Origin of the sequence: Williamsia muralis (assembly GCF_051487485.1) — a bacterium.
In the GTDB taxonomy this organism is placed as follows: domain Bacteria; phylum Actinomycetota; class Actinomycetes; order Mycobacteriales; family Mycobacteriaceae; genus Williamsia; species Williamsia muralis_B.
Map to the genome: position 1 here is coordinate 346,030 of NZ_JAHVCV010000003.1, position 57,438 is coordinate 403,467.

At 66.2% G+C, this 57,438-nt stretch carries 55 protein-coding genes, 4 tRNA genes and 1 pseudogene (2 of these 60 cut by a window edge); 51 read left to right on the forward strand and 9 right to left on the reverse strand.

The features are described from left to right. Positions 1-315, forward strand: partial view of a cell division protein ZapE gene (zapE, locus tag KXR83_RS09985; protein WP_437424704.1) — the 3' portion only. The gene continues 699 nt to the left of window position 1, outside the view; only the last 315 of its 1,014 coding nucleotides appear in the window; its start codon lies off the left edge, out of view; the stop codon is at positions 313-315. Positions 316-325: 10 nt separating this feature from the next. Here zapE and KXR83_RS09990 read toward each other — a convergent pair whose 3' ends face one another. From KXR83_RS09990 to KXR83_RS10010, 5 genes are all read right to left on the reverse strand, one after another. Then, positions 326-895: a GNAT family N-acetyltransferase gene (locus KXR83_RS09990; protein ID WP_437424705.1), complete on the reverse strand. Its 570-nt coding sequence runs from the start codon at positions 893-895 to the stop codon at positions 326-328. 53 nt (positions 896-948) lie between these two features. Next, positions 949-1,158, reverse strand: a complete 210-nt coding sequence (locus tag KXR83_RS09995) for a hypothetical protein (RefSeq protein WP_023959561.1) — start codon at positions 1,156-1,158, stop codon at positions 949-951. A 90-nt stretch (positions 1,159-1,248) separates the two neighbouring features. Then, positions 1,249-1,323, reverse strand: a tRNA-Val gene (locus tag KXR83_RS10000). Between the two features lie 28 nt (positions 1,324-1,351). After that, a tRNA-Cys gene (locus tag KXR83_RS10005) sits at positions 1,352-1,425 on the reverse strand. 22 nt (positions 1,426-1,447) lie between these two features. Further along, positions 1,448-1,520 (reverse strand) — tRNA-Gly (locus KXR83_RS10010). Positions 1,521-1,744: 224 nt separating this feature from the next. Here KXR83_RS10010 and KXR83_RS10015 point away from each other — a divergent pair. The 25 genes and pseudogenes from KXR83_RS10015 (at position 1,745) to KXR83_RS10135 (ending at position 25,946) form a co-directional block, all read left to right on the forward strand. Continuing rightward, a tRNA-Val gene (locus KXR83_RS10015) sits at positions 1,745-1,816 on the forward strand. Between the two features lie 122 nt (positions 1,817-1,938). Continuing rightward, positions 1,939-2,385 carry a TIGR02611 family protein gene (locus KXR83_RS10020; RefSeq protein ID WP_437424706.1) on the forward strand — a complete coding sequence of 149 codons (447 nt, stop codon included), beginning with the start codon at positions 1,939-1,941 and terminating at the stop codon, positions 2,383-2,385. A gap of 122 nt (positions 2,386-2,507) precedes the next feature. Continuing rightward, on the forward strand, positions 2,508-4,583 hold the full coding sequence (gene thrS, locus KXR83_RS10025) for a threonine--tRNA ligase (RefSeq protein WP_437424707.1): 2,076 nt from the start codon (positions 2,508-2,510) through the stop codon (positions 4,581-4,583). Next, positions 4,580-5,173, forward strand: a complete 594-nt coding sequence (locus tag KXR83_RS10030; RefSeq protein ID WP_437424708.1) for an HIT family protein — start codon at positions 4,580-4,582, stop codon at positions 5,171-5,173. The genes thrS and KXR83_RS10030 overlap by 4 nt, the downstream gene beginning before the upstream one ends. Before the next feature lie 22 nt (positions 5,174-5,195). Beyond that, entirely contained in the window at positions 5,196-5,867 is a 672-nt protein-coding gene (gene pgsA, locus KXR83_RS10035) for a phosphatidylinositol phosphate synthase (RefSeq protein ID WP_437424709.1), read from the forward strand. Further along, the gene (locus KXR83_RS10040; protein WP_437424710.1) at positions 5,864-6,817 is read left to right on the forward strand and encodes a phosphatidylinositol mannoside acyltransferase; all 954 of its coding nucleotides are present in this window, start codon (positions 5,864-5,866) and stop codon (positions 6,815-6,817) included. Before pgsA ends, KXR83_RS10040 begins: the two co-directional genes overlap by 4 nt. Continuing rightward, complete coding sequence (locus KXR83_RS10045; protein ID WP_437424711.1) at positions 6,814-7,938, forward strand: glycosyltransferase family 4 protein; 1,125 nt, start codon at positions 6,814-6,816, stop codon at positions 7,936-7,938. Before KXR83_RS10040 ends, KXR83_RS10045 begins: the two co-directional genes overlap by 4 nt. Before the next feature lie 19 nt (positions 7,939-7,957). Continuing rightward, positions 7,958-8,446: pseudogene (locus KXR83_RS10050) on the forward strand (exopolyphosphatase); the annotation flags it as partial. Between the two features lie 121 nt (positions 8,447-8,567). Continuing rightward, complete coding sequence (pdxS, locus tag KXR83_RS10055; RefSeq protein ID WP_030163259.1) at positions 8,568-9,494, forward strand: pyridoxal 5'-phosphate synthase lyase subunit PdxS; 927 nt, start codon at positions 8,568-8,570, stop codon at positions 9,492-9,494. A 32-nt stretch (positions 9,495-9,526) separates the two neighbouring features. Continuing rightward, complete coding sequence (locus KXR83_RS10060; protein ID WP_437424712.1) at positions 9,527-10,546, forward strand: RDD family protein; 1,020 nt, start codon at positions 9,527-9,529, stop codon at positions 10,544-10,546. Then, positions 10,543-11,460, forward strand: a complete 918-nt coding sequence (locus KXR83_RS10065) for a PP2C family protein-serine/threonine phosphatase (protein ID WP_437424713.1) — start codon at positions 10,543-10,545, stop codon at positions 11,458-11,460. Before KXR83_RS10060 ends, KXR83_RS10065 begins: the two co-directional genes overlap by 4 nt. 7 nt (positions 11,461-11,467) lie before the next feature. After that, complete coding sequence (locus tag KXR83_RS10070) at positions 11,468-12,238, forward strand: hypothetical protein (RefSeq protein ID WP_437424714.1); 771 nt, start codon at positions 11,468-11,470, stop codon at positions 12,236-12,238. A 213-nt stretch (positions 12,239-12,451) separates the two neighbouring features. Further along, positions 12,452-12,931 (forward strand): response regulator transcription factor, encoded by a 480-nt coding sequence (locus KXR83_RS10075; protein ID WP_437424715.1) that lies wholly within the window; start codon positions 12,452-12,454, stop codon positions 12,929-12,931. A 75-nt stretch (positions 12,932-13,006) separates the two neighbouring features. Further along, a complete protein-coding gene (tesB, locus tag KXR83_RS10080) occupies positions 13,007-13,858 on the forward strand; it encodes an acyl-CoA thioesterase II (protein WP_437424716.1) in 852 nt (283 codons plus the stop codon). After that, positions 13,855-14,472, forward strand: a complete 618-nt coding sequence (pdxT, locus tag KXR83_RS10085) for a pyridoxal 5'-phosphate synthase glutaminase subunit PdxT (protein ID WP_437424717.1) — start codon at positions 13,855-13,857, stop codon at positions 14,470-14,472. The genes tesB and pdxT overlap by 4 nt, the downstream gene beginning before the upstream one ends. 88 nt (positions 14,473-14,560) lie before the next feature. Then, positions 14,561-15,316, forward strand: a complete 756-nt coding sequence (locus KXR83_RS10090; protein ID WP_437424718.1) for a YebC/PmpR family DNA-binding transcriptional regulator — start codon at positions 14,561-14,563, stop codon at positions 15,314-15,316. 109 nt (positions 15,317-15,425) lie between these two features. Further along, positions 15,426-15,995, forward strand: coding sequence for a crossover junction endodeoxyribonuclease RuvC (ruvC, locus tag KXR83_RS10095; RefSeq protein ID WP_437424719.1), 570 nt, complete (start codon positions 15,426-15,428; stop codon positions 15,993-15,995). Further along, positions 15,992-16,588, forward strand: coding sequence for a Holliday junction branch migration protein RuvA (gene ruvA / locus KXR83_RS10100; RefSeq protein ID WP_437424720.1), 597 nt, complete (start codon positions 15,992-15,994; stop codon positions 16,586-16,588). The genes ruvC and ruvA overlap by 4 nt, the downstream gene beginning before the upstream one ends. Next, positions 16,585-17,733: a Holliday junction branch migration DNA helicase RuvB gene (gene ruvB / locus KXR83_RS10105; RefSeq protein ID WP_437424721.1), complete on the forward strand. Its 1,149-nt coding sequence runs from the start codon at positions 16,585-16,587 to the stop codon at positions 17,731-17,733. Before ruvA ends, ruvB begins: the two co-directional genes overlap by 4 nt. A gap of 121 nt (positions 17,734-17,854) precedes the next feature. Next, positions 17,855-18,271 (forward strand): preprotein translocase subunit YajC, encoded by a 417-nt coding sequence (yajC, locus tag KXR83_RS10110; RefSeq protein ID WP_437424722.1) that lies wholly within the window; start codon positions 17,855-17,857, stop codon positions 18,269-18,271. A 164-nt stretch (positions 18,272-18,435) separates the two neighbouring features. Further along, positions 18,436-19,959: a protein translocase subunit SecD gene (gene secD / locus KXR83_RS10115; protein WP_437424943.1), complete on the forward strand. Its 1,524-nt coding sequence runs from the start codon at positions 18,436-18,438 to the stop codon at positions 19,957-19,959. Continuing rightward, the gene (gene secF, locus KXR83_RS10120) at positions 19,952-21,139 is read left to right on the forward strand and encodes a protein translocase subunit SecF (RefSeq protein ID WP_437424723.1); all 1,188 of its coding nucleotides are present in this window, start codon (positions 19,952-19,954) and stop codon (positions 21,137-21,139) included. The genes secD and secF overlap by 8 nt, the downstream gene beginning before the upstream one ends. Positions 21,140-21,150: 11 nt before the next feature. Continuing rightward, a complete protein-coding gene (locus KXR83_RS10125; RefSeq protein ID WP_437424724.1) occupies positions 21,151-22,857 on the forward strand; it encodes an ABC transporter substrate-binding protein in 1,707 nt (568 codons plus the stop codon). An 80-nt stretch (positions 22,858-22,937) separates the two neighbouring features. Beyond that, positions 22,938-23,516 carry an adenine phosphoribosyltransferase gene (locus KXR83_RS10130; RefSeq protein ID WP_437424725.1) on the forward strand — a complete coding sequence of 193 codons (579 nt, stop codon included), beginning with the start codon at positions 22,938-22,940 and terminating at the stop codon, positions 23,514-23,516. A 66-nt stretch (positions 23,517-23,582) separates the two neighbouring features. Then, on the forward strand, positions 23,583-25,946 hold the full coding sequence (locus KXR83_RS10135) for a RelA/SpoT family protein (protein WP_062797972.1): 2,364 nt from the start codon (positions 23,583-23,585) through the stop codon (positions 25,944-25,946). Positions 25,947-25,988: 42 nt separating this feature from the next. On the opposite strand, the gene KXR83_RS10140 is transcribed toward KXR83_RS10135, so the two are convergent. Further along, positions 25,989-26,939, reverse strand: coding sequence for a peptidylprolyl isomerase (locus KXR83_RS10140; protein WP_437424726.1), 951 nt, complete (start codon positions 26,937-26,939; stop codon positions 25,989-25,991). A gap of 200 nt (positions 26,940-27,139) precedes the next feature. Between KXR83_RS10140 and KXR83_RS10145 the strand changes: the two genes are divergently transcribed. The 3 genes from KXR83_RS10145 to KXR83_RS10155 are packed head-to-tail and all read left to right on the forward strand — an operon-like array spanning position 27,140 to position 29,312. Beyond that, the gene (locus tag KXR83_RS10145; RefSeq protein WP_437424727.1) at positions 27,140-27,865 is read left to right on the forward strand and encodes an MBL fold metallo-hydrolase; all 726 of its coding nucleotides are present in this window, start codon (positions 27,140-27,142) and stop codon (positions 27,863-27,865) included. Then, the gene (hisS, locus tag KXR83_RS10150; RefSeq protein ID WP_437424728.1) at positions 27,862-29,136 is read left to right on the forward strand and encodes a histidine--tRNA ligase; all 1,275 of its coding nucleotides are present in this window, start codon (positions 27,862-27,864) and stop codon (positions 29,134-29,136) included. The genes KXR83_RS10145 and hisS overlap by 4 nt, the downstream gene beginning before the upstream one ends. Continuing rightward, a complete protein-coding gene (locus KXR83_RS10155) occupies positions 29,133-29,312 on the forward strand; it encodes a hypothetical protein (RefSeq protein ID WP_437424729.1) in 180 nt (59 codons plus the stop codon). Before hisS ends, KXR83_RS10155 begins: the two co-directional genes overlap by 4 nt. Before the next feature lie 66 nt (positions 29,313-29,378). On the opposite strand, the gene KXR83_RS10160 is transcribed toward KXR83_RS10155, so the two are convergent. Beyond that, the gene (locus KXR83_RS10160) at positions 29,379-31,040 is read right to left on the reverse strand and encodes a DUF885 domain-containing protein (protein WP_437424730.1); all 1,662 of its coding nucleotides are present in this window, start codon (positions 31,038-31,040) and stop codon (positions 29,379-29,381) included. After that, the gene (ypfJ, locus tag KXR83_RS10165) at positions 31,010-31,873 is read right to left on the reverse strand and encodes a KPN_02809 family neutral zinc metallopeptidase (protein ID WP_437424731.1); all 864 of its coding nucleotides are present in this window, start codon (positions 31,871-31,873) and stop codon (positions 31,010-31,012) included. The genes KXR83_RS10160 and ypfJ overlap by 31 nt, the downstream gene beginning before the upstream one ends. A 116-nt stretch (positions 31,874-31,989) precedes the next feature. Here ypfJ and aspS point away from each other — a divergent pair, with 116 nt between their 5' ends. The 14 genes from aspS (at position 31,990) to aroB (ending at position 50,330) form a co-directional block, all read left to right on the forward strand. Beyond that, the gene (gene aspS / locus KXR83_RS10170; RefSeq protein ID WP_437424732.1) at positions 31,990-33,798 is read left to right on the forward strand and encodes an aspartate--tRNA ligase; all 1,809 of its coding nucleotides are present in this window, start codon (positions 31,990-31,992) and stop codon (positions 33,796-33,798) included. Positions 33,799-33,811: 13 nt separating this feature from the next. Further along, positions 33,812-34,774 carry a DUF389 domain-containing protein gene (locus KXR83_RS10175; protein WP_437424733.1) on the forward strand — a complete coding sequence of 321 codons (963 nt, stop codon included), beginning with the start codon at positions 33,812-33,814 and terminating at the stop codon, positions 34,772-34,774. Positions 34,775-34,870: 96 nt separating this feature from the next. Next, on the forward strand, positions 34,871-37,630 hold the full coding sequence (locus KXR83_RS10180; protein WP_437424734.1) for a circularly permuted type 2 ATP-grasp protein: 2,760 nt from the start codon (positions 34,871-34,873) through the stop codon (positions 37,628-37,630). Positions 37,631-37,710: 80 nt separating this feature from the next. Then, positions 37,711-38,568 (forward strand): transglutaminase family protein, encoded by an 858-nt coding sequence (locus KXR83_RS10185; RefSeq protein WP_437424735.1) that lies wholly within the window; start codon positions 37,711-37,713, stop codon positions 38,566-38,568. Positions 38,569-38,621: 53 nt separating this feature from the next. Beyond that, on the forward strand, positions 38,622-39,773 hold the full coding sequence (locus KXR83_RS10190; RefSeq protein WP_437424736.1) for a hypothetical protein: 1,152 nt from the start codon (positions 38,622-38,624) through the stop codon (positions 39,771-39,773). A 37-nt stretch (positions 39,774-39,810) separates the two neighbouring features. After that, complete coding sequence (locus KXR83_RS10195; RefSeq protein WP_437424737.1) at positions 39,811-41,211, forward strand: replication-associated recombination protein A; 1,401 nt, start codon at positions 39,811-39,813, stop codon at positions 41,209-41,211. 86 nt (positions 41,212-41,297) lie between these two features. Continuing rightward, positions 41,298-43,964 (forward strand): alanine--tRNA ligase, encoded by a 2,667-nt coding sequence (gene alaS, locus KXR83_RS10200; RefSeq protein ID WP_437424738.1) that lies wholly within the window; start codon positions 41,298-41,300, stop codon positions 43,962-43,964. After that, positions 43,961-44,437 (forward strand): Holliday junction resolvase RuvX, encoded by a 477-nt coding sequence (gene ruvX, locus KXR83_RS10205; RefSeq protein ID WP_023959491.1) that lies wholly within the window; start codon positions 43,961-43,963, stop codon positions 44,435-44,437. Before alaS ends, ruvX begins: the two co-directional genes overlap by 4 nt. Continuing rightward, positions 44,434-46,194: an endolytic transglycosylase MltG gene (gene mltG / locus KXR83_RS10210; protein WP_437424739.1), complete on the forward strand. Its 1,761-nt coding sequence runs from the start codon at positions 44,434-44,436 to the stop codon at positions 46,192-46,194. Before ruvX ends, mltG begins: the two co-directional genes overlap by 4 nt. Next, positions 46,187-47,002, forward strand: a complete 816-nt coding sequence (locus KXR83_RS10215; RefSeq protein ID WP_437424740.1) for a shikimate dehydrogenase — start codon at positions 46,187-46,189, stop codon at positions 47,000-47,002. Before mltG ends, KXR83_RS10215 begins: the two co-directional genes overlap by 8 nt. An 87-nt stretch (positions 47,003-47,089) precedes the next feature. Next, entirely contained in the window at positions 47,090-47,473 is a 384-nt protein-coding gene (locus KXR83_RS10220; protein ID WP_437424944.1) for a prepilin peptidase, read from the forward strand. An 18-nt stretch (positions 47,474-47,491) separates the two neighbouring features. Then, positions 47,492-48,700: a chorismate synthase gene (gene aroC, locus KXR83_RS10225; protein WP_062797994.1), complete on the forward strand. Its 1,209-nt coding sequence runs from the start codon at positions 47,492-47,494 to the stop codon at positions 48,698-48,700. A 32-nt stretch (positions 48,701-48,732) separates the two neighbouring features. Further along, positions 48,733-49,218 (forward strand): shikimate kinase, encoded by a 486-nt coding sequence (locus KXR83_RS10230; RefSeq protein ID WP_437424945.1) that lies wholly within the window; start codon positions 48,733-48,735, stop codon positions 49,216-49,218. Further along, positions 49,215-50,330, forward strand: coding sequence for a 3-dehydroquinate synthase (gene aroB / locus KXR83_RS10235; RefSeq protein WP_437424741.1), 1,116 nt, complete (start codon positions 49,215-49,217; stop codon positions 50,328-50,330). The genes KXR83_RS10230 and aroB overlap by 4 nt, the downstream gene beginning before the upstream one ends. A 66-nt stretch (positions 50,331-50,396) precedes the next feature. Here aroB and KXR83_RS10240 read toward each other — a convergent pair whose 3' ends face one another. Further along, a complete protein-coding gene (locus tag KXR83_RS10240; protein ID WP_437424742.1) occupies positions 50,397-50,933 on the reverse strand; it encodes a B-4DMT family transporter in 537 nt (178 codons plus the stop codon). 134 nt (positions 50,934-51,067) lie between these two features. Here KXR83_RS10240 and KXR83_RS10245 point away from each other — a divergent pair, with 134 nt between their 5' ends. From KXR83_RS10245 to carA, 8 genes are all read left to right on the forward strand, one after another. After that, the gene (locus tag KXR83_RS10245; RefSeq protein WP_437424743.1) at positions 51,068-52,219 is read left to right on the forward strand and encodes a M24 family metallopeptidase; all 1,152 of its coding nucleotides are present in this window, start codon (positions 51,068-51,070) and stop codon (positions 52,217-52,219) included. Positions 52,220-52,288: 69 nt separating this feature from the next. After that, positions 52,289-52,852 (forward strand): elongation factor P, encoded by a 564-nt coding sequence (efp, locus tag KXR83_RS10250; protein ID WP_030163170.1) that lies wholly within the window; start codon positions 52,289-52,291, stop codon positions 52,850-52,852. Then, on the forward strand, positions 52,849-53,325 hold the full coding sequence (nusB, locus tag KXR83_RS10255; RefSeq protein WP_243404307.1) for a transcription antitermination factor NusB: 477 nt from the start codon (positions 52,849-52,851) through the stop codon (positions 53,323-53,325). Before efp ends, nusB begins: the two co-directional genes overlap by 4 nt. A 155-nt stretch (positions 53,326-53,480) precedes the next feature. After that, positions 53,481-54,059, forward strand: coding sequence for a bifunctional pyr operon transcriptional regulator/uracil phosphoribosyltransferase PyrR (gene pyrR, locus KXR83_RS10260; protein ID WP_033334893.1), 579 nt, complete (start codon positions 53,481-53,483; stop codon positions 54,057-54,059). Continuing rightward, positions 54,059-55,003 (forward strand): aspartate carbamoyltransferase catalytic subunit, encoded by a 945-nt coding sequence (locus tag KXR83_RS10265; protein WP_023959467.1) that lies wholly within the window; start codon positions 54,059-54,061, stop codon positions 55,001-55,003. Before pyrR ends, KXR83_RS10265 begins: the two co-directional genes overlap by 1 nt. Then, on the forward strand, positions 55,000-56,301 hold the full coding sequence (locus tag KXR83_RS10270; protein WP_437424744.1) for a dihydroorotase: 1,302 nt from the start codon (positions 55,000-55,002) through the stop codon (positions 56,299-56,301). Before KXR83_RS10265 ends, KXR83_RS10270 begins: the two co-directional genes overlap by 4 nt. Further along, positions 56,298-56,801: a PH-like domain-containing protein gene (locus KXR83_RS10275; RefSeq protein WP_437424745.1), complete on the forward strand. Its 504-nt coding sequence runs from the start codon at positions 56,298-56,300 to the stop codon at positions 56,799-56,801. The genes KXR83_RS10270 and KXR83_RS10275 overlap by 4 nt, the downstream gene beginning before the upstream one ends. After that, positions 56,798-57,438, forward strand: the 5' portion of a protein-coding gene (carA, locus tag KXR83_RS10280) for a glutamine-hydrolyzing carbamoyl-phosphate synthase small subunit (RefSeq protein WP_437424746.1). 535 nt of this gene lie beyond the right edge of the window; the window shows 641 of its 1,176 coding nt (coding positions 1-641); its start codon is at positions 56,798-56,800; its stop codon lies beyond the right edge, outside the window. The genes KXR83_RS10275 and carA overlap by 4 nt, the downstream gene beginning before the upstream one ends.

The following is a 57,438-nucleotide window of genomic DNA, read 5'->3' on the forward strand; positions in this document are numbered from 1 at the left end:
GGCGCCACCTTGGACAACTTCGACGAACTCTGCGCACACCTGGCCAAGCTGCATCCGTCCAAGTACAAGGCGCTCGTGGAGGGCGTCACCCTGGCGTGCGTGGAAGGTGTGCACCCCGCGGCGGATCAGACGGTCGCGTTGCGTCTCGTGGTGCTCGCCGACCGCCTCTACGACGCTGTGACCCCGCTCATGGTCTCGGGTTCGAAGCTGGACGAGATCTTCACCGAGGAGATGCTCGCCGGCGGCTACCGCAAGAAGTACCTCCGAGCGACATCGCGTCTGCTCGCACTGTCACGCTTCGCGGAATCGGCGTAGCCAGTCAGGGTCAATGCGGAACGGTCGTCGGCGGGGGAGTGCGCGCCAGCACGTAATCGCTGCATCTCTTGCCGCCGACAACAAATGACTTGCGCCCCACGATGGTGAAACCCATCTTCTCGTAGAACCGTTGTGCTCGGCGGTTCTGCTCGTTCACGCCGAGCCAGATGCGCGCGCTGCCCTGCTCCGCGGCGTGCGCGAGCGCTGCCGACATCAACGCCGCGGACACCGCCCCGCCGTGAAAGCCGGGTAGCACGTACAACTTCGACACCATCGTCAGCGGACGTTCCGCAATGGCCGCCAGGACGTCGGTGTCGTCGGGTTCGGAGTCGATGAGGAGTGCGTACCCCACGATGGCACCGGAGGCGCTGTCCGTTGCCTTCAGGACGTGATGATCGGGCTCACGGAGATATCTGCGGAAGTGCTGACCCGACAATGTGGTCGCGATGAAGTGCGCGACGTCGTCGACGCTCAGATCCGGCGGGCAGGCCAGGGGAAAGGTCGCGGCCGCGACCTCCGCCAATTCGTCGGCGTCGGTGGGATCGTCGGTGAAGTTCACCAGTATCTCGGGACCGCTCACGACGATCATCTCAACACGGGCATCCCGCGGGCCGCTCAGCGGCGTGAGGTCACTCAGCGTGAGCTGGTGGCCAGCTCGGCCTGGCCGGACACGAGTTGCTGCGCAGCGGCGTGCAGGGCCCGTTCTCGTTCCTCGATGTTGCTGTACTCGCGGCTGATCGGCAGCAACTCGATCAGGATCTGGCTTCCGCTCACCGAGTACCCGTTGGTGCTCGCCCAGTTGAGCGTGTACTGCAAGACGTCGCGGTCGAGAGTGTCGTTCATTAAATTCCTGTGACTCGATGTGATGAACAATCCGTCCGTACCCGTCACATGAGAATGACCCGGGGTCGCCGGGTCATTCTGTGGTGCAGGTGGTGCGCGATACAGGGATTGAACCTGTGACCTCTTCCGTGTCAGGGAAGCGCTCTCCCGCTGAGCTAATCGCGCGAGATTGTGTTCAGTTGTCGAACTGATCTGGAGGCGGCGACGGGAATCGAACCCGTGTGCACGGCTTTGCAGGCCGTTGCCTCACCACTCGGCCACACCGCCACGGTGGAAATATCGTGCTCCGAGCGGATGACGGGATTCGAACCCGCGACCCTCACCTTGGCAAGGTGATGCGCTACCAGCTGCGCTACATCCGCATGCACCCTGAAAACTGCTGCTCTGGGTGCGAACGTGAACATTATCGGACGTACCCGCAAAGCAACAAATCCGCTGGTCAAACGGTCGGTCGCAGAACGATCCCCAGGTCCAGGGCCGTGGCGACACCCGGGGTGAATCGAGTGGATGTGATTTGGGTTCCGGCGGGGTGTGCGTGTTAATGTCTTTCGGTCGCAGACCCCGGTTCAGCCCGGGGTAGACGTCAGGTCCCGTGGCTCAGTGGAAGAGCGTCCCGTTCACACCGGGAAGGTCGCTGGTTCGATCCCAGCCGGGACCACTTCATCTCCCGTTCAATCGACTGACGTTCGTGCGCAGTCCTGTTGCATCTCCCGTGTAGCCAAGTTCCGTAGAGTTGCCGGAAAAGGTTTGCAAACGGTCAATTTCGGACAAAGGAACGTCATGCCTGATGACGCGAAAGTCGATGCCGACGAAGAACGGTCCCAGGGCGGGATACTCTCCGCCATCGGCAACAAGCGTGACCAGATTCGAGAGCAACGCCGCCTGAATCTCATCTACCGCTGCTGTGTCGGCGTGGTCGGAACGGGCGTCCTCCTGGTGGGTATCGCGGCGATCCCGTACCCCGGCCCCGGATGGCTGATCGTGTTCGCAGGTCTGGGCATCCTCGCGTCCGAGTTCGACTGGGCGCGCCGACTGCTCCACTTCGCGCGCAGCAAGTACGACGCGTGGATGGACTGGATCAAGAAGCAGCACTGGTCGGTCCAGGCGGCATTCGCCATCCTGACCTGCGCCATCGTGCTCCTGACGCTCTGGCTGCTCGGCGCGCTCGAGATGGCGGCCGGTTGGGTCGGTCTCGATTGGTCGTGGCTGAAGAGCCCGATTCTGTAACCGGGCCCGAACTTCTCGGCGACCGGTAGGGGGTAGTGGGTCCGCCGGGCACTACGATCATGGACTGATACGCCAGCTCGGCCGTGCCGGTCGAGTGGTCTGCCTCGACAAGGAGTTTCCTGGTGCCCGAGAACGCCGCCGCCACGCCCCCTGCCACGATCACGGTGGCGGCCGGGACCACTGCGGGGGCGGCTCTGCGCGACAGCGGTCATCCCAACAAGGGGCCAGAGGCGATCGTCGTGGTCCGCGACGCGGAAGGGACGCTTCGCGACCTGTCGTGGTCGCCCACGAGCGATGTCGTGGTCGAGCCCGTTGCGGCCAACACCGAAGACGGACGCAGCGTCATCAGGCACTCGGCAGCACATGTGCTGGCGCAGGCGGTTCAGGATCTGGACCCCAATGCGAAACTCGGGATCGGACCGCCGATCGAGAACGGTTTCTACTACGACTTCGATGTCGACGACCCGTTCACGCCTGACGATCTGACCGCGCTCGAGAAGAAGATGAAGCAGATCATCAAGTCCGGTCAGCGCTTCTCCAGGCGCGTGTACGAGTCGGTCGACCAGGCGAAGGCCGAACTGGCCGGGGAACCGTACAAGCTCGAATTGGTCGACGACAAGGGTTCGGCCGACGACCCCGAGGTGATGGAGGTCGGAGGCAGCGAACTGACCGCCTACGACAACCTCAATCCTCGCACCGGCGAACGGATCTGGGGCGATCTCTGCCGGGGTCCGCACGTGCCCACCACCAAGTACATCACCGCTTTCAAGCTGACCCGCAGTTCTGCGGCTTACTGGCGCGGCGACCAGGACAACGCGGACCTGCAGCGCATCTACGGCACGGCCTGGGAATCGGCCGAGGCAATGGACGCCTACCTCGAGTTGCTGGCCGAGGCCGAACGCCGCGACCACCGGAAGCTCGGTGCCGAACTCGATCTGTTCAGCTTCCCCGACGCGCTGGGCTCGGGTCTGCCCGTGTTCCATCCCAAGGGCGGCATCATCCGCAAGGAACTCGAGGACTACTCGCGCCATCGGCACATCGCCGAGGGCTACGAGTTCGTGAACACCCCACACATCACCAAGAGCAACCTCTACGAGATCTCCGGTCACCTCGACTGGTACCGCGATGGCATGTTCCCGGCCATGCACCTCGACGCCGAACTCGACGACGACGGCGAAGTGCGCAAGCCCGGCCAGGACTACTACCTCAAGCCGATGAACTGCCCGATGCACAACCTGATCTTCAATGCACGGGGCCGCTCCTACCGGGAGTTGCCACTGCGGCTCTTCGAGTTCGGGTCGGTGTACCGGTACGAAAAGTCGGGAGTCATCCACGGCCTCACCCGGGTTCGCGGGATGACGCAGGACGATGCGCACATCTACTGCACGCGCGAGCAGATGCGGGCCGAGCTCACCACCACCCTGAACTTCGTACTCGGACTGCTCAAGGACTACGGCCTCGACGACTTCTACCTCGAACTGTCGACCAGGGATCCGAAGAAGTCCGTGGGTTCGGATGAGGTCTGGGAAGAGGCGACGGCCACCCTTGCCGAGGTCGGCGAGGCATCCGGTCTGCGGTTGGTGCCCGATCCAGGTGGGGCCGCGTTCTACGGCCCGAAGATCTCGGTGCAGGTCAAAGACGCATTGGGCCGCAACTGGCAGATGTCGACCATTCAGCTCGACTTCAATCTGCCGGAGCGGTTCGAGATGGAGTACACCGGTGCCGACGGGTCCAAGCACCGGCCGGTGATGATCCACCGAGCGTTGTTCGGGTCTATCGAGCGGTTCTTCGGTGTGCTCACCGAGCACTACGCCGGCGCCTTCCCGGCGTGGCTGTCCCCGGTGCAGGTTGTGGGCATCCCGGTCGCGGACGCGTTCGTTCCCCACCTCGACGGCGTCGTGACACAGCTGAGGTCACTCGGTGTCCGTGCCGAGGTCGACGGTTCGGACGACCGGATGCAGAAGAAGATCCGCAATCACACAACCGGCAAGGTGCCGTTCATGTTGTTGGCCGGCGAACGTGACGTGGAGGCCGGCGCCGTCAGTTTCCGTTTCCGTGACGGCACCCAGGTCAACGGGGTTCCGGTCGCAGACGCGGTCACCCTGATCGCCGACTGGGTCGCTCAGCGTCGCAACGAATCCCCGACCGCTGAACTGGTCGTGACGCCTGCCGCCGACGCTGCCGGGGAGGCCCGGTGACCCACACCGACAACCCCGGGGTCATCCGCGACCAGGGGCCGGGCGACCCGGACCGGCTTCAGCGGCTGTGGAGCCCGCACCGGATGTCGTACATCACGGCTGCCCCGCGGTCGGGGGGGGACCCGGACGGGGACGACACCACGTCCGCCAAGTCCGTCCACCCGTTCCTCGACATCCCGCGGATGTCGGATGAGGCCGGGCTGATGGTTGCCCGAGGTGAATCGGTGTACGCGGTGCTCAACCTCTATCCCTACAACCCCGGGCACACGATGATCGTGCCGTACCGGCAGGTCGCCGACCTCGAAGACCTCACAGAGGTCGAGAGCCGTGAACTGATGGTGTTCACGCAGAAGATGATTCGCGCGATCAAGGCGGTCTCCAATCCGGACGCGTTCAACGTCGGACTCAATCTCGGTGCCGCAGCCGGAGGTTCGCTGGCCGAACACCTGCACCAGCATGTGGTTCCGCGCTGGGGTGGCGACGCCAACTTCATCACGGTGGTCGGCGAGACGAAGGTGATGCCGCAACTGCTGCGCGACACCAGGACTCTGCTCGCCGACGCATGGCGACAACTCGAGGACGGAACATGACCAAGCAGAGCGTGAACGATCCATGCTGAGCGTCCTGGGCCGCGCCCCGGTGTCGAAGGTCACCCTGCCCCTGGGGCGGGCCCTGATCAAGACCGGCTTGACGCCCGACGCGATGACCGTCATCGGAACGGTGGCGACCATCGCCGCAGCGGTGACGCTGTACCCGATGGGTTACCTGTTCGTCGGCACCCTGGTCATCTGGCTGTTCGTGATGTTCGACATGCTCGACGGCGCGATGGCGCGGGCACGCGGCGGCGGCACCAAGTTCGGTGCGGTGCTCGACTCGACGTGTGACCGTCTCGCCGACGGCGCGATCTTCGCCGGCCTCGGCTGGTGGTGCCTGGTGGAGAAGCCGCACCAGTGGCTGTTCGTCGCGACAATGATCTGCCTGGTCACCTCGCAGGTCATCTCGTACGCGAAGGCACGTGCCGAGGCCAGCGGACTCAACGGTGACGGCGGCCTCATCGAACGCCCGGACCGCCTCGTCATCGTGCTCGTCGGCGCCGGCCTCACCGGTATCGGGCTGCCGTGGGCCATCCACATCGCGATGTGGCTTCTCGCGGTCGGCAGCATCATCACGGTGTTCCAGCGGATGTGGTCGGTCTACAAGTCGCCCGGAGCCACCGATCTGCAGCCGATCGCCGCTCCCACCCCCGGTGGGGCGGCCCCGGGCAAGGACGGACCGGAGTCGTGACGACGGCCGGCGAGCGTATTGCCGACCTGGGATACGCGGCGGGGTGGTCGCTCGTGCGGCGCCTGCCCGAGGGTGTCGCGCGCACGGTGTTCGACAGTGCGGGAGGCTACGTCGGCGGCCGGGGTGGCGGACCGGCCCAGCTACGCAAGAACCTCGCCAGAGTGCTCGGCTGTACACCCGCAGAGGTACCCGACGACCTCATGCGGGATGCCATGCGGTCCTACGCCCGCTATTGGCGTGAGGCATTTCGGCTGCCCGCCATGGATTTTCAGGTGGCCGCGTCGCGGGTCGACCTGCCACCACCGGATCGACAACTGCTGGACACAGCCCTCGCGAAGGGCAAGGGCGTGGTCTTCGCGTTGCCCCACAGCGGGAACTGGGACATGGCCGGGGTCTGGCTCGTGCAGAACATCGGGGACTTCTCCACGGTGGCGGAGCGGCTGAAACCGGATTCCCTCTTCGAACGTTTCGTGCGATATCGCGAGACCCTGGGATTCGAGATCTTCCCGCTCAGCGGCGGCGAACAACCCCCGTACGGCCAGCTGGCCAAGCGGTTGCGCAGCGGCGGGGTGGTGTGTCTCCTCGGCGAACGGGACCTGGCCAGACACGGTGTCCCCGTTCAATTCTTCGGCGAGCCGACTCGGATGCCCGCGGGCCCGGCGAAGCTCGCCATCGATACCGGCGCCGCCCTCGTCGGGGTGCACCACTGGTACACCGGCCCGGACACCTCGCAGATATCGCTCACCGGCCCGATCGACACGTCCGGGGGAGTGGAGGCGGCAACCCAGGCGCTGGCAACGGTGTTCGAGACCAACATCGCCGCCCACCCGCAGGACTGGCACATGCTGCAACCGCTCTGGGAGGCCGATTGGTCCGACGAGCGCCGTGAGCGCATCAATGGGGCCGACACCTCTCGGAGCAACGAGGATGTCGAGGGCGCCGCGGGATGAAGATCGGCATGATCTGCCCGTACTCATTCGACATCCCGGGCGGTGTGCAGGCCCACGTCATGGAACTGGCGCAGGTCTTCATCGATCGGGGACACACGGTGAGCGTTCTCGCGCCCGCCGGACACGACAAGAAACTGCCCGGCTATGTGGTGTCGGTCGGTGAGGCCCTGGCCATTCCGTACAACGGATCGGTTGCCCGGATCGCGTTCGGCCCCAAGGCCTATCACAAACTGCGATCCTGGCTTCGGGACGAGAAGTTCGATGTTCTCCATGTGCACGAGCCGAATTCGCCGAGTGTCTCCATGTTGTCGCTGATGGTCGCCCAGGGCCCGATCGTCACCACTTTTCATACATCCACGACAAAGTCGTTGATACTCAGCATCTTTCAGGGAATCCTTCGTCCCTACCACGAACGCATCGCCGGTAAGATCGCCGTCTCCGAACTCGCCCGACGTTGGCAGATGGAATCGCTGGGTTCGGACGCGGTCGAGATACCGAACGGGGTGCACACGGCCATGTTCGCCGGAGCCCAACCGCTCGACGGGTATCCGCACCCCGGTAAGACCGTGCTGTTCCTCGGGCGTTTCGACGAACCACGCAAGGGTGTGGACGTGCTGATCAAGGCACTACCCGCTGTGGTGGCCCGCTTCCCGGACGTGCGTGTCCTGGTCGTCGGCGGGGGCCACCAGCGAGCGTTGCGGGGCAAGGCCGGCGACCTCGCAGATCACCTCGTGTTCCTCGGCCAGGTCGATGACGACGTCAAAGCCCGCGCCCTGCGTTCCGCGGACGTGTACTGCGCCCCCAACCTGGGAGGCGAGAGTTTCGGCATCGTGCTCGTGGAAGCCATGGCAGCCGGTGCCGCTGTGGTGGCGAGCAAGCTGGACGCATTCCGGCGGGTGCTCGACGACGGACAGGCCGGCGTGCTGGTCGAGGTGGGGGACGCCGACCAACTCGCCGAGGGGATCATCTCCGTTCTCGGTGATGACGACGGCCGGGCCGCGATGGTCCGCCGTGCACGCGATCGCGCCGCCCGCTACGACTGGTCCGAGGTCGCCGACCAGATCCTGCGTGTGTACGACACCGTTGTCGTCGGTGCCGGCAAGGTCGTCGTCTCCGATTGACCACTTCTGAGAGGATTTCATGACCATCTCCGCCCTCACCGTCCTGATCCTGGGCGTCATCACGGTGCTGGTGTTACTCGGTCTGGGCTGGGCCTACAAAACCGCCAACCGGCTCGACCGACTCCACGTGCGGGTGGACCTGTGCTGGCAGGCGCTCGACGCCGCGCTTGCCCGCCGGGCAGTGGTGGCGCGATCCATCGGCGCCGGCCTCGGTCCGGAAGGCCGGGAACTGATCATCGCTGCCGACCGGGCAGAGGGTTCGGCACGGCCGGACCGTGAATCCGCCGAGAACGTGGTGTCGGCGGCGCTGGCCCAGATCGACCTCTCGTCGCTACGATCGCAGCTGGTCACCGAGCTTGCCGACGCCGAGACCCGGGTGATGATCGCCCGCCGGTTCCACAACGATGCCGTTCGTGACACCCTGGCCCTCCGCAACCGGCGACCGGTGCGATGGCTGCACCTGGGTGGCACCGCACCGACCCCGCTGTACTTCGAGATCGTCGAGCGAGCGCCCGTCTGACCAGCCCGCCCGACGTCGAATGGGGGCGTCTGATGCCGCCGGACCACGCGGCGCCGAGAAAGCCTAGACTGGAAGCTCAGCAATCGACTAGACCACAGGAGCTATAGACGTGAGCAGTGCCCCAGATCCAGGTTCATCGGTGCCAGCGGAAAGTGCCGGCACCGGTACCGCGCGGGTCAAGCGTGGCATGGCCGAGATGCTCAAGGGCGGCGTGATCATGGACGTCGTGACAGCCGAGCAGGCCAAGATCGCCGAGGACGCGGGCGCTGTCGCAGTCATGGCCCTCGAGCGGGTACCGGCCGACATCCGTGCACAGGGCGGGGTCTCGCGGATGAGCGACCCCGACATGATCGACGGGATCATCTCGGCAGTGTCCATCCCGGTGATGGCCAAGGCCCGCATCGGACATTTTGTCGAAGCCCAGATCCTGCAGAGCCTCGGTGTCGACTACATCGACGAGTCAGAGGTGCTGACCCCGGCCGACTACGCCAACCACATCGACAAGTGGCAGTTCACCGTGCCGTTCGTGTGCGGCGCAACCAACCTGGGCGAGGCGCTGCGCAGGCTCACCGAGGGCGCTGGAATGATCCGGTCCAAGGGCGAGGCGGGCACGGGTGACGTCTCGAACGCCACCACACACATGCGCAAGATCCGTGACGAGATCCGGCGGTTGACCTCACTGCCCAAGGACGAACTGTTCGTCGCTGCCAAGGAGCTGCAGGCGCCGTACGACCTGGTTGTCGAAGTTGCCGAGCTGGGCAAGTTGCCCGTCACGCTGTTCACCGCCGGCGGCATCGCCACCCCTGCGGACGCGGCAATGATGATGCAGTTGGGCGCCGAGGGCGTCTTCGTGGGATCGGGAATCTTCAAGTCCGGCAATCCTGCAGAGCGTGCTGCCGCGATCGTGCAGGCGACAACGTTCTACGACGATCCCGACGTGCTCGCGAAGGTGTCGCGTGGACTGGGTGAGGCGATGGTCGGTATCAACGTCGACGACATCCCACAACCGCATCGACTTGCCGAGCGCGGCTGGTGAATTGACGTGGACGCGGGGGCGGGGAATCGGAGATGACCAGCGCGTCCGCTGATTTCGAAGCGATTCCGCTCGGCTGCGGCCGCTGCGGAACCCAGATCCCGTCCGCGTCCGCCCGCTGTCCCGAATGTGGACAGCAGATGTTCGTCACCAGAGGCGGCGCAGTCCCGAGGTCGCCGCGCGAGGCCCTGGTGGCGGGACGGATCCCCGCCTCCAACGGTTCGCGGGTGGCCGCTTACCTCGTTGATGTCGCCATCCTGTTGGCTGCAGTTGCAGCCCTGCTCGCGGCCGGTCTGGTCTTCGGCCTCGACGTGGCCCTGGCTGTGTGCGTGGCAGTGCCCGCTGCGAGCTGGATCTCGTCGGCACTCGCTCGTGCCAACGGCATCCGTACCCCGGGTCAGGTGTTGGCGCGAACGACGATCACCACAGGCCGGTCGGGCCATCCGATCGGTTTCTGGCGGCACCTGACCCGCACCGCCGTACTGCACCTGAGCAACGTCCTGTTGTTCGCCGGAGCGATGTCGGTGTTGATCGACAGGGGCCGTCCCCGTCGCGGTTGTCACGAGAAGCTTTCCGGCACAACCACTGCGAGCAGTGTGGGTTCGGCGGGGTACGAGGTGATCACGGCGCCCAGCGCACGCGTGGCCGAGCCCGGCGAGCAGTCGGCAGATTCGATCACCGATCGCATCGACCCCAGCACAGGCGCCCGCACCCTGCCGTTGCGCCGGGCCGGCACCGGTTTGCGGCTTCGCTTCGACGACGGCAGCTACACCGATCTGTCCGGTGCCGGATACCTCGGTGTGCCGGCGGTCGAGTGGTCGCACGGGCGCGCTCAGATCGTGGTCACCCCCATCGAGACGCCACCGTCGGACGACACGCAGGTCCAGTTCAGCGTGGCGGACGGGAAATTGTGGATGATCAGTACGGGCCCTGACGTCCGATCGGTTCTGGACACCGGCGAGTCGGTGACCGCGATGCGACCCGGACATCCGTACGAGGTGGGTCCGGGCACCGTGGTGCATCTCGGACAGCGCAGTTTCGAGGTTGCGAGATGAGCCAGGATGCGGAGCTCGACCGTGAATCGGAGACGGAGCCGAAGGCGGAGCTCGACCGTGAAACAGACGCGGTACTCGATCCTGGGCGTGGACGCGGAGGGCACATGACGATGGAAGCGACCGGGACCGTCCGGGACGAGACACGCAGCGGGGTCGGCGAGTTCGGTCAGGTCGAGGTGAGCTGGGCTGTGGTCAGCGACGTCGGCCTGCTGCGTGAGACCAATGAGGACGCAGCTCTGGTCGGCCCTGGGATGATCCTGGTGGCCGACGGTATGGGCGGTCATGATTGCGGTGAGCTCGCCAGTGAGGCGGCGCTGTCGGCGTTGTCGGACACGACCGTGACAGGGGTGAACCGCACGCGCGATTCGGTGGTGGACCTGTTGGGGGAGGCGCGCCGCCAGATCGAGAACATCGATTCCGACTCGGGTCGTCGTGCCGGCACCACCGTCACCGGGGCGATGCTCGTAGACAGCGACGGGCAACCCCATTGGCTGGTGCTGAACATCGGGGACTCGCGGACGTACCGTTTCGCCCATTCGAAGCTCGAGCAGGTGACCGTCGACCACTCGCAGGTGCAGGAGCTGGTGGATGCGGGTTTCCTGACCGCAGCACAGGCCCGTGTCGACCCACGCCGCAATGTGATCACCCGGGCACTTGGTGCCGGGATGGAGCAGGAGGCGGATTTCTTCACGTTCCCGGTGGAGCGAGATGACCGGATCCTGGTGTGCTCCGATGGTCTCACCGGTGAGTTGGCGGACGACGCGATCGCCGCGATCCTGGCCGGCTTCGATGACCCGACAGCGGCCGCGCAGGCGCTGGTCTCGGCCGCTCTGGAGGCCGGTGGCCGTGACAATGTCACCGTCGCGATCGCTGACGTGAAGGCGGTTCCGGACGTCTCCGACCCCGCGTCGTGATCCGGCGATGACAATCACCGATCCGGCGGGAGAACCCGGTCAGCCTGAAGGCGTCAAACGCACGATCGCCGAGACCTTCGTGGAGTTCTGCGGCGAGCGGGTGGCGGTCAGTCCGGATGAGCCGTTCCACATCGGCCGCGAGGCCGATCTCGACATCGACGACAACCCTTATCTGCACCGCAGATTCCTCATGCTGCACCACGAAGACGGGTTGTGGTGGCTGTCCAACGTGGGGTCGCATCTGTCCGCAGGGGTCGTGGCGGGTGACGCCGGATTCCAAGCGACGCTGGCTCCCGGTGCCCGGGTGCCGCTGGTGTTCGGCGTGACGGCTGTGGTGTTCTCGGCAGGCCCCACGACGTACGAGCTGGAAATCCATTCAGGCGCAATGCCGTTGAATCTTGCTCCGGTGGAAGAGCCGGCACGCAGCGGCGAAACCACGATCGGGGTGGTGTCCCTGACGGAGAGTCAGAAGCTGCTGATCGTTGTCCTGGCCGAAGAGGTGTTGCGACGCAACGGAACCGGTGCCAGTTCGATTCCGTCGTCGGCGCAGGCCGCGGCCAGGCTCGGCTGGTCGCTGACCAAGTTCAACCGCAAACTCGACAACGTGTGTGACAAGTTCGATCAGATCGGGGTGTCCGGTGTCCGAGGCGGCTCGGGGCGGCTCGCCAGCAACCGGCGGGTCAAGCTGGTCGAATATGCGGTGGCCGCTCGATTGGTGACCCGCGAGGATCTGCTGCTGATCGATGCCGAGGCGCGTCGCAACGGCGTGATCGGCTGATCGGGAGCATGGGCCGCTACTGGCGGCCGGTGGGCGCATCTGCGGCGGCCTCGGTGGTGAGTTGATGGTCGGTCTTCGGCAAAACCACTTCTGAGCTGGGCTCATGTGGTGGGTAGTTCTACCCATCGACATGTCCGGTGTGCCGGTTTTAGTGTTTAGACACTTCGACAGAGGGCAGGAGAAAACCGGCCCCCCAGACCAGGAGAATCACCGATGACCGTACTGCACAACACCTTTGGCGCTCCCAGTCGCACGCGGGTCGGTTACCGGCCGGCGACCCCGGCCCGGATGACCAGGGAGGAGGCGCTGGCTCGGCTCAAACAGCGCACGATGCCTCTGCCCGGTCGTGCGGCGCCGCATTCGCAGCCCGGTGTCATCTGTGCGACTCCTGCGGTTCCCATGTCGGGTCACGGTCGCAGCGGGCGGACAGAGGGGTCTGCAGACACCGGCGCAACCACCGCTTACCGCGCGCCCAAGCTGTCGCAGCGCGAGATCGAGGTACTGCGTGCTTGGCTGAACCTTGATTCCAAGTCGGCGGTGGCCCAATCGCTGTTCATCTCACTGGGTACCGTCAACACTCATCTCGCCCGGATCCGGGTCAAGTACAACGAGGTCGGTCGGCCTGCCCCGACCAAAGCCGCACTCGTGGCCCGCGCGATCCAGGACGGGATCGTGTCGATCGACGACCTCTGACCGCCGGCAGGGGAGCAGTGCTGGGCCCGCGCCCCCGGTGAGCCATAATCGTCGTCGGAAAGGTGGTGCCACCTCATGGCGACGATCGAAGAGATTCTGCAGCTCGAAACGATAGAAAAAGACATCTATCGTGGGCACGCCCACCCGAGCCACCTGCAGCGCACCTTCGGTGGGCAGGTCGCCGGGCAGGCCCTGGTGTCGGCGACGAAGACGGTCGACGCTCGTTTTGTGGTCCATTCGTTGCACGGTTACTTCCTGCGCGGCGGGAAGCCCGAAGAGCCGACCGTCTACCTGGTCGACCGCATCCGTGACGGCCGTTCGTTCTGCACCCGGCGGGTGACGGCGGTGCAGGACGGTATGGCGATCTTCACGATGTCCGCGTCATTTCACGTCCAGGACCAGGGATTCGAGCATCAGGACCAGATGCCTTCGGTGCCCGATCCGGAAGATCTGGTCGACGTCCTCACCGCGCAGGACCGCAAGGCGATGTCACCGTTTCGCGAGTGGGAGAACTTCGACGTCCGGATCGTCCCGGACGACCAGCTCGTCCGTAGTCGCGATCTTGCCGCTCAGCAACGTGTCTGGTTCCGGTACCGCCACCAGCTCCCCGATGAGCCCGTGTTCCACATCTGCACACTCGCCTACATGAGCGACATGACCTTGCTGGGTTCGGCGAAGGTCGCCCACCCCGACGAGGACGCCCAGGCCGCCTCGCTTGATCACGCGATGTGGTTCCTTCGGCCGTTCCGCGCCGACGAATGGCTCTTGTACGACCAGACATCGCCGTCGGCTGGAGGTGGCCGGGCCCTCACCCAGGGCCGGATCTACGACCGCAACGGGGTCATGGTGGCGGCGGTGACCCAGGAAGGTCTCGCGCGGACCGGACGAAAGTTGCCCGCGGACCAGCACGCGAAGAGGGAGAGTTGAGCACGCCGGTGCGGATCGGCATCCTCGCGCTGCAAGGCGATGTCCGCGAACACCACGCCGCTCTGGCCGAGATCGGCGTGGAACCCGTGTCGATCCGCCGGGCCTCGGAACTCGACTCCATCGACGGGATCATCATCCCGGGCGGTGAATCCACGACGATGAGCCGATTGCTCGTGGTGCTGGGCCTGCTCGAACCGCTCCGCGAGGCTCTCGCCGATGGGCTGCCCGCCTACGGATCGTGCGCGGGGATGATCATGCTCGCTCGCGACATCCTGGACACACGACCGGACGCGCAACATCTCGACGCCCTCGACATCACGGTGCGGCGCAACGCATTCGGTCGACAGGTCGCATCGTTCGAGACCGACCTCGACATCGACGGGATCGATGGCGGACCGATGCGCGCTGTCTTCATCAGGGCTCCCTGGGTCGAGGCTTCCGGGGACTCGGTCCAGATTCTGGGCACGGTTCCCGACGGCCCGGCCGCGGGCCGTGTCGTCGCGGTCCGGCAGGGCGATGTGCTCGCGACGTCCTTTCATCCAGAGGTCACCGGGGACCGGCGGGTCCACGAGTACTTCGTCGAGATGGTCAGGGCGGCGCAGGGAAAGCAGTGAGGTTCGTCGCCGCACCGCCGGTGGCGAGTAGGATCGGTCCGCAGTTCTCGACGCCACACACCCGAGCAGTACGAAAGGGGCTTGCTGAATGAGCGGCCACTCAAAATGGGCCACCACCAAGCACAAGAAGGCGGTGGTCGATGCCAAGCGCGGCAAGATGTTTGCCAAGCTGGTCAAGAATATCGAGGTCGCCGCACGCACGGGTGGCGGAGATCCGAGTGGTAACCCCACGTTGTACGACGCCATTCAGAAGGCCAAGAAGTCGTCGGTACCCAACGACAACATCGAGCGCGCCCGCAAGCGCGGTGGTGGCGAAGAAGCCGGCGGCGCCGATTGGCAGAACATCACCTACGAGGGATACGGCCCCAACGGTGTCGCGATCCTGATCGAGTGCCTCACCGACAACCGGAACCGCGCCGCCACCGAGGTTCGCACCGCCATGAGCCGCAACGGCGGCAACATGGCCGATCCCGGCTCGGTCTCGTACCTGTTCGCGCGCAAGGGTGTCGTCACCTTGGAGAAGAACGGCCAGACGGAGGACGACATCCTGATGGCCGTCCTCGAAGCCGGCGCAGAGGAGGTGACCGACCTGGGCGACACCTTCGAGATCGTGAGTGAACCCACAGATCTGGTCGCGGTCCGGACGGCACTTCAGGATGCGGGCATCGACTATGAATCCGCCGAGGCCAGCTTCCGTGCCTCGGTGGAGGTCCCGGTCGACGCCGATGGCGCCCGCAAGGTGTTCAAACTGATCGACGCACTCGAGGATTCCGACGACGTGCAAGAGGTCTACTCCAACGTCGACATCAGCGACGAGGTGCTCGCCGAGCTCGAATCGGAGTGACATCACCGGTGGCGCGTGTTGATGCCTGAGACCGTCGCGACCGCCGGTTACGATATCGAACAACTGTTCGTCCCGAGCAGATTCGAGTCGTAGCCGAAAGCGGGTTTGCATGCGGGTGATGGGTGTGGACCCCGGGCTGACCAGGTGCGGTATCGCGCTCATCCAGTCGGGCACGGGCCGCTCGGTGACCGCGCTCGACGTCGACGTCATCCGTACCCCACCCGACATGGCACTGGAGAACCGCTTGCTCGCCATTCACACCGCTGCCGAGCACTGGCTCGACACCCACCGGCCCGATGTCGTGGCAATCGAGCGTGTGTTCGCCCAGCACCAGGTCAGCACCGCGATGGGCACCGCTCAGGCCGGTGGCGTGATCGCCCTGGCCGCGGCCCAGCGTGGGGTACCCGTTCGATTCCACACACCGAGCGAGGTGAAAGCCGCTGTGACGGGAAACGGACGGGCCGACAAGGCCCAGGTGACGGCGATGGTCACCCGCATCCTCGGCATGCAGCAGGCACCCCGGCCCGCCGATGCCGCGGACGCACTTGCCCTTGCGATCTGCCACTGCTGGCGTGGGCCGATCCAGGAACGGATGGAGCAGGCGCAGGCGGTCGCGCTGGCGCAGCAGAAGGCGTATCGCGATCGCGTGGCCTTGGCCAAGAAGGCGGCCGGACGATGATCGCATCGGTACGTGGGCCCGTGGTCGACGTGGCGCTCGACCATGTCGTCATCGACTGCGCAGGCGTCGGATATCAGGTCCTCGTCACCCCCAGCACAGCCGGTTCGGTCCGGCGTGGCTCGGAGGCGACGCTGCTCACCACCATGATCGTGCGCGAGGACTCGATGACCCTGTACGGGTTCACCGAGCCCGATGCCCGTTCGCTGTTCACGCTTCTGCAGACCGTCACCGGCGTCGGACCACGTCTGGCGATGGCCACACTCGCCGTTCTCGAGCCCGATGCCCTGCGTGAGGCTCTGGCCGGCGGCGACACCAAGGCATTGATCACCGTCCCCGGCATCGGCAAGCGTGTTGCCGAGCGACTGGTGGTCGAACTGCGGGACAAAGTCGACCGACCGCACACCACCGCAGGTGACGCGTCGAGCCTGCCGAGTTCGTCGGTGCGGGACCAGGTCGCCGAAGCGCTTGTGGGCCTTGGCTTTGCGGCTCCCGTCGCCGAGAAGACGGTGATCGCAGTGCTGGCGGATCAGCCGAACGCCGACTCCGCGACAGTCCTGCGTGCCTCGCTTGCGTCGTTGGGTAAGACCCGATGACTCCCGACGACATCGACGGCATCGATGACTCGGGTTACCCGATCACCGACCCCGAACCGGTCAACCGAACCGTCAACGCCGGCCGGATCACGGCGGACGGCGACCTCGACAACAGCCTGCGTCCCAAGTCGCTTGGCGACTTCATCGGTCAGCCGAGGGTGTGCGAACAGCTGGAGCTGGTGCTGCAGGCGGCGCGCGGCCGTGGCGGCACCCCCGACCACATTCTGCTGTCGGGTCCACCGGGGCTGGGCAAGACCTCGTTGGCGATGATCATCGCGGGGGAGATGGGTGCCGCGCTGCGGGTCACGTCCGGGCCCGCCCTCGAGCGCGCAGGAGACCTCGCCGCGATGCTGTCGAACCTGGTCGAAGGAGACGTCCTCTTCATCGATGAGATCCACCGCATCGCCCGGCCCGCCGAGGAGATGCTGTACCTCGCGATGGAGGATTTCCGCGTCGACGTGGTGGTGGGCAAGGGGCCGGGTGCCACGTCCATCCCGCTGGACGTCGCACCGTTCACCTTGGTTGGCGCCACCACGCGTTCGGGCGCTCTGACGGGCCCGCTGCGGGACAGATTCGGGTTCACCGCACACATGGAGTTCTACGAGGAAAGTGAACTCGAGCGTGTCCTGAGCCGGTCGGCAGGCATTCTGGGGATCACGATGGAGCCGGACGCCGGTGCCGAGATCGCGTCCCGTTCCCGCGGTACCCCCCGCATCGCCAACCGTCTCCTGCGTCGGGTGCGCGACTACGCGGAAGTAAGGGCAGACGGCGTTGTCGACCTCGCGGTGGCCCGGGCTGCCCTGACCGTCTACGACGTCGACGAACTCGGATTCGATCGGCTCGACCGGGCTGTTCTCGGCGCACTGGTCCGCGGCTTCGGCGGCGGACCGGTAGGTGTGTCCACCTTGGCCGTCGCGGTCGGGGAGGAGCCGGCCACGGTGGAAGAGGTGTGCGAACCGTTCCTCGTGCGTGCCGGGATGATCGCCCGCACCCCGCGGGGAAGGGTTGCGACTGCCGCCGCGTGGCACCACCTGGGTCTCACGCCGCCTGCCGGCGCCCTGAACGGTTCGTTCGGGGTGCGCGTGCGCGAGGATGGGTCCGCCATGATGTCGCTGTTCGGTGACGACGACCCGGCCGCGATCTGACATTTCTCAGCCGGAGCTCAGCGGCGAATTCGGGTCCGGCACGCCCGGGATGGCACACTGGGTGTGATGGCGAGCGCTGCTCGTGTGCACGAATGACAAATCAAGGACTGAACACACCACCATGGAATTGATATTTCCTATCCTGCTGGTCTTCTTGGTCGGCTTCATGATCCTGTCCGTTCGTCGCCAGAAGAAGGCGATGTCCGCGGCTCAGGAGATGCAAGAGTCGCTCCAGATCGGCGCACGTATCCAGACCACCTCGGGCGTCTACGGCACTGTTGCCGGGCTGGCCGACGGAACCGTTGACCTCGAGATCGCCGATGGCGTTGTCAGTCGCTGGAACCGGTTGGCGATCCGTGAGGTCGTCCATGCCGACGACCTCGCCGACAGCTACCCCGGCGTCGGGCTGATCGACAACACGGTCACCGATTCCGACGACGACTTCGGCTTTGCCGACCACGGCAACGCGGACAGTTATGCCGATCACGACGACTCGATCACTCTCGAGAAGTCTCGCGGAGACCAAGACAAGTCATAGAGCTCTCCCGGCCGAGGGGGCGTCACACGGGCGTGCGCGACATCGCGATGTCGGAGCACGTACCGTGACGGACGCCCCTGCGGTCTGCACGGGGTTTGTAGGACAACTGAGGAGACGTAGGCAGCGTGGCATCGTCGTCAAACCGTGAAGTACCTCCGTCACGGATGTTGATCGTCTTTTTCCTGTTGATGATCGTGGTGTACGGGCTGGTGTTCTTCACCGGCAGCAGAGAAGCGACCCCGAAACTCGGTATCGACCTCCAGGGCGGCACGCGGGTCACCCTGACCGCACGTACCCCTGACGGCAGCGCACCGAGCCGGGACCAGCTCGACAAGGCCAAACAGATCATCGAACAGCGGGTCAACGGCCTCGGCGTCTCCGGGTCCGAGGTGATCATCGACGGTGACAACCTGGTGATCACGGTTCCCGGTGACGACGGCAAACAGGCCCGCACACTCGGACAGACCGCGTTGCTCTACGTGCGCCCGGTCGCCGATGTCCAGGCGGCCACCCCCCAGCCCAACGCTCCGCCCGCACCCGAGGGGCAGACGTCCGAACAGGCGATCGCAGAGGCCAAGGCACTGCGGCAGGCGCCCAAGGACGCGAACACCGATGCGCTCAGAGCGCAGATGGCCAAGATGAACTGCGATCCCTCTGCGCCGGATCCGTTGCAGGGCAACGACGATCCCGATCAGTACCTGGTGACGTGTTCCGAGGACGGGACCCAGGTGTATCTGCTCGAACCGCAGATCATCAAGGGCAGCGACATCGACAAGGCCGAGGCCGGGACCACCCAGGGTGCAGGCGCATGGATCGTGCGGTTGGACTACAAGGGCGGCGCCCGCGACTTCTGGTCGAGTTACACCGCCCAGAACATCGGCAAGGCAACAGCTTTCACCCTCGACTCGAAGGTGGTCAGCGCCCCGCAGATCAACGGCGCCATCAACGGCACCACCGAGGTGAGTGGCGACTTCACCCAGACCGAGGCCAAGGATCTGGCCAACGTCCTCAAGTACGGGTCGTTGCCACTGTCGTTCGAGGCATCTGACGCACAGACGGTGTCCGCGACGCTCGGCTGGTCGTCGCTCAAGGCCGGTCTGATCGCAGGCCTGATCGGTCTGATCGCGGTCTTCATCTACGCCTTGGCGTATTACCGGATGCTCGGAATCCTGACGGTTCTGTCGCTGACCCTGTCGGGGATGATGGTTTACGGGCTCATGGTCCTGCTCGGGCGGTACATCAACTTCACTCTCGATCTCGCCGGCATCGCCGGTTTGATCATCGGTATCGGCATGACCGCGGACTCCTTTGTCGTCTACTTCGAGCGGATCAAGGACGAAATGCGTGAGGGCCGTAGCTTCCGCTCGGCTGTTCCACGCGGCTGGGCACGAGCCAAACGCACCATCTGGTCGGGCAACGCTGTCAGCCTGATCTCGGCGGGTGTGCTGTTCTTCCTCGCCGTCGGCGACGTGAAGGGATTTGCGTTCACCTTGGGATTGACGACCATTCTCGACGTCGTGGTGGTCTTCCTCGTGACCCATCCCTTGGTGGTGTACGCGTCCCGGTCGAACTTCCTGTCCAAGCCGAGCGTGAACGGTCTCGGCGCGGTCACCCAGGTGGCGAAGGACCGGCGCCAGGCGGCAGCCGAGCGTCCCACCACTACTTCGGGAGGAGTGCGCAATGGCTGACACCGACCGCCGAGCACCCACCAGCGACGCCGACTTCACCGCCGCGACCAACAGGTCGCTGCTGTCCCGCCTGTACACGGGTACCGGCGCCTTCGAGATCGTCGGCCGCCGGCGAATGTGGTTCATGATCACCACCGCGCTGGTGCTCATCTCGCTCGCGAGTATCGGGATCCGCGGATTCACCCTCGGGATCGAGTTCGAGGGCGGAACCCAGATCTCGTTCCCCAAGACCGGTGAGGTGTCGACCAGTGAGGTCGAGTCGACTTACGCCGAGGCCATGGGCGAGGATCCGCAGTCGGTCCAGACCGCGGGGTCGGGCGCAAGCCAGACCGTGCAGATCCGGACCGAGACCCTCAATGCCCAGGAACTGATCAGCGTCACCAACGCTCTGGCAGACGAGTTCGGGCTCGCGCCCAACGACGTGAGTTCGTCCGATGTCAGCTCCACGTGGGGCGGTGAGATCACCGAGAAGGCACTGATCGCGCTGGCGGTGTTCCTTGTGCTGGTGACGATCTACATCGCCATCCGTTTCGACAAGGAGATGGCGGCGGCAGCGATCGCTGCCCTGTTCTTCGACATCGCCACCACAGCGGGCATCTACTCCCTCGTCGGCTTCGAGGTGACACCGGCGACGGTGATCGGCTTCCTGGCGATCCTGGGCTTCTCCCTCTACGACACCGTCGTGGTCTTCGACAAGGTGGAAGAGAACGTCCGTGGTGTGCTGCACACCACCCGGCGCACTTACGCCGAGCAGGCCAACCTCGCGGTGAACCAGACCCTGATGCGATCGATCAACACCACGGTCATCTCGGTGCTTCCGGTGCTGTCGCTGATGGTCATCGCGGTGTGGGTGTTGGGAGTGGGCACCCTCAAGGACCTCGGACTGGTCCAGATGGTCGGTGTCATCACCGGCACGTTCTCGTCGATCTTCTTGGCCACCCCGCTGCTTGTCACCCTCAAGGAACGGCGTAAGGACATCGGCTCGCACACCCGCAAGGTGTTGGCCCGTCGGACCGAGCGTGAGGGTCGATCGGTACCGGCGACCGAGGACGTCGCACCCGCAGTCGGTGGCACCACCACGTTGACCAAAACCGCCCCCGCGCCGGTTCGAGCGCAGCGGTCGGGAAGCGCCCCACATGCAGGGGCGCGTCCGTCGGGTAAGCGGCGCCGCAAACGCTAACCTGTGCGGTGATGAGAACCCGCGCACTGCTTGCCGCATCGCTGGCGATGGTGTGTGGGACGGCAGTGGTCGCGGGTTGCTCAAAAGATGCCGAGTTTTCGGTGAACTACCTGATCGACGGCGCGGTGACGACATACAACACCGAGACGTTGAGCGGTGGCATCGGCGGAGGGAAGATGGCTCTGGCGCGGGTGCTGCCCGGATTCAGCTACCTCGGGCCGGACGGTCGCGTCATCGCGGACACCGACATCGGTACCGCGACGCCACAACCGGTTGATCCTGCCCGTCTGACGGTGAACTACCAGATCAACCCCCGGGCTGTGTACTCCGACGGGGTACCGCTGACCTGCGATGCGATCACGTTGGCGTGGGCTGCCCACAGCGCTCGTTTCTCCGGATTCGAGCCCGTCACCACCGCGGGCTATCGCGACATCGAAAGCGTCGAGTGCACCCCCGGCGCCAAGACGGCGACCGTCACCTTCCGGCCCGGCCGCGCCTATCGCGACTGGAAGGGGCTGTTCGGGGCGGGGACACTGATCCCTCCTCAGGTGGTTGCCCGGGCGTCGGGCGTGCCGGATGTCGTCGGACCCATCAGCCGAGGCGACCGCCGCGTCCTGGGACAGATGGCGCGGATCTGGAACACGGGTCTGTCGATGACACCCGGCGAGTTCGAATCCGCAGACTTCCCTGCACTGGGCCCCTACCGGGTGCAGGACTACACCCGAGACGGCGGACTGGTGCTGTCCGCCAACGATCGATGGTGGGGCCAACCCGCCGGTGAGCAGCAGCTGACCCTGTGGCCGCGGTCCACTGCGATGAGCGACGATTTCGCAGACGGCAAAGGTGACTCGAAGGTCGACGTGCTCGACATCGGGGCCGGAACCTACAGCGCCGTCGACCCGGCGCCGCGCCGACAGTCCAGCTCCACCGCGGCGCCACCTCCGGGGCCGATGCCACCGGCCTCGCTGGGGGTCGAGCGGATCGTCATGGCCGGTCGCGGTGTGTTCTCCACCTCTGCCGCGCGCCGTGCGTTCGCCGCGTGTGTACCCCGGGACGGTCTCGCCCGTGAGTTCGGCCGCGGCGCCCCGATCGCCAACAACCATCTGCTCGGGCCCGGTGATCTGTTCACCGCTGCACTCGATGCCGAGTTCGGTCGCGACTACCTGCGGGCCGACCCAGAGCGTGCCGCACGGGAAGCCCGCGAGTCAGAGGCAGGCGCTGCCATGACCGTCCGAATCGGATATCTCGGACCGGATATGCGCAGGGGTCAGATGGTGGCCGCCATCACGGCCAGCTGCCAGCGTGCCGGCATCACCGTGGTCGACGCCGCCTCCGAGACCATCGGTCCGGCGAGTCTCGGCGCCGACGTGGATGCCCTGATCACCGCTTCCGGCAACGGATTCGCGGCAACGGGCGCCGCCGACCCCATCCGGGATTCCTACGCCTTCCATCGCAGCGATCCGAGCAACATCGGCAGGTACTCGAATGCGAGGGTCTCGGCCCTGATCGACCAGCTCGCGGTGACGGTTCGGCCCGCGGGTCAGCTCCCTCTCCTACGCGAGATCGAGTTGTTGCTGTGGCAGGACATGCCGGCCCTCCCGTTGTTCGTCGAGCCGCGAACGCGGCTTTCGGGAGACAATGTGGACAACGTGGTGCCCGGGAACGCTCGCGTCGGTACGGGATGGAACATTGATCGCTGGATGCTGTCGGACACCTGACCCGCGTTCTGTGACCACGCAGGCCCACCGAGGCGCACGACGTCGAACGGTGGTAATCGAACAGATGAGGACTTGAGAACATGGACAGCCCCACCCAGACCGGCCGCGAGGCACAGACCGCTCGCGAGGCCTCGTCGGCAATCGAGCGGCTCACTCGCATGGTTGCCGATTTTCCGTCGCCGGGAGTCCAGTTCAAAGATCTGTCACCCGTGCTGGCCGATCCGGCCGGGCTTCGTGCGGTGATTGCCGGCCTCGCCGACTGCGACGCCGGTCAGATCGATCTGGTGGCGGGAATCGACGCGCGGGGATTTCTGTTGGGCTCAGGTGTGGCACTCGAGCTCGGCACCGGGGTGCTGGCGGTCCGGAAGGCCGGAAAGCTGCCCCCGCCGGTGCTGATGCAGGAGTACACCCTCGAGTACGGATCTGCCTGCCTGGAGATCCCGGCCGACGGCCTCGACCTCACGGGGATGCGGGTTCTGATCGTCGACGACGTGCTCGCGACCGGAGGAACGGTCATCGCCGCGATCAAGCTGCTGCGCCAAGCCGGGGCGATACCGGTCGCGGTGGCCGTGGTGATGGAACTCGGCGCACTCGGTGGCCGGGCGGCAATCAGCGAGGCGGTCGGTGACATCGGGCTGTCTGCCCTGGCTCCGGGCTGAGGTCTAGGGTTGATGGACATGATCTGACTGGTAGTTTTCGATCCTTCACATCACAGGAGGTGACCGATGGCCGAAGAGACGCCTGGTGCTCTGACGCAGGCCCCGACCGGCGACAGCGTTGCCCCGGTGGCACCCCCGGCTGCGGACGTCGCCCCGGTCAAAGGGTCGAACGGCGCTGTCTCGACATCGGCCTCCCGCCGTGTCAGGGCTCGCCTGGCCCGGCGGATGACCGCGACCAAGAGTTCGATCCGGCCGGTGCTCGAGCCCCTTGTCGCTCTTCACCGCGACGGCTACCCCAAAGCAGACGTCACCGTTCTCCAACGCGCCTATGACACCGCGGAGGCCAAGCACAGCGGGCAGTTCCGCAAGTCCGGCGACCCGTACATCACGCACCCGCTCGCGGTGGCCACCATTCTCGCCGACCTCGGCATGGACACCACCACGCTGGTGGCGGCGTTGCTGCACGACACCGTCGAGGACACGGGGTACTCCCTGGAACAGCTGTCCGAGGACTTCGGGCAAGAAGTCGCCCACCTCGTCGACGGCGTGACCAAGCTCGACAAGGTCGCTCTCGGCAACGCGGCCGAGGCCGAGACCATTCGCAAGATGATCATCGCGATGGCCCGTGATCCACGGGTCCTGGTGATCAAGGTCGCCGACCGCCTGCACAACATGCGCACCATGCGCTTCCTGCCACCGGAAAAGCAGGCGCGCAAAGCTCGCGAGACCCTGGAAGTCATTGCCCCACTTGCGCATCGACTGGGCATGGCAACCGTCAAATGGGAACTCGAAGATCTCGCCTTCGCCATCCTGCATCCCAAGCGTTACGAGGAGATCGTCCGTCTCGTCGCCGACCGGGCCCCCTCCAGAGACACCTACCTCGCCAGGGTTCGCGCGGACATCATCAACGCGCTCACGGGATCTCGCATCACGGCGACCGTCGAGGGTCGGCCCAAGCACTACTGGTCGATCTATCAGAAGATGATCGTCAAGGGACGCGAGTTCGACGACATCCATGACCTCGTGGGCATGCGCATCCTGTGCGACGACCTGCGGGACTGCTATGCCGCTGTGGGCGTGGTGCATTCACTCTGGCAACCGATGGCCGGCCGGTTCAAGGACTACATCGCCCAGCCTCGTTTCGGGGTGTACCAGTCGCTGCACACCACCGTGATCGGTCCCGAGGGCAAGCCCCTCGAGGTTCAGATCCGCACCCGCGACATGCACCGCACGGCGGAGTTCGGGATAGCGGCCCACTGGCGATACAAGGAGACGAAGGGCAAGCACAGTTCCGACTCCGCCGAGATCGACGACATGGCGTGGATGCGGCAGTTGCTCGATTGGCAAAGAGAGGCTGCCGATCCCGGCGAGTTCCTCGAATCGCTGCGGTACGACCTCGCAGTCAAGGAGATCTTCGTCTTCACACCCAAGGGCGACGTGATCACCCTTCCCACGGGATCGACGCCGGTGGACTTCGCCTACGCGGTCCACACCGAGGTCGGCCACCGCTGTATCGGGGCGCGGGTCAACGGTCGGCTCGTCGCGCTCGAACGCACACTCGAGAACGGTGAAGTCGTTGAGGTCTTCACCTCGAAGGCCGCCACCGCGGGGCCGTCGCGGGACTGGCAGTCGTTCGTGGTCAGTCCGCGCGCGAAGGCGAAGATCCGGCAGTGGTTTGCCAAAGAACGCCGAGAGGAAGCTCTCGAGTCCGGCAAGGATGCCATCGCCAAAGAGGTTCGGCGAGGCGGACTCCCGATTCAGAGGCTGCTGAACAGTGATTCCATGGGCGCGATTGCCCATGAGCTCCGTTTCACGGATGTGTCGGCGCTCTACGCCGCTGTCGGTGAGGGGCATGTCTCCGCACGCCACGTGGTCAGTCGTCTGGTGGCGCAGCTCGGTGGGCTCGAAGACGCCGAAGAAGAGCTGGCCGAGCGGTCCACCCCGTCGACCATGCCTTCCCCGGCGCGCCAGACGGGCGATGCCGGTGTGGTGGTCCCCGGCGCGGACGGCGTCCTGGCCAAGCTGGCGAAGTGCTGCACACCCGTTCCGGGCGACGAGATCATGGGATTCGTGACCCGTGGTGGGGGAGTCAGCGTGCATCGCACCGATTGCACCAACGCCGGAGCACTGCGCGAGCAGTCCGAACGGATCATCGAGGTCAAATGGGCGCCGTCACCGTCGTCGGTGTTCTTGGTCGCCATCCAAGTCGAGGCCCTCGACCGGTCGCGTCTGCTGTCGGACGTCACCCGCGTCCTCGCAGACGAGCGGGTGAACATCTTGTCGGCGTCGGTGACCACATCACGTGATCGCGTGGCCATCAGCAAGTTCACCTTCGAGATGGGTGACCCGAAGCATCTCGGCCACGTCCTCAACGTGGTCCGCAACGTCGAAGGTGTCTACGACGTGTACCGGGTCACCTCGGCCGCATAGTCGACCCTGCCGCTCATCGGGTCGAGACGGCCGAGGTGGCTCTCAGCTGCCGATCGTGGCGGTGGTGATGTCCACCGGGAGAACGGGTTTGCCGTCTGACGGGTTCTCATCGAGCGACCCGGTGGACTGGTTCGGGCGCAAGCCGGGCGTGATGCCGCCGGCAAGCACTTTGTCCAGCACCTGCAGGCCGGGCTCTTCGACCTTGCCGATCACCGTGTAATCGGCAGGCAGTACGCCGTCCTGGATCACCATGAAGAACTGACTTCCGCCGGTTCCCGCTCCGGTTTCCTGGTTGGTGCCGCTGTTGGCCACCGCGATGGTGCCGCGGGGATACGTCACCGGTTGCGCTCCGGTGGTCGGGTCGGCCTCGCCGGCCGGCGCGAAGCCCGTCGGCAATTCGTCAGGACTCTGCCAACCGGGCCCACCGCGACCGGTGGCGGTGGGGTCTCCGCACTGGAGCACCTTGAGTTGATCGCTGGTCAGCCGGTGGCAGGAGGTGTCGTTGAAATAGTTCTCTTTGATGAGGCTCTCGAACGCGCCGACGTTGCAGGGGGCGTCCTTTCGGTTCAGTTGAACCGGGATTGCGCCCTGGCTGGTGTCGAAGACGACGTCGACCGTGCCTTCTTTGAGTTGCTTGTCGCCGGGCATGGGCGCTTTACGCTGTTTGGCGGCACCGGCTTTGAGCTCACCGAGGAACTGCTGGAACTTGGGCTGCTGGTCAGCCGGAACCTCTGCCGGCACGGTGTCCGGTAGGCCTTCGAACGGGTCGGCGGTGTCCTCGACGTAGCTGCACGCGGTCCAGCGGGCCTTCTCGTTGTCGTCAGCGACCTTTTTCACGATGAGCGTGGTCGCCACCGCGGCGACCGCCACGACCAGCACCACGGACGTCGACACGATGATGATCTTGCGCTTGCGCGCGGCCTGCTGCTGCCGCTCCAACCGCCGCTCCAGCTTGCGTTTCGCCGCCTGCCGTCGTTGCTCGTTGCTCGACACCGCAGAGATCCTCCGTATAAATCGTCCGTCTCGCTGCACCCCGGGCGCGGGGCATCCGGTGCGAGTCTGCCAGCAAATGCTGAGAGCACGTTATATGGGTGCGACGTTGGCGCGCCGACTTCGGCACGTGGCCGGGGCGATCACGTTTTGCCGTGCTGGGATGATGAAAGAACACCTTCCCCGACCCAGGAGTGCAGACCATGCTGATCACGGGCTTCCCCGCGGGCGTGTTCGCCACCAACTGCTATGTGGTGGCGCCCGCTCCCGGTAGCGAGGCGATCATCATCGACCCAGGTCAGGACTCCGCTCCGGGAGTGCGCACACTACTGGCCGAGCATTCACTGACCCCGGTGGCAGTGCTGCTGACCCATGGGCACCTCGATCACACCTGGAACGCCACCGAGTTGTGCGACGAATACGCCATCCCGGCATTCATCCATCCGGCGGACAGACACATGCTCGCCGACCCGGCGGCCGGAATCGGACGGGCACTCGGAGCGATGATCGGCGACACCGTATTTCGGGAGCCGGAGAAGGTGATCGATCTCGCCGATCGCGAAGACCTGGACGTCGCGGGGTTGTCCTTCTCGGTGGACCTCGCGCCGGGTCACACGCAGGGTTCGGTGCTGTTCGGTGTCGACGTGGACACCCCGGAGGGGACTGTTCCGGTCTGCTTCGCGGGCGACGTTCTGTTCGCCGGTTCCATCGGCCGCACGGACCTGCCCGGCGGAGACCACCAACAACTGCTCGATTCCATCGCCGACCGGATGCTGGGGCTGCCGGATGAGACGTTGGTACTGCCAGGGCACGGCGAGCAGACGACCATCGGCCGCGAACGTGCCGGCAATCCATTTTTGGCCGATCTGTCCCACCCCGGGCAGGATGGACCGGCCACCAACCGATCGAAGGGACGTCACGGACTGTGAATGCCGGATTCCAGGCGCCGCGGGGCGTACCAGACTACGTTCCGCCGTCATCGGCCCAGTTCGTCGCCGTCCGTGACGCATTGACCAGGGCGGCACGACTGGCCGGATACTCACACATCGAGCTGCCGATCTTCGAGGACACCGCGTTGTTCGCGCGGGGCGTCGGAGAATCCACCGACGTCGTCTCGAAAGAGATGTACACGTTCGCCGATCGTGGCGACCGGTCGGTGACGCTGCGTCCGGAAGGAACCGCGGGCGTGATGCGGGCGGTGATCCAGCACGGCCTCGATCGGGGCCAACTCCCGGTCAAGCTGTTCTACGCAGGTCCGTTCTTCCGTTACGAGAAGCCGCAGACAGGCCGGTACCGCCAGTTGCAGCAGGTGGGTGTCGAGGCGATCGGGATCGATGACCCGGCACTCGACGCGGAGGTCATCGCCATCGCAGACGAGGGCTTTCGCGCATTGGGACTCAAGGGCTTTCGCCTCGAGATCACCTCGCTCGGTGATGACACCTGCCGGCCTCAGTATCGGGAAGCCTTGCAGCAGTTCCTCTTCGGACTCGATCTGGACGAAGAGACGCGGCGCCGAGCGGAGATCAACCCGTTGCGAGTGCTCGACGACAAGAGGCCGCACATCCGTGAGGCGACGGCCGGTGCCCCTCTGATGATCGATTACCTGTCGGACTCGGCTCGGGAACACTTCGATGCGGTGATCGGGCACCTGGACCGGCTCGGCGTGGCGTATGAGAAGAACCCGAGGCTGGTCCGCGGCCTGGACTACTACACGAAGACCACCTTCGAGTTCGTTCACGACGGGCTCGGCGCGCAGTCGGGCATCGGTGGCGGTGGTCGCTACGACGGCTTGATGAAGCAGTTGGGCGGCAAACAGGAGCTGTCCGGTATTGGTTACGGGCTGGGCGTGGACCGCACCGTTCTGGCGTTGGAGGCCGAAGGGATCGCTGCGGCAACGGACGCACGGTGCGAGGTGTTCGGGGTGCCACTCGGTGACACTGCCAAAGACGCCCTCGTCGAGGTGGCCGGTCGCCTTCGGGCGGCCGGGGTCAGGGTCGACATCGCCTACGGCGGTCGCGGGCTCAAGGGAGCGATGAAGGCGGCGGACCGATCGGGCGCGCGGTTCGCACTGGTTCTCGGCGAGAACGAGCTGGCTTCCGGGGAGGTCGAGCTCAAGGACCTGAGCAACGGGAACCAGCAGCGTCTGGCGCTCGATGATGTTGTGCAGCAACTGACTTCGCAGCTGGCCGCAGGCCGATGAGCCGCCGGGGCCGGCTCTGGTGCGCGGCCGGGCTGACCGCACTGGTTATGACCGGGTCGGTCGCCTGCACCTTCACGGTGAGCGGAGACCCCGAACCGGCACCGTTCACCGGACGCACATGGGGGAGTCAGGCCCACACCCCGAGTCTGCCGGTCGCCGAGAACCCGCCCGAGTAATCCGCCGAGCGGGCAGTCCGCGCGGCGGAAAGGCTCGGTCGGTGGTGACTGGCGCCTGATCGGTGGTCAGGTGAGTTCGGACCGCAGGACATCCAGACTGACCCCGCCGAGCGCCAGCGCCTTGCGGTGGAAGTCCTTGAGTGACCCGCCGGGGTTGAGGTGCAAGTAGTTGTCGCGGGCCTGCTGCCACACCCGTTGCCCCAGCGCGTACGACGGCGCCTGGCCGGGCCAGCCGAGGTAACGGTCCAATTCGAAGCGGAGGACGGTGCGGTCCATCGCGACGGCCGAGGTGAGGAACGTCCACGCCTTGTCGGCATCCCAAGTCCCTCCACCCACCGACTCCGGTGCGGTGAGACCGCAGTGCACCCCGATGTCCACGACAACGCGGGCGGCGCGCAGACGCTGCGAGTCGAGCATCCCCATCCGGTCACCCGGATCCTCGAGCCAGCCGAGTTCCCCCATCAGTCGTTCTGCGTAGAGGGCCCAGCCCTCACCATGACCGGAGGTGAACGACGCCAATTTGCGCCACCGGTTGAGGTCGGGACTGACCATCGCCGAACCGAGCTGTAGGTGATGTCCTGGGACGCCCTCGTGGAAGACGGTGGTGGTCTCCTGCCACGTGTGAAAGACCTTCTGCTGCGGTGGAACCGACCACCACATGCGCCCCGGCCTGCTGAGGTCTTCGCTTGGCGTCGTGTAGTAGATGATCCCGGTGGCCGCCGGTGCCAGCCGACATTCGAGTGCGGTGAGATCGGCAGGGATGTCGAAGTGTTCGCGGCCGACCTCGGCGGTGGCCCGGTCCGACAGCTCCTGCATCCAGGCGACAAACGCGTCCCGATCGGTCATCTGGTACCGCGGATCGGCGTTGAGGGCCTCGAGTGCACCGTTCACACCCGCTCCCGGCGCGATCACCTCGGCCAGCGTCTGTTGTTCGGCCACAATGGAATCGAGCAGATCCACGCCCCATGCGTACGCGTCGTCGACGTCGATGTCGGCACCGACGAACTCCGCCGAGTGCAGGCGGTAGCGATCACGGCCCACGCCATCGGCGTCGGTGGTGCCGGGCAGCACGTCGTCGCGTAGGACGGCCGCCAGCCGTGTCATCGCTGCACCCACGCGTCCGCGCAGGTCGTCGAGCAGATCGACGCGGTCTGTGGACTCGATCGCCGTCGCATTGCTGAAGATCGACGAGGTGGCGCTATCGGCTTGAGCCGCAACCAATTCGACCTGGCGTCTGGTCAGGGCGGGGCCGGACGACAGGCGGGCCCGGATCCCTTCGATGATGGTCTCCACGCAGGTCGGGACCTGATCCAGCCGGGCCAAGAACACATCCTGGTCGGCAGGGGAATCGGTGGCCATCAGGTCGAAGACGTCGCGGACCGCCTGCAACGGCGATTCGATGACGTTGACCTCACCGGTTCGCAATCCGGCGTCGTCGACGGCCAACGACCGGTTCAACTGGTCGGTCATGGTCGCCACGGTTACCCGGTCGACATCGTCGGTGAGTGCCTCGGCCGCGAGTGCCGCGATGGTGTCGCGCTTGGCGATGGCCCGCTCTTCCTCACCGGCAGGCGAGAAGTCGGTGAGCCGGTGATCGTGGCCGACGACACCGAGATGCGTGGCCTCGATGGGGTTGAGTGCACACGACCGTTCCAGGAATCCCTCCGCGATCCGGTCGATCCCCGTGGCCTCCCGGGTCACAGGCTGCTCGCCGCGAAGGTGTCGCATGCCGCTGCATCGCCGCGGTTGTATCCCACGTTGAACCATCGCACCCGCTGGTCCGATGAACCGTGTGTCCACCCTTCCGGATTCGAACTGTCGCCCGAGATGGCGTCATCGCCGATGGCCTTCGCCGTCTGGATCACGTCGGAGATCTGCTGTTGGGTGAGCGGCGCGAGCATCGCGTCCGGACCCTTGTCTGCGTTGAACGCCCAAACGCCGGCCAGGCAGTCGGCCTGCAGCTCGATCCGCACCGATCCCGACGTCGGGCCGGCGGCCCCCATGCGCTGACCCTTCTCCAGGGCCCCGGTGAGGTACTCGATGTGGTGGCCGTACTCATGGGCGACCACGTATTCCTGCGCCAGCGGGCCGTCGCCGCCGCCGAGCTGATCGCTCAGCACGTCGAAGAAGGTCGGATCGAAATAGGCGGTCTGATCACCCGGGCAGTAGAAAGGCCCGACGTCGGAGGTGGCCGGGCCGCAGGCGGTGTCGACGCTGCCGGAGAAGATCTTCGTCTGCGGCGGTTCGTATCCCGGCATGATGTCGCTCCACACGCGGTCCAGACTGTTGGTGGTCGCGACGATTCGGCACACGGTGTCGACGTTGGCCTTCTCGATGGTGCAGCTCTGGATGTGCTCGTCGATCGCCGACTGCTGCGAGGAGGTACTCGAACCGGTCTCGTCACCACCGAGGCCGATCGCGTTCGGATCGATCCCGAGCAGAGCGGCCACGACGATGACGATCAGTCCCGCCCCGCCACCGAGGGCCAGCCGGCCACGACCTCCGCCGCCGCCGCCGGAGACGTTGCCTGTGTCGAGTGGACCGCCACCTTGGAAAGTCATTCGCCAAGCATGGCACGAGCAGGTGCGTTCTCTCTCGAATGCGGCGCCCGTAGGATGTTGCACGATACAAAACCCTTCAGCCACCGAAGTGTTTGACCGCAATCGAGAGGAACACTGTGCTCCGCACCCATTTCGCCGGATCGTTACGGGCCGAGAACGCCGGACAGACCGTGACGTTGACCGGTTGGGTGGCGCGACGCCGCGACCATGGCGGGGTCATCTTCATCGATCTGCGCGACAGCTCCGGGCTCGCACAGGTGGTTTTCCGTGACGAGGCGGTGGCCACGCCGGCGCACCGGCTCCGCGCAGAGTATTGCGTGCAGGTCACCGGACTCGTCGAGCAGCGACCCGAGGGCAGTGAGAACCCGAACCTGGAGTCGGGTGCGATCGAGATCAATGCCACCGAACTCGTTGTGCTCAACGAGTCCGCGCCCCTGCCGTTCCAACTCGACGAGAGCCCCGGCGAGGAAGCGCGTCTGAAGTACCGGTATCTCGATCTCCGCCGCGAAGGCCCGGGTGCGGCCCTGCGGCTCCGTTCGAAGGTCAACAACGCCGCGCGCACCGTCCTGCTCGATCAGGACTTCGTGGAGATCGAGACCCCGACGCTGACCCGATCCACACCCGAAGGCGCCCGCGACTTCCTGGTGCCGGCACGGTTACAACCCGGCACCTTCTATGCGCTGCCCCAGAGTCCCCAGCTCTTCAAGCAGCTGCTGATGGTCGCCGGGATGGAGCGGTACTTCCAGATCGCCCGCTGCTACCGCGACGAGGACTTCCGCGCCGACCGCCAGCCCGAGTTCACCCAGCTCGACGTCGAGATGAGCTTCGTCGAGCAGGACGACGTGATCGCCGTCGCAGAACAGATCCTCGTCGCGCTGTGGAAGCTGATCGGCTATGACCTCCCGACGCCGATTCCGCGGATCACCTACGCCGAGGCGATGCGCCGGTTCGGCAGCGACAAACCGGACCTGCGATTCGGACTCGAGCTGGTGGAGTGCACCGACTACTTCAAGGACACTCCGTTCCGGGTGTTCCAGGCTCCCTACGTGGGTGCGGTTGTCATGCCGGGTGGGGCAAGCCAGCCACGGCGACAGCTCGACGCCTGGCAGGAGTGGGCGAAGCAGCGCGGCGCCAAGGGGTTGGCGTATGTGCTTGTCCAAGAGGACGGTTCGCTCGGTGGGCCGGTGGCCAAGAACTTGTCCGAGGACGAGCGGGCCGGTCTGGTGGCCCACGTCGGCGCGACCCCCGGCGACTGTGTGTTCTTCGCCGCCGGGCCCGCCAAGGCACAGCGCGCCCTGCTCGGTGCAGCCCGCGGCGAGATCGCCCAACGTCTCGGCCTGATCAAGGACGGCGACTGGGCGTTCACGTGGGTGGTGGACGCGCCACTGTTCGAGCCGGCCGACGATGCCACCGCCAGCGGTGACGTGGCCGTCGGCTCGGGCGCGTGGACCGCTGTGCACCACGCCTTCACCTCTCCGAAGCCCGAATCGCTGGGGGTGCTCGAATCCGACCCCGGATCCGCCTTGGCGTACGCCTACGACATCGTCTGCAACGGCAACGAGATCGGTGGCGGATCGATTCGTATCCACCGGCGCGAGGTCCAGGAACTCGTCTTCAAGATCATGGGCATCGGCACCGAGGAAGCGCAGGAGAAGTTCGGATTCCTGCTGGACGCCTTCGCATACGGAGCTCCGCCCCACGGCGGCATCGCTTTCGGATGGGACCGGATCACGGCACTGCTCGCCGGGCAACCGTCGATCCGCGACGTCATCGCGTTCCCGAAGTCCGGGGGTGGGATCGATCCGCTCACCGACGCGCCCGCCGCGATCACGCCGGCCCAACGCAAGGAGTCGGGAATCGACGCGAAACCACCGGCGCCCAAGGACAAACAGGCCGTGAAGTCGCCGGCACCCGCCGAGTCCTGAACGCTGCCGGCCTGTGCTCCACATCAGGATCATCAGCCCGCAGGAGCGATCTGATGCCGTGGTGGAGACGTTGCGTGACTACGTCGGGGTCGCTCACGTGGTCCGGATTCCAGGGGTCGCAGTGGAGCCGGCCGGGGACCTGATCGAAGCCGACGTCACCCGTGAGGCCGCGAACGAACTGCTCAAAGAGCTCAGGGCACTGGAGCTTCGGACCGAAGGTGCCATCACCGTCGAACTGCTCGACATGGTGCTGTCCGAGGCCGCCGATCGGGCTGAGCACGACGCCCCGGGAGATCCCGAAGACGCGGTGGTGTGGGACGAACTACTCGAGCGCACCAACGAGGATTCGACGCTGAGCGGTACGTTCCTGGCTTTCCTGTGCCTGGCCTGTCTGCTCGCGGCTGTCGGGGTGGTGACCGATTCCCCCGTCACGGTTGTCGGTGGGATGGTCGTCGGGCCCGAGTTCGGTCCACTCGGCGCCATCGCCGTGGCGATCGTGCGCCGCCGATACGCCCTGGCCCGGCGATCCGTGGTGGCTTTGGCGGTGGGGTTTCCGCTCGCCATGGTGGTGACCGGGCTCGGTGCGCTGGCCGCCCAGAGTCTCGGCTGGATGACGATGCGCGACGTGACCACAGCCGACCAGCTCGACTTCATCTATCAGGTCGGACCGTTCTCGCTGGTGGTCGCACTGCTCGCGGGCGCGGCAGGCATGTTGTCGCTGGTGTCCTCGAAGTCCGCGGCGCTGGTCGGCGTCTTCATCTCGGTCACGACGGTGCCCGCCGCCGGGTATGCGGCGGTCGCCGCCACCCTGGGGCAGTGGCGGGTCGCCGCCGAATCCACCGCGCAGCTGGTGATCAACCTGATCGGGATCGTGGTTGCCGGGGTCGCGGTGCTCCTCATCCATCGGGCCCACAGCCGACGGCGCGGGAAGTCGGCCCTCGTCCGCAAGTCCGCGCGCAGCGGTGACACGCAGTAGCGGGGCCACTCGTCGCCCACGATCGCGGTCCGCGGCCGCGACCGGCCCGGGCGTACCGATGATCCCTGACCAGTTGCGCACACGTACAGTTCTGCGGTGACATCGCCCAAGGTCGAACCCACCGGAGTCCTGGACCGATATCGGTCTGACCGGTTCGGATTGTTCGATCTCGCTCGTATCCCCGGGGCTTCGTCTCCAGGCCCGTACGACGAGCTGCTTGATGCCTCGGGGGCCGTTCGCAGGCAGTGGGAACCGCTCGTCGACGGCTATTCGCGTCTCGGCCGATCCGGGCTGGACCGGGCCGAACGACGCGTACGCACACTGGTCGACGACGACGGCATCACCTACAACGCCCCGGATGGTGATTCCACCCGGCGGCGGCGCTGGGAGCTGGATCCTGTGCCGCTGCTCGTCGATGGCGCGCAGTGGGCCGAACTCGACCGAAAAATCGCCCAGCGATCCAGGGTTCTCGACGCCCTGCTCGCCGACATCTATTCGGGCCAACAGGTGATCACGGACGGGGTCGTGCCGCCGGAGATGGTTTATGGCCACCCGGGGTACATCCGCAAGGCTGCGGGATTCCCGCAGGCCGGGCCGCACTCGTTGTTCTTGCACGCCTGCGACGTCGGGCGCGGCCCGGGTGGGGCGCACACCGTGTATGCCGACCGCGCCGGTGCCCCCTCTGGCGTCGGATACGCCCTCGCCGATCGACGACTGATGTCGCGGGCGTTCCCGCGGTTGTTCCAGCGATGCGTACCCCGGCCTCTGACAGCGTTCTCGGCAACCCTTCGCCTGTCGCTGTTCGAGTACGCGCCGCAGGGGACCGAGGACCCGACGGTGGCGGTGCTGACACCGGGCTCGTTGTCCGAGACCGCATTCGACCAGGCCTACCTGGCTTCTGCACTGGGCTTCCCCCTTGTGGAAGCAGCCGACCTCGTCGTTCGCGGTGGCAGTGTGTACATGCGTTCGCTGGGCAAATTCAAACGGCTCGACGTGATCCTTCGGCGCGTCGACGCGGCCTATTGCGATCCGCTCGATCTGCGCACCGATTCGCGGCTCGGGGTTCCCGGGCTCGTGGAGGCCGTGTCGCGCGGGACGGTCTCGGTGGTGAACCACCTGGGCGCGGGGGTCCTCGAGAACCCGGCGTTGCATACCGTTTTGCACGCTGTCAGCCGACACCTGCTCGACGAGGACCTGCTTCTCGATTCTGTCGAGACATATTGGGCGGGAACCGATCTCGACCGCGCCAAGATCCTCGCCGACGTGGCCTACCTGCAGATCTCCAATTTCCGCACCGGAGAAGAGATCTCGGGGCCAGGTCTGACCTCCGCAGCGCGCGATGAACTGATCGCCCGGATCGAAGCCGAGCCGTGGCCGTGGGCGGGGCGTCGGCTCGAAGACTATTCGGTGGCCCCGTCAGCCACCCCGGCCGCTACGCACTCCGGATCCGGCGGGGCGGGCCTGCGTCCGGCGCCGGTGGGCCTACGCGTGTTCAGCGTCGCCCAGGGGGCGGGTTATGCCGTGATGCCAGGCGGCCTGGGCCACGTGCTCGCCGATGGAACTGCCGGAGCCTCCTGGGATTCGGTTGCGGGAAAAGACGTCTGGGTCACCACCACCGAGCCGGCGGGGCCCACGGCCCGTGTTCCCGAGTCGTCCGACCACCACGACCGAGTGGCAACGGTCATGACGGCGGACGGCGACCAGGTGGACCGCCGATCAACTCGCGCCCACCGACCGGTGACCGACAGCGCCGTCGTGAGCTCTCCGAGGGTGCTGTCGGATCTGTTCTGGTTCGGCCGATATGGAGAACGAGCAGAACTGACCACCCGAATGGTCAAGGTGGCCAGGGAACGTTACGAGGACTATCGCTACCGGCCGTGGATGTCGGGGACGGCGTCCATTCCGTTGTTCCTGTCCGCGATCGCAGCGGCCACCGGCAGCGAGGCCGCCCTCGAGGACACAGCGGGTATCGCCGACTTCGACAGCAGCCGCCCGCCCGAGCCCGACGAGGTGATGGCGGCCACGGCACGTATGCACTCGATGACCAGCTCGCGCAGGGCATCGGGTTCGGTGGCCTTTGCCGTCGAACGGCTGCAGCAACTCGCGCGCGCGGTGCGGGATCAGATGTCCACCAGCACATGGATGGTGCTCGGAGCGGTCGACAGAGCGATCGCCGAACTGGGTAGTCCGCCGGCCATCTTGTCTGGTTCGGGCGCCGAGACGAACGAGGAACTGGACGTCGACGGGTCCGAACTCGGCCGTGCGCACGAGGAAATTCTGCACGGGCTCCTGGCGCTGGCCGGGCTGCAGGCCGAATCGATGGTCCACGACGCGGGCTGGCTGTTCATGGACATCGGTCGGCGCATCGAACGAGCTCAGATGCTGGCCGCGCTCACGTCCGCTGTTCTGGTCCAGCAACACGACGCCGACACCGAACAGGGTCTGCTCGAGGCATACCTCGTTGCCAACGAGTCCGCGATCATCTACCGCCGCCGCAACCGCGGCATCGTCAGGCTGGGCCCGGTCGCGGGTCTGCTGCTCTTCGACGAGGGCAACCCCAGGGCGATGATCTACCAATTGGACACTCTGCGTGCCGATCTGACGGCGTTGCCCACCGACGTACGGTCCGCCGCTGCCGAGCGGCTGGTCGAAGACCTCGTCGCCGAGTTGCGCAGAGTCGACCCCGCGGATCTCGCCGCGATCGGTGCCGGTGGTCGTCGAGTCGAACTCGCCGAACTGATGAGCACTCTCGGCGCCGGATTGCGTGAGATATCCGACGTCCTCGGCCGGACGCGCTTTGCGTACCCCGTCGAGATGCAGCCGCTCTGGGGCGCCGGATCGGAGGACCAACTGTGAACCGTCCGGGCGATTTCGAGCCACCGGCGCCGGCGGGGGAGAGCTCTGCGAGTGCCTCGCCGAGTCGACGGTACGCAGTCTTGCACCGCACCCGTTACGACTACGACGACGTGGTCACCAGTTCTTACGGGCGAGGACACCTGCAACCCCGTGACATGCCCGGGCAGCGGGTGCTCTCGAGCGAGGTCGAGATCGACCCCGAACCCGCCGACCGGTCCACCGGTGTCGACACATATGGCAATCACGACTGCTATTTCCATGTCCGGACCCCACATCGGCGGCTCGAGGTCACCGGGCGTTCGATAGTCGAGGTGGATCCGATCGACGACGATGTGCTGGAATCGCCTGCCGCGCAGGCCCCCTGGGAATCAGCCCGCCCGACCGGGATGGCCGGCGGCAGGGCAGCGGAGTTCCGCCTCGACCTCGACCCTCCCGAGATCACGCCTGCGGTGAGGGATTATGCGTCGGCGATCTTCACCCCGGGCAGACCACTCCTTGAAGCCGTGACCACCCTCACCACGCGTATTTTTCAGGACTTCACCTACCGTTCGGGGTCCACGGCCATCTCCACCCGTGTCGGCACGGTCATGGAGCGCCGCGAAGGCGTGTGCCAGGACTTCGCACGGGTCGCGATCGCATGCCTGCGGTCCCAGGGTCTGGCTGCCCGGTATGTGTCGGGTTACCTCGCCACCGACCCGCCACCAGGAAAAGAACGGATCTTCGGTGCCGATGCCTCACACGCATGGGCCGCGGTCTGGCTGCCCGGGGACTCGTGGATCGCATTCGACCCCACCAACGACAAACTGGTCGACGAACGTCACGTCACCGTGGCCTGGGGCAGGGACTACGACGACGTGCCGCCCCTGCGCGGGGTCATCTACACCGAATCGCGCAAGAGCAGGATCGAGGTCTCTGTCGATGTGTCGCCACAAATCTGACATGTCTCGTCGGGTGGGCCCGGGTAAGGCCACCATTGGGTAAGTTGGAGGCGATGACTGTTCTTGCCGATAGCCAGATCACCGGCGCGGTGCAGGCAGCCGAGCGTATTCTCGCAGCTCGGGCCGGCTCCGCGGTGTCCTTAGCCGATCCTGAGGACCTCGGTGGCAGCGGTCGTACCGAGGTGGTGCGGGTCCGGGTCGCCCAGAATCCGTTCTCCGGCGACCGCACCTTGGTGATCAAGGTCCTCGGCGACGGTGATGACGCCGAGTCCAGCGAAGCATTCATTCGCGAGGTTGCATCGTACAAATACGCGACCGCGCTGCCCCTCGAGTCGCGCCCGGGTCCTCAACTGATCGCATTCGACCTCTCCGCTCGTGTTCTGGTGTTGAGCGACCTCGGAGATGGACGATCCATGACCGAGCTGCTGGGCAGTGACGACCGCGCCGCCACCAGCAACGCTGTGAGCGCATGGGGTCAGGCTCTCGGCCGAATGCACGCTGCCACCGTGGGCGGCGAAGGCGACTTTGCCGCGCTGCTCCGCCAAGGCGCGGCCGGGATCGCCGTTGACGCCCTCCGAGCGCAGTTCGAGGCGGCGGTCAGCGCCGCGCCGCGGGTGATCGCAGACACTTTCGGACTGACCGTGGACCCTGAAGTGCTGGATGCCCTGGGCAAAGCCCGAGCGTTGTTCGGCGAAGGTGAACACCGCGCATTCAGCCCCTCTGACGTCGGTCCCGAGAACATCCTCATCAACGATGAGGGCGTCCAGTTCATGGACTACGAATGGGGCGGTTTCCGCGACGCCTCGCTCGACATCGCCTATGCGCTGGTGACGTTCCGGCCGTGGCTCGCCGCCGACAACGCCACGCGCATAGTCGAACTCGAGACCGCAATGCTGGACGCATGGCGCTCGGAAGTCCAGGGCATCTGGCCCAGCCTGGCGTCCGACCGCGAGCTGGCCCGCAAGGCCGTGCTCGCCCGGCTGGCGTGGGTATGGCTCTCCACCGTCTGGATGTTGCCCGCCGAAGACACCGACGTCGGTGCTTCCGACGAGCCGCACGGGCTCGCGATCAGCACATCCGACCCGCGGGTGATCGTCGACCGCTGGGCCGGTCTCGCTGACGCCGCTCGCCGGGCGGATGCACCGAACCTTGCCGAGTTCGCCGACACGGTCGGTCAGGCGCTGGACTCGTCCTGGCTGCACTGACGGGGCCGTACGAGATGACCGATATCCGGCCTTTCCCATGACCGACGAACAGGGTGGGCTCTTCGCCGCACCCGAGGCACCACCCGACACGATCACCAAGGGTCTGCCCGGCGCCTCCGCGGGGTCACCCTTGGCCGTGCGGATGCGACCACAGACACTGGAAGAGATTGTCGGACAGGAACATCTGCTGGAGAGCGGATCTCCGTTGCGCCGGCTGATCGATGGTTCGGGGGCCGCATCGGTACTGCTGTTCGGCCCACCCGGTACCGGCAAGACGACGATGGCCTCGCTGATCTCCACCGCAGCAGGCGGACGGTTCGAAGCACTGTCGGCCCTGTCGTCGGGGGTCAAGGAAGTCCGCGCGGTGATCGATGCTGCGCGCCGCCGCCTGATCGCGGGCACTCAGACCGTGCTCTTCATCGACGAGGTTCATCGCTTCTCCAAGACGCAGCAGGACGCCTTGCTCGATGCGGTGGAGAACCGAATCGTGCTGCTCGTTGCGGCCACCACCGAGAATCCGTCGTTCTCCGTGGTGGCACCGTTGCTGTCGCGCTCCCTTGTGTTGCAACTGCGGTCCCTGGAAGGGCCGGACATCCGGAAGTTGCTACAACGGGCGGCATCGGACCCTCGCGGTTACGACGGGGCGGTCACGATCGACGACGACGCCCTCGACCACCTGGAGAAGATCTCGGCGGGCGACGCGCGTCGCGGCCTCACGGCACTGGAGGCGGCTGCCGATGCGGCACTTGCCGATTCGATGGCCGACGGCGGTACCTCCCGTGCACCGACAAAGGTCACCCTCGCGCATGTCGAGTCAGCAGTCGATCGTGCTGCCGTTCGATACGACCGTGATGGCGACCAGCACTACGACGTGATCAGCGCGTTCATCAAATCGATCCGCGGCTCGGATGTGGATGCCGCACTGCACTACCTGGCCCGCATGATCACGGCAGGCGAGGACCCGCGGTTCATCGCCCGCAGGTTGGTCGTGCACGCCAGCGAGGACATCGGGATGGCCGACCCGACGGCGCTGCAGACAGCGACCGCTGCGGCGCAGGCGGTTCAACTCATCGGTATGCCCGAGGCACGGCTCGCGTTGGCGCAGGCGACGATTCACCTGGCGACGGCCCCCAAATCCGCAGGTGTGGTGGCGGCCATCGGCGCAGCGATCGCCGATGTCGAGGGCGGCCGGGCCGGCGCGGTGCCAGCGCACCTGCGTGACGGGCACTATGCCGGCGCGGCGAAACTCGGCAATGCCGTGGGTTACCGCTACCCCCACGACGCACCCGGCGGCGTCGTCGGGCAGCAATACCCGCCGGACGAGCTGGTCGGCGTCGACTACTACGAGCCCACCGACCACGGCTACGAGCGCGAGATCGGGCCACGTCTCGGACGGCTCCGCAACATCATTCGCGGCCGCGGCCGCTCCAACACCTGATTACAGGGCCGACACCGGTAGTGTGAACACGGCCGTTTACCGGCGACACGCCGAGCGGCACGCCCCGATGAGTAAGGACTGAACCAGTGCAGACGCATGAGATCAGGAAGCGCTTCCTGGATCACTTCATCAAGGCCGGGCACACCGAGGTACCCAGCGCGTCACTGATCCTCGACGACCCCAACCTGCTGTTCGTCAATGCCGGCATGGTGCCGTTCAAGCCTTACTTCCTCGGCGAGCAGAACCCGCCGTACACCCGGGCCACCAGCATTCAGAAGTGCGTCCGCACACTCGACATCGAAGAGGTGGGCATCACCACCCGCCACAACACCTTCTTCCAGATGGCGGGCAACTTCTCGTTCGGCGACTACTTCAAGCGCGAGGCCATCACGTTCGCGTGGACGTTGCTCACCAACCCGGTGGCCGACGGCGGTTTCGGGATCGACCCGGTCCGGCTCTGGCCGACGGTGTACCTCGACGACGACGAGGCCGAAGCTATCTGGCGCGACGAGATCGGCGTACCCGCCGAGCGCATCCAGCGCCGGGGGATGAAAGACAACTACTGGTCGATGGGTGTTCCGGGGCCCTGCGGACCATGTTCGGAGATCTTCTATGACCGCGGACCCGCCTACGGAGTCGAAGGTGGCCCCGAAGCCGACGAGGACCGCTACATCGAGATCTGGAACCTGGTCTTCATGCAGAACCAGCGTGGACCTGGTGGCGGCAAGGACGGCTACGAGATCCTCGGGCCACTGCCGAAGCAGAACATCGACACCGGCATGGGCATCGAGCGCGTCGCCTGCCTGCTGCAAGGGGTGGAGAACGTTTACGAGACCGATTTGCTCGCCCCCGTCATCGGGATCGCGCAGCAACTGACCGGCCGCACCTACGGCGCAGGCAACCACGAGGACGATGTCCGGTTCCGGGTGATCGCCGACCACGCGCGCACCGCGGTGATGCTCATCGCCGACGGCATCACACCCGGTAACGACGGCCGCGGGTACGTGCTGCGCCGCCTTCTCCGTCGCATCGTTCGATCTGCCCGCCTCCTGGGTGCCGGCGGCGCCACGGTCGAAAAGTTCACCGAGGCAGTCATCGACACGATGTCGACGTCGTATCCCGAACTGGCCGAACAGCGTTCGCGCATCGTGTCCCTGGCCGTCGGGGAGGAGGATGCGTTCCTCAAGACCCTGACCGCCGGCTCGAAATTGTTCGACGACGCCGCGGCGACGACCAAGGCGTCGGGCGCCACCCGGATCAGCGGACGAGATGCATTCGCGCTGCACGACACCTACGGATTCCCGATCGACCTCACCTTGGAGATGGCCGCCGAAGCCGGACTGTCGGTGGACGAACAGGGCTTCACCGAACTGATGGCCGAACAGCGTCAGCGCGCCAAAGCCGATGCCACGGCACGTAAATCCGGCCATGCCGACCTCAGTGTCTATCGGGAGTTCCTGGACCGCGGACCCACCGTCTTCACCGGTTTTGATGAATTGGTCTCTGAGGCAACGGTGTTGGGACTCGTGTCCGACGGAGGCAAGGTTCGCAGTGCTTCGGCCGGGCAAGAGGTCGAGGTCATTCTCGACCGCAGCCCCCTCTACGCCGAATCCGGTGGCCAGATCGCCGACATCGGCAGCATCACGACGTCGTCCGGACTCCGGATCAAGGTCAAGGACGTCCAGAAGCTCGGTAAGACGGTGTGGCTGCACCGGGCGGTGGTCGAGGAAGGCGAGGTCGCCGAAGGCGATGTGGTGCTCGCCCAGGTGGACACCGCCTGGCGTCACGGTGCCACCCAGGGTCATTCCGGAACCCACCTCGTGCACGCAGCGCTCCGGCAGGTCCTGGGGCCCACCGCAACTCAGGCCGGTTCCCTGAACCGACCGGGTTATCTCCGTTTCGACTTCAGTGCACAGGGCCCGGTCACCGAGGCCCAGCGCGGGGAGATCGAGGAGATCACCAACGCTGCCGTCGAGGCCAATTACCCGGTGAACACCTTCGAGACCAACCTGCCCGAGGCCAAGGCGATGGGCGCCATGGCACTCTTCGGCGAGAACTACGGCGACGTTGTGCGAGTGGTGGAGATCGGCGGGCCGTTCTCGATGGAACTGTGCGGCGGTACCCACGTCGATGCGTCAGCTCAGGTCGGTCCGGTCACGTTGCTGGGGGAGTCCTCGGTGGGGTCGGGGGTGCGGCGGATCGAGGCCTATGTCGGTCTTGATTCCTACCGCTACCTCGCCAAGGAGCGGGCGTTGCTGGCCGGTCTGGCCTCGAGCCTCAAGGTGCCGTCGGATCAGGTCCCGGCCAGGGTCGAGACGTTGGTCAACAAACTGCGCGACGCGGAGAAACAGATCGAGAAGATGCGCGCCGACGCCGCGAAGGCCTCGGTGGGCTCACTCATCGACGACGCAGTCCGGGTCGGTGACGTGCTGGTGGTCTCCGGCAAACTCGACGGGATGAACGCCGGTGACCTGCGCACGCTCGCCGGTGACCTGCGCGGTCGTGTCGGTTCGGACACCGCCGTTGTCGCCCTCTTCTCGGTGTCGGACGACAAGGTCCCGTTCGCGATCGCCACCACGGCGGCAGCCCGTGACGCCGGTATCAAGGCCGGCGACCTGGTGAAGGATCTGGCGCCGCTGGTCTCGGGTCGCGGCGGCGGAAAGCCGGATCTCGCCCAGGGGTCGGGTACCGACGCCGCCGGCATCGATGCCGCGTTGTCTCGGCTGCGCGACCTGGTCGGCGCGAATCGATGACGCTCACGCCGCGGGGGCGGCGCGTGGCCATCGACGTCGGGAGTGTCCGGATCGGGGTTGCGTCGTGCGATCCCGATGGCATCCTCGCGACTCCGGTGGAGACCGTGGCGCGAACTGCCGGCGGCGACGGGGACCTCCGTCGGCTGGAAGAGATCATCGCCGAGTACGAGGCGGTCGCGGTCATCGTCGGGCTACCGAAAACCCTGCGTGACGAGCACGGCCACGCAGCGAAACTGGCGACCGAGTTCGGAAACGCGCTGGCAGACCGGATCTCACCCATCCCGGTGCTCTACAGCGACGAACGCCTCTCGACGGTCACCGCGCAGCAAGCCCTTCGCAGCTCGGGTGTGCGGGCGAAGGCACAGAAATCGGTTGTCGACCAGGCGGCCGCCACAGCGATCTTGCAGGGATGGTTGGATTTACAGGCGAACCGTCAAGACATGCAGGCGGGCCGTCAGGAAGGACGCGGGTGAGCGACGATCGATCCGATGAACGGGCCACCGGCCGCGGTCACGGCGACCGCCGGGAACAGCATCAGCCTCCCGGTCACCGTCGCAGCCGTTCGGCACAGGACTACGACCCGGAGCGGCTGAAATACTTCACCCGCGGCGCAGACGGTGGTGGCAATCGTTCTGGGCGTCACGGGCCGCGAACCATCCGACCGGGCGGTGCCGACGCGGCGCCCACCGGACAACAGTGGCCCGGCGGTGGACCATCGTCTGATCCGTCGTGGGCTCCGCCCGAGTCGACCCGTCCACCGATCCCGTCCACCGGGCCCCCGCCGGGCAGTGGGTCGCGGATGGACACGCCATTCGACGCTCCGCCACCGAACCCGGTTCCGCCCGATCCCCGTGGCTCTCGCCACCCACGTGCCTACGATCCCGTGGCACCACACGATGCGACCGGCCCATACGTCGACCCCGGCCGTGAAGATTTCGACAGGCGTCAACGCGGCGAACGCGACGGCGTGGCCGTTGCGGGCGTCGATCCGGCCTCTGCGCCGTCGCGACGACGCCCTGATCCCAGATCGGCACTGCCCACCCGGGACCGCTCGCCCAAACGCAGCGCGGCAGCCGAACGGCGCCGCAAACGCAAGAGGGTTGTCATCGCCGCAGCGGTGGCGTTCATGGTGCTTCTCGTCGGCGGAATCGGCTACGCCGGACTCCGGCTTGCCGGGCAGTTCGGCGGACCCGACAACTCCGACTTCTCGAACACCGCGGGCACGTCGGATGTGGTGGTGCAGATCCCGCCCGACTCGTCGCTCACCGCGTTCGGCGAGATCTTGAAGGAGAACAAGGTGGTGGCCAGTGTGGGCGCCTTCACCACCGCGGCCGACGGCAAGCCGATCTCGGCGGGCTTCTACAAGCTGCGCACCGAGATTCCCGCCAGCACAGCTGTTTCCATGCTCACCGACGACAACCGGGTGGGCCGGGTGGTGATTCCCGAGGGCCTGCAGCTCGACACCAAAGAAGGCATCGACGGCAAGACGACGCCGGGGGTCTTCGCTCGCGTCGCCGAAGCCACTTCGCTCACCCTGAACGGACAGGAGAGCGGGGTGACCGTCGAGGAATTGGCCCAGGCGGCAGCCACCGCAACACCTCAGGAACTGGGCGTCCCGTCGTGGGCGACCGACGCGGTCACCGCGCTGGCCGGCGACCACCGCAGGATCGAAGGGCTCATCGCGCCGACGCTGTGTGAAGCGATCGACCCGAATCTGAGCCCGGTGCAGATGCTCAACTACCTGATCTCGCGCAGCGCCTCTCTGTTCGCGCAGTGGGGCCTGCCGGAATCGGGCACCACGTCGAGCAACATGACCCCGTATCAGACGCTGGTCACCGCCTCGATCGTCGAACGCGAGGTCAACCGGGCCGACGACTACCCCAAGGTCGCTCGGGTCGTGGTGAATCGGCTCGACGACAATCAGGCACTGCAGATGGACTCCACGGTGAACTACACCTCGGCGATCCAGAACATCGACGTCGCCGGCGACGACTTCACCGCGGACACCAAGTGGAACACCTACCAGCAGAAGGGGCTGCCGCCCACACCGATCGGTGCGGTCGGTCAGCCGGCTCTCGAGGCGTCGCTGAACCCGCCGGTGGGCAATTGGCTCTACTTCGTGTCCATCGATCAGCAGGGCACAACGCTGTTCACCGACGATTTCGAGCAGCACAAGCGCAATCGGCAGCAGGCCTGCGACAACGGCGTGCTGCAGACGAACTGTGGTTAGTCGGGCCGCCGCGATCCTCGGGTCGCCGGTGAGTCATTCCCGTTCGCCCGACCTCCATCTGGCGGCGTACCGGGCGCTGGGCCTGACCGACTGGACGTACGAACGTATCGAGTGCACGGCCGAACAGCTACCCGGTCTGGTGGGCGGGCTCGACGATCGGTACGTCGGTCTGTCGGTGACCATGCCCGGTAAACGGGCCGCCTTGGACGTGGCGCGGACCCGGACCGAGCGGGCAGCGAAGGTCGGTTCGGCCAACACCCTGGTCAGGACCGATGATGGCTGGCGGGCCGATTGCACCGACATCGATGGGGCGGCGGCAGCGTTGACCGAACTCGGTGTCGGCGAGCTCGGCGGTGCGTCCGCCGTGGTCCTCGGCGCCGGCGGCACCGCTGCGCCCGTTCTCGCAGCACTCGCGGGAGTGCACGTGGGCCACGTGACGGTGGTTGCACGCAGTGCCGCGCGGGCTGCGGAAGCCACTGCCGTCGCAGATGCGTTCGGTCTGCGGACCGAGGTGATCGCTTTCGAACCCGGACCGGAACTGGCAAGGCGTTCGCGCGAGTGCGCGGTGCTGGTGAACACGGTCCCTGCGGCCGCCGCTGAGCCCCTCGTCGAAGCCGCTGCCGGCGCGCCCCGCCTCTTCGACGTGATCTACAGTCCGTGGCCCACCCCTCTGGCAACCGCTGTCGCCGAACATGGTGGCGCAGTTGTGGGTGGCCTGGTGATGCTGCTGAACCAGGCGTACGGCCAGGTCGAACAATTCACCGGCAGACCGGCACCCCGAGAGGCGATGGCCGCCGTCCTGGCCTGATCTGTCCACATAAGCGCAGCCATCCACAGGCCGCGCTGATCGGAGCCCTCGCGGTCGGTGGCACCGTCCATTGTTGGCGTTGTGCAGATGCTCATGCCCGTGCTGGCGATCTGGTTCGTGGCCTTGTCCGTGTCCGATGTCCGAACGCGCCGGCTGCCGAACGCACTGACGGTGCCCGCTGCAGTTGCCGCCCTCGTCGCGGTCACGATGCACCCCGCTGCCGCACCAGGTCTGGTCGTCGCCGTCGGCATCTACCTCGTGGCCTTCTCACTGCACGCCTGCGGAGGCGGAGACGTGAAGCTGGCCATCACCGTGGGCGCCCTGGCCGGCTCCGCCGCAGCCGTACTGGCCGTGATCGTCCTGGCCCACATCCTCACCGTGGTGCCTGCGGTGGTCACCGGAGATCGACGGCCGCAGCCACACGGCCCGGCGCTGTGCGCGGCCACCGCACTCGTCTGTGGGATCTGGTGAGGGCCTGGCGGGCGACGCGTGGAACAATTGACCACTGTGTTGCGCTGGAGTACTGCCGGAGAATCCCACGGGCCCGCACTGGTTGCCGTTCTGGAAGGAATGGTGGCCGGTGTCGAGGTGACGTCGTCCGAGATCGCCGACCAACTGGCTCGTCGCCGCCTCGGTTACGGACGTGGTGCGCGGATGAAGTTCGAGGCCGACAAGGTCACCATGATCGGCGGTGTGCGCCACGGCGTGACCATGGGTGGACCCGTCGCCATCGAGGTTGCCAACTCCGAGTGGCCCAAGTGGGAGTCGGTCATGTCTGCCGACCCGGTACCCGCCGAGGAACTCGAAGGGATCGCCCGCAACGAGCCGCTCACCCGCCCGCGTCCGGGCCATGCCGACTACGCGGGCATGCTCAAGTACGGCTTCGCCGACGCGCGGCCGGTGCTGGAACGGGCGAGTGCACGTGAGACAGCGGCCCGGGTCGCGATCGGCACGGTTGCCCGCAACTTCCTGCGTCAGGTGCTCGGCATCGAGGTGCTCTCGCACGTCATCTCCATCGGCGCCTCCGATCCGTACATCGGTGCAGCCCCCACCCACGCCGATCTCGCGCAGATCGACGCCAGTCCCGTGCGGGCCTACTCCACCGATGCCGAGGCAGCGATGATCGCCGAGATCGAGGCCGCCAAGCGGGACGGCGACACCCTGGGCGGCGTCGTCGAGGTGGTCGCCACCGGAGTCCCGATCGGCCTTGGCTCACACGTCAGCGGAGACCGCAGACTCGATTCCCGTCTGGCCGGCGCACTCATGGGCATCCAGGCCATCAAGGGTGTCGAGGTGGGTGACGGGTTCGAAACCGCCCGTCGCCGGGGGAGTGCGGCTCACGACGAGATGGTCCCCGGACCTCACGGTGCCGTCCGGTCGACCAACCGGGCCGGCGGCCTCGAGGGCGGCATGAGCAACGGCGAGTTCATCCGGGTGCGGGCGGCGATGAAGCCGATCTCGACGGTGCCTCGGGCGCTGTCCACCATGGATATGACCACCGGCGAGCAGGCCACCGCAATACACCAGCGGTCGGATGTGTGCGCGGTTCCCGCAGCAGGAGTGGTTGCCGAGTCGATGGTCGCCCTCGTCCTCGCCCAGGCTGCGCTGGAGAAGTTCGGTGGCGACTCGGCTCACGAGACCGCCGACAACCTGGCGGGCTACCTCAAACGCGTCGCCGCGCATCTACCGCAGCCGTGACGTCCGGGCCACGGGCCGTGCTGATCGGCTTCATGGGATCCGGCAAGACAACGGTCGGTCAGCAGCTGGCCCGCTTGCTCGGTGTCGACTGGATCGACAGTGACGGTGAGATCGAACGGCGAAGTGGCAGAACGATTCCCGAGATCTTTTCGGGCGATGGCGAGCCCGCGTTCCGGGCTCTGGAAGAAGACGTGGTGGCTGACCTGCTCGCTGGCGAGCGGGGTGTCGTGTCGCTGGGCGGGGGCGCCGTTCTCTCCGACTCGACTCGGCAACGGCTCGCCGGTCAGAACGTCATCTACCTCCATGTGACCGCGGCGCAGGGCTTCGCTCGTGTCTCGGGATCCAAGCGTCCACTGCTGCAGGCTCCTGACCCGGCCCAGGTCTATGCCGATCTGCTCGCCGAACGAGACCCCGTCTACCGAGACATCGCAACCATCGTCGTGGACGCACAGCCGCATCAACGGCTCGTGGCCGACGAGATCATCAGTCAACTCACCACGCAGGAAGCGAGACAATGAGCGCGGACTCCACACCGATCCGGGTACCGGTGAACAGCGAGAGCCCTTACGAGGTGATCATCGGAAAGGGCCTGCTCGGCGAACTCGTCGAGTCGGTCGCCGGTGCCGACTCGGTGGCCATCCTGTACCAGCCGACGCTCGCCGAGACCGCTGAAGTGATCCGGAAGACGTTGGCAGAAAACGATTTCGACGCGCACCGGGTCGAGATTCCCGATGCGGAGGACGGCAAGGACCTCTCCGTGGCCGCGTTCTGCTGGGAAGTGTTCGGCCGGATCGGCATGAAACGCAACGACGTCGTGGTCAGCCTCGGTGGTGGAGCGGCCACGGACCTCGCCGGTTTTGTCGCCGCCACCTGGATGCGGGGCATCCCGGTGGTGCATGTGCCCACCACGTTGCTGGCCATGGTCGACGCCGCTGTCGGCGGCAAGACCGGGATCAACACCGACGCCGGCAAGAACCTGGTCGGCTCCTTCCACGAACCGCGGGCGGTCCTGATCGACACGGCAACCCTGGAAACCGTGCCGCACAACGAGATCGTGGCCGGCATGGCAGAGGTGATCAAAACCGGGTTCATCGCCGACCCGGTGATCCTTGACCTGATCGAGGCAGATCCCCAGGCCGCGCTCGACCCCACGGGGCCGATCCTGACCGAGCTGATCGAGCGATCGGTGCGGGTCAAGGCAGAGGTGGTCGCGGCCGATCTGCGAGAGTCCGCGCTACGGGAGATCCTCAACTACGGTCACACGCTGGGACACGCCATCGAACGCCGGGAGCGGTACCGCTGGCGTCACGGTGCCGCGGTGTCGGTCGGACTCGTCTTCGCTGCGGAGCTCGGTCGACTGGCCGGACGACTCGACGACGCGACCGCGGACCGGCACAAGGCGGTGCTCGAAAGTGTGGGATTGCCGGTCGCCTATGACCCGGACGCGCTTCCCGATCTGCTCGAAGGCATGGCGGGGGACAAGAAGAACCGGTCCGGAATGCTGCGTTTCGTGGTGCTCGACGGCCTGGCGAAACCGGGCCGTCTGGAAGCGCCCGATCCCGCACTGCTCGCGGCCGCCTACTCGACCGTCGCCAAGGACGAACCGTCTGGCGGGGCGATCTTCATCTAGGCAACCGATCGACCGGCCGGCCATCGTGGCGGGCCGGTCGGCCACGCCGTTACCTGCCCGGCAGGGTTACTTGTTCAGGCCGACGGGCTGGGTGCGCTGGTAGGCGGCATCGTCGTCATCCGCGTACCGCTGGTCACCGCGGTTGTCGTCCCGATGCTCGCGGTTCGCCTCGTTCTTGCGATGCTGGCGACGGGTGAGGAACCGGCCCAGTGCGGCGCCGACAAGCGCGGGCACGAAGATCAGCAGCGTGGTGAACGCGCCGCCTGCGAAGATCTCGATCGCCAGCGAGTTCTGGCCCATTCCGGCCAACACCCAATTGCCGAGTACCCAGCCGACGATGGCGGAGATCAGCCCGGCGAGCAGGCCGGCTTTGAGCCAGCGCAGGGTCAGGTCGTCGTAGTCGTCGGGGTCCGGGTGCGCGCGGCCGTCGAGCAGACCGTCGATTCCGCCCCAGATGAGCGCCACCAGGACCACGGACGCGATGGCGATGGTCTTCCAATAGGTGGCTTCCAGCGGCCACTGCACGATCGCCAGAGCAAGCAGAACCCGGGCACCGATGTGCACCGCCGACATCACCAAGCCACGAAGCAACCACGCAATCATGTGAGCAGCGTACCGATGCGCCTCGTCTTTTTGTGGCAGGGCCCACAAAACCGTCGTTTTCGGATGTCGGCGTCCCCGGTCGCGGGGGTGCATTGACCATCCCCCGAGAGCGAAGTAGCACTAGCCTGGACGCCATGAGCGCTACATCCGACACCTCGGCGCAGACCGCCGCCCCCATCAGTCGAGTGGCCGTAGATCCCGCGAACGCGGCCCACGCAGGGCGACGGGACCGCCTTCGAGCGGGACTCAGTGCGGCCGGCGTCGACGCTATCCTTGTCACGGACCTGGTCAACGTTCGCTATCTGTCCGGATTCACCGGGTCCAATGCCGCTCTTGTGGTGACCGCATCCGGTGATGACCGGATCAGTACCGACGGGCGTTACCTCACCCAGGTCGCCGAACAGGCCCCTGACCTGACCGCGATCATCGCGCGCGATTGCCCTTCCGCGCTCACCGAGTACCTGGTGGGGTCCGGCGCCCGGATCGGGTTCGAGAAACACGTGGTGACAGTCGAAACACATCAGCGACTGCTGCCCATCCTGACCGGCGCCGAGACGCTGAAGCCGGTGGGGGCGATGGTCGAGGACCTCAGGATGGTCAAAGACGACGACGAGATCGAACAGATTCGGACCGCCTGTCAGACGGCCGACCTGGCCCTCGCCGACATCCTCGGTGACGGTCTGGTGGTTCCGGGCAGAACCGAGCGTCAGGTCGCGAGGGCACTCGAATGGGCGATGTTCGAGCGCGGTGCCGAGGCCGTGTCGTTCGAGACGATCGTGGCGACCGGGGCGAACTCCGCCGTTCCTCATCACCGGCCGACCGATGCCGTGCTCGGGGCGGGTGACCTGCTCAAGATCGACTTCGGTGCGGTGGTCGGTGGTTACCACTCCGACATGACCCGCACGTACGTCTTGGAGAAGGCCGAGTCCTGGCAACGGGAGATCTACGACCTGGTGGCGCAGGCACAGCAGGCGGGTCGGGAGGCGCTGGCACCCGGCGTCGATGCCGGCGAGGTGGATGCGGCAGCCCGGTCGATCATCGACGCCGCGGGGTTCGGTGAGCAGTATGTGCACGGTCTCGGACACGGCGTCGGCTTGCAGATACACGAAGCGCCGTCCATCGGGAAGCTGAGCACGGGTACACTACCTTGCGGTGCAGCGGTGACCGTAGAACCCGGCGTCTATCTGCCGGGCCGAGGTGGCGTTCGGATCGAGGACACCCTCGTGATCCGCGACGGCGAACCCGATCTGCTCACCACCACCGACAAGACATTCACCGTCATCTGACCGTGCGCCCCGGCGCGAGCAGGACGTCGCGCAACAAGATGCCCGGGGCGGGTGAGAGGAAGAACAGACGTGGCCAACACTTCGGATTTCAAAAACGGCTTGGTGCTCAACATGGAGGGTCAGCTCTGGCAGATCCTCGAGTTCCAGCATGTCAAGCCCGGTAAGGGCCCTGCCTTCGTGCGCACCAAGATCAAGAACGTGCTCTCGGGGAAGACCGTCGACAAGACGTTCAACGCCGGGGTCAAGGTGGAGACGGCGACAGTCGACCGCCGCGACATGACCTACCTGTACAACGACGGCAGCGACTACGTGTTCATGGACGGACAGACGTTCGAGCAGCTGAACGTCAGCCCGGAGACCGTGGGCGACGGAGCCAAGTTCATGCTCGAGAACATGACCGTGCAGGTGGCCACCCACGAAGGCGTGCCGCTGTACATCGAGCTCCCGGTCACCGTCGAACTCCTGGTGTCCCAGACCGATCCCGGCGTGCAAGGTGACCGGTCCACCGGTGGCACCAAGCCCGCGACTTTGGAAACCGGTGCCGAGATCCAGGTTCCGTTGTTCATCAACACAGGCGACAAGCTGAAAGTCGATTCGCGCGACGGCAGCTACCTCGGCCGCGTCAACTCGTGACATTGGTCAAGAAATCCGGCACCCGCCACAAGGCCCGCAAACGCGCGGTCGACCTGCTCTTCGAGGCCGAGGTCAAGAACGAGTCACCGATCGAGCTGATCGCTCAGCGGCGTGAGATCGCGCTCGGCGACGACAGTATGGGCAAGATCCACGACTACACCGCTCAGATCATCGAGGGTGTCGCTGGCGATGCCCGCCAGATCGACTCGGTGATCGAGTCGCATCTACGTGAGTGGACGCTGCCGCGGCTTCCCGCCGTGGACCGCGCGATCCTGCGGCTCGCCACCTGGGAGTTGTTCAACACCACCGACGTCCCGACCGCAGTTGTCGTCGACGAGGCCGTCGAATTGGCCAAGGAACTCTCGACCGACGATTCCCCCGGATTCGTCAACGGTGTGCTCGGTCGCATCGTTCTCCTCGCCCCGCAGGTACGTGCGTCGCTGGGGCAGCAGTCACCGTCCGAGGACGCGTGAGACCCGCCGGTGCCGTCGCGGTGTGGCGGCCCCGGCCTGATAACCTGATGCACGAACTGTTCCGGACGAAGGCATTGTGATGTCGGTGTCCACGGCAGTGACCGACATCCTTTAACGATCCGTCCAGAGAGGCGGAGAAGGAGGTCCCGATTACTGTGCCGACTCCCGAGGGCGACGGTACCGACACGGGTCGCGAGCTACTCGACGACGCCGATGTCGGACGGACCATAGCGCGCATAGCGCATCAGATCATCGAGAAGACCGCATTGGACGACGCCGATGCGCCTCGAGTGGTCATCATCGGAATCCCCACCCGCGGCATCTTCCTCGCCCGCCGTCTCGCCGAGAACATCGCCGAGTTCGCCGGCGTCCACGTGCCGGTCGGGTACCTCGACATCACGCTCTACCGCGACGATCTGCGTGCCAAACCGCACCGCGCCCTGGAACCGACCGCGGTCCCTGCCGGTGGCGTCGACGGTGCCCTGGTTGTCCTCGTGGACGATGTCCTCTACTCGGGTCGTACGGTCCGCGCCGCGCTCGATGCCCTGCGCGATCTCGGCCGACCTGCTGCCGTACAACTGGCGGTGCTCGTCGACCGCGGGCATCGGGAACTGCCCCTGCGAGCGGACTACGTGGGCAAGAACATCCCGACCGCCCGTACCGAAGACGTGCAGGTCCATCTGCGCGAGCACGACGGTGTGGACCGCGTGATCCTGCGAGCCGGGAACATCTGATGCGGCATCTGCTGTCGGTGTCCGACCTGACCCGTGAGTCGGCCACCGAGCTCCTCGACGAGGCCGAACGGTTCGAGCAGGCCCTGGTGGGCCGCGAGATCAAGAAGCTGCCGACGCTGCGCGGCCGGACCATCATGACCGTGTTCTACGAGAACTCCACCCGCACCCGCGTGTCCTTCGAGGTCGCGGGCAAGTGGATGAGCGCCGACGTGATCAACGTCAGCGCCTCGAGCTCCTCGGCGAACAAGGGGGAGTCGTTGCGCGACACGGCCAAGACCCTTCGCGCCGCCGGAGCGGACGCATTGATCGTCCGACATCCCGCATCGGGTGCGGCCCATCAGATTGCGCAGTGGACCTGGGAAGAAGGCACCGGACCGTCGGTGATCAACGCCGGTGACGGAACCCACGAACACCCGACCCAGGCGCTGCTCGATGCGTTGACGCTGCGGCAGCGGCTCGGTTCACTCGAAGGCCGCAGGATCGCGATCGTCGGCGACGTGTTGCACTCGCGGGTGGCCCGCTCCAACGCTCACCTCCTGGCCATGCTCGGGGCGCAGGTGGTTCTTGTCGCCCCGCCCACGCTGCTGCCGGTCGGTGTCGAGGCGTGGCCGGTCGAGGTGTCGCACAGTCTCGATGCCGAACTCGCGGCCGTCGACGCGGTCATGCTGCTGCGCGTTCAGGCCGAGCGGATGAACGGTGGTTTCTTCCCGTCTGCACGCGAGTACTCCATTCGGTACGGGCTCAGCGACCGCCGATCGGCGTTGCTCGCCGACCACGCCGTGGTGCTGCACCCTGGACCGATGTTGCGTGGCATGGAGATCGGGTTCTCTGTGGCGGATTCACCTAAAGCAACTGTGCTGCAACAGGTCTCGAACGGAGTGCATATGCGGATGGCCGTGCTGTTCACGTTGCTGGTCGGAACCGAGAGCGAGGGCGTGGCATGAGTGTGCAGCTCCTGATCCGCAATGTGCGGCCATACGGCGACGACGCCGTGGACATCCTGATCGACGGCGGCGAGATCGTCGAGATCGGCGCCTCGATCGACCCTGATGCGGCGGCGGATGTGCTCGACGGAGCGGGCGCTGTGCTGCTGCCCGGTTTTGTCGACATGCACACCCACCTTCGTGAACCCGGCCGGGAAGACACCGAGACCATCGAGACGGGTTCGGCTGCAGCGGCTTTGGGTGGTTACACCGCGGTGTTCGCGATGGCCAACACCGACCCGGTCGCCGACAGCGCCGTCATCACCGATTTCGTCTGGCGTCGCGGCCAAGAAGTGGGCCTTGTCGATGTTCATCCGGTGGGCGCCGTCACGGTCGGGCTCGGTGGCACCCAGCTCGCCGAGATGGGCGCGATGGCCGCAGGCGTCGGCGGCGTACGGATGTTCAGTGACGACGGCAAATGTGTCTTCGATCCACTGATCATGCGCCGTGCGCTCGAGTACGCGAAGGGTCTCGGCGTACTCATCGCCCAGCACGCCGAAGAACCGCGGCTCACCGAAGGCGCCATCGCCCACGAAGGTGCCGTCGCGGCCAGGCTCGGACTCACTGGTTGGCCACGGGCCGCCGAGGAGTCGATCGTCGCGCGCGACGCGCTGCTCGCCCGCGACGCAGGCGCCCGGGTGCACATCTGCCACGCATCGACCGAGGGTACGGTCGAACTGCTCAAATGGGCTCGCGGGCAGGGCATTTCGATCACCGCCGAGGTCACGCCACATCACTTGCTCCTCGATGACAGCCGCCTGGAGACCTACGACCCCGTCAACAAGGTCAATCCGCCCCTTCGTGAGGGTCGCGACAAGGCCGCACTGCGGCAGGCTCTCGCCGACGGGATCATCGACTGTGTGGCCACGGACCACGCGCCCCACGCCGCGCAGGAGAAGTGCTGCGAGTTCGCCAACGCGAGGCCGGGCATGCTCGGACTGCAGACCGCCTTCTCGATCGTCGTGCAGACGATGGTCGAACCCGGTCTGCTCGACTGGCGCGGGGTCGCCAAGGTGATGAGCGAACGGCCCGCAGAGATCACCGGACTGTCCGACCACGGTCGCCCGATCGCGGTCGGCGAACCGGCGAACCTGGCCCTGGTCGATCCGGACACGGAATGGACAGTGGAATCCGGTGCGCTGGCCAGTCTCTCGGAGAACTCGCCGTTCGACGGTCTGACGCTGCCCGGTGTTGTGGTCGCGACGGTGTTGCGCGGTGAGGTGACCAACAACGGCGGCAAGGTCCGGGCGCCCCGATGACCGGTGTTGTGGTGATCCTGATCGTCGTTCTCGCATGGGGCGGGATCGTCGGCCTGATGCTGCTCGGCTGGCGGGGCCGCGGCCGCCGACAGGAGTTGCTCCTCGGGGCGTTCCCAGAGGTGCCCACCACTCTCGGACCACGCCGGCTGGGCCCGCACACCGGGTTGTACGTCGGATCGACCATCGCGCCCAGCTGGCAGGACCGGGTGGCCGTCGGTGACTACGGGGACCGCGCCGTTACGGAGATCAGCCGCTTCGACACCGGGATCCTCATCGACCGCACCGGTGCCAACCCGATCTGGATACCGGACGACCAGATCACCGCGATCCGCACCGAACGGGGACTGGCAGGCAAGGTGATGACCGCCGACGGCGTCCTCGTCATCCGCTGGCTCCTCCCGTCGGGAACCGAAATCGATTCGGGCATTCGCGCAGACGACAAGACCATCTACCCAGAATGGGTCAAACCTCTCGAGCAGGACGGAAAGAAGAAGCAGTGACACAGCAACAACCGGCCACCACCGCGGTGCTGGTACTCGAGAACGGTGAACGTTACGTCGGGACGAGCTTCGGAGCGCTCGGCCAGACTCTCGGAGAAGCCGTCTTCTGCACGGCGATGACCGGATACCAGGAGACACTCACCGACCCCAGCTACCACCGGCAGATCGTCGTGGCCACCGCGCCGCAGATCGGCAACACCGGATGGAACACCGAGGACGGCGAAAGCCGTTACGGCGCGGACGATCCCAGCTCCACCCACGACGACACCGGCAAGATCTGGGTCAGCGGGTACGCCGTGCGCAACCCGAGCCGACGAGTGTCGAGTTGGCGCGCCACGGGCAGCCTGGAAGACGAGCTGATCAACCAGGGCATCGTCGGCATCGCCGGTATCGACACCCGTACCGTCGTGCGCACCCTGCGCGACCACGGGTCGATGCGGGCCGGGATCTTCTCCGGAGATGCGCTCGCCGGGTCGGACGAACTGCTCCGGCGTGTGGTCGAGGCGCCTGAGATGTCCGGTGCCGATCTGGCCGGTGAGGTGTCGACCACCGACGGGTACGTCGTCGAACCCGAAGGCGAAGCCCGGTTCACGGTGGCGGCGCTCGACCTGGGGATCAAGACCAACACCCCGCGCAT

What these genes read in the sequence shown, in the direction of transcription:
- KXR83_RS10090 (WP_437424718.1), top strand. Translation starts at nt 14,561, where the DNA reads ATGAGCGGCCACTCAAAATGGGCCACCACCAAGCACAAGAAGGCGGTG.
- KXR83_RS10265 (WP_023959467.1), top strand. Translation starts at nt 54,059, where the DNA reads ATGCGGCATCTGCTGTCGGTGTCCGACCTGACCCGTGAGTCGGCCACC.
- KXR83_RS10240 (WP_437424742.1), bottom strand. Translation starts at nt 50,933, where the DNA reads ATGATTGCGTGGTTGCTTCGTGGCTTGGTGATGTCGGCGGTGCACATC.
- secD (WP_437424943.1), top strand. Translation starts at nt 18,436, where the DNA reads ATGTTGATCGTCTTTTTCCTGTTGATGATCGTGGTGTACGGGCTGGTG.
- KXR83_RS10075 (WP_437424715.1), top strand. Translation starts at nt 12,452, where the DNA reads ATGACCGTACTGCACAACACCTTTGGCGCTCCCAGTCGCACGCGGGTC.
- pgsA (WP_437424709.1), top strand. Translation starts at nt 5,196, where the DNA reads ATGCTGAGCGTCCTGGGCCGCGCCCCGGTGTCGAAGGTCACCCTGCCC.
- ypfJ (WP_437424731.1), bottom strand. Translation starts at nt 31,873, where the DNA reads ATGACTTTCCAAGGTGGCGGTCCACTCGACACAGGCAACGTCTCCGGC.
- KXR83_RS10045 (WP_437424711.1), top strand. Translation starts at nt 6,814, where the DNA reads ATGAAGATCGGCATGATCTGCCCGTACTCATTCGACATCCCGGGCGGT.
- KXR83_RS10190 (WP_437424736.1), top strand. Translation starts at nt 38,622, where the DNA reads ATGACTGTTCTTGCCGATAGCCAGATCACCGGCGCGGTGCAGGCAGCC.
- tesB (WP_437424716.1), top strand. Translation starts at nt 13,007, where the DNA reads ATGGCGACGATCGAAGAGATTCTGCAGCTCGAAACGATAGAAAAAGAC.
- KXR83_RS10070 (WP_437424714.1), top strand. Translation starts at nt 11,468, where the DNA reads ATGACAATCACCGATCCGGCGGGAGAACCCGGTCAGCCTGAAGGCGTC.
- KXR83_RS10195 (WP_437424737.1), top strand. Translation starts at nt 39,811, where the DNA reads ATGACCGACGAACAGGGTGGGCTCTTCGCCGCACCCGAGGCACCACCC.
- KXR83_RS10060 (WP_437424712.1), top strand. Translation starts at nt 9,527, where the DNA reads ATGACCAGCGCGTCCGCTGATTTCGAAGCGATTCCGCTCGGCTGCGGC.
- ruvA (WP_437424720.1), top strand. Translation starts at nt 15,992, where the DNA reads ATGATCGCATCGGTACGTGGGCCCGTGGTCGACGTGGCGCTCGACCAT.
- ruvX (WP_023959491.1), top strand. Translation starts at nt 43,961, where the DNA reads ATGACGCTCACGCCGCGGGGGCGGCGCGTGGCCATCGACGTCGGGAGT.
- KXR83_RS10155 (WP_437424729.1), top strand. Translation starts at nt 29,133, where the DNA reads ATGAGCCGCCGGGGCCGGCTCTGGTGCGCGGCCGGGCTGACCGCACTG.
- KXR83_RS10130 (WP_437424725.1), top strand. Translation starts at nt 22,938, where the DNA reads ATGGACAGCCCCACCCAGACCGGCCGCGAGGCACAGACCGCTCGCGAG.
- KXR83_RS10270 (WP_437424744.1), top strand. Translation starts at nt 55,000, where the DNA reads ATGAGTGTGCAGCTCCTGATCCGCAATGTGCGGCCATACGGCGACGAC.
- ruvB (WP_437424721.1), top strand. Translation starts at nt 16,585, where the DNA reads ATGACTCCCGACGACATCGACGGCATCGATGACTCGGGTTACCCGATC.
- KXR83_RS10160 (WP_437424730.1), bottom strand. Translation starts at nt 31,040, where the DNA reads ATGCGACACCTTCGCGGCGAGCAGCCTGTGACCCGGGAGGCCACGGGG.
- KXR83_RS10135 (WP_062797972.1), top strand. Translation starts at nt 23,583, where the DNA reads ATGGCCGAAGAGACGCCTGGTGCTCTGACGCAGGCCCCGACCGGCGAC.
- KXR83_RS10065 (WP_437424713.1), top strand. Translation starts at nt 10,543, where the DNA reads ATGAGCCAGGATGCGGAGCTCGACCGTGAATCGGAGACGGAGCCGAAG.
- KXR83_RS10230 (WP_437424945.1), top strand. Translation starts at nt 48,733, where the DNA reads ATGGGATCCGGCAAGACAACGGTCGGTCAGCAGCTGGCCCGCTTGCTC.
- KXR83_RS09995 (WP_023959561.1), bottom strand. Translation starts at nt 1,158, where the DNA reads ATGAACGACACTCTCGACCGCGACGTCTTGCAGTACACGCTCAACTGG.
- KXR83_RS10125 (WP_437424724.1), top strand. Translation starts at nt 21,151, where the DNA reads ATGAGAACCCGCGCACTGCTTGCCGCATCGCTGGCGATGGTGTGTGGG.
- aroB (WP_437424741.1), top strand. Translation starts at nt 49,215, where the DNA reads ATGAGCGCGGACTCCACACCGATCCGGGTACCGGTGAACAGCGAGAGC.
- KXR83_RS10275 (WP_437424745.1), top strand. Translation starts at nt 56,298, where the DNA reads ATGACCGGTGTTGTGGTGATCCTGATCGTCGTTCTCGCATGGGGCGGG.
- ruvC (WP_437424719.1), top strand. Translation starts at nt 15,426, where the DNA reads ATGCGGGTGATGGGTGTGGACCCCGGGCTGACCAGGTGCGGTATCGCG.
- yajC (WP_437424722.1), top strand. Translation starts at nt 17,855, where the DNA reads ATGGAATTGATATTTCCTATCCTGCTGGTCTTCTTGGTCGGCTTCATG.
- KXR83_RS10145 (WP_437424727.1), top strand. Translation starts at nt 27,140, where the DNA reads ATGCTGATCACGGGCTTCCCCGCGGGCGTGTTCGCCACCAACTGCTAT.
- KXR83_RS10220 (WP_437424944.1), top strand. Translation starts at nt 47,090, where the DNA reads ATGCTCATGCCCGTGCTGGCGATCTGGTTCGTGGCCTTGTCCGTGTCC.
- KXR83_RS10020 (WP_437424706.1), top strand. Translation starts at nt 1,939, where the DNA reads ATGCCTGATGACGCGAAAGTCGATGCCGACGAAGAACGGTCCCAGGGC.
- secF (WP_437424723.1), top strand. Translation starts at nt 19,952, where the DNA reads ATGGCTGACACCGACCGCCGAGCACCCACCAGCGACGCCGACTTCACC.
- KXR83_RS10245 (WP_437424743.1), top strand. Translation starts at nt 51,068, where the DNA reads ATGAGCGCTACATCCGACACCTCGGCGCAGACCGCCGCCCCCATCAGT.